This is a genomic window from Bacillus sp. GW823-FHT06A11 (assembly GCF_058795355.1).
The window spans coordinates 1-57,671 of sequence record NZ_JBXAHS010000011.1; the positions used below are offsets into that span (position 1 = coordinate 1).

Below are 57,671 nucleotides of genomic sequence, written 5' to 3' on the forward strand. Positions count from 1 at the left end.
TCTGTTTCATATAAATCCGGATGAATCATGAGCTTGATATCACTATGTTCCACGATATATTTTATTCTTTCCTCAGGATGTTCCGGATTAACAGGAATATAAGCATGGCCGGCTTTTAAAATAGCTACCATATTTACAATGGTCTCAATTCGTCTCTCTGCCCAAACTCCAATATAAGAATTGAGCGCATAGTTTTGTTCTGCTAAATAACGAGCGACCTGATTGGATTTTCTCGCCAACTCGCCATAGGTCAATGTATCCTGTCCTAATTTGACTGCAATAGCATCGGGAGTCTTCTGGCATTGCTGGTCTATTAATCTTTGCAGTAAATCCCCTTCATAATCTCCTTGTGTACGATTGTAATCAAGCAGTAGTTGATACTGTGTTACAGGCAGCGGCATAGATGAAAGTTTATTGTCTATAACTTGCTGCAATCGAAGTTGATACGTTTCAAACATGGCACTGATCATGTCTTCATCAAACAAATCTTTTGCATAATCCCAAGTCATAATTAATTGTCCGTCTCTTTCCGTGACTTGGAAATCTAAAAATACTTGAGGGGTTTGGCTTATTCCGTATTTAATTTCCCCTAATTTCGTCAACGTATCTGCAAATTCCGATTTATCGAATAACATACTAGTAAATACAATTGGCATAATCGCTTTACTAGTCATTTCTCTCTTACTTGCAATATTTCGTATAACATCAACACCACTATAAAAACGATGGTCTACTGCTTCAAATAATATATCTTGAACCATAGATGCTTTCTCCCAAAAGGCACGATGAACAGATAAATCAATATCTAACAATAAAACTGATGTAAAATCTCCAATCAACTTCATTACGTCTGGATGAAAGGACTGTCGATTAAATAATGTTAAATTAAGTGCCATTCTGGATTGATTGCTCCATTTGCACAAAACTTCCGCATAAATTGTACATAAGAATACAGATGGTGTTACACCGTACTGAGTTGCCAGGCCCTTCACAATATTCCATTGATCAGTTGTCAGACTTTTCTCCATTCGCTGAAATATTGGTTTCTCTATGAATTCTGGCTCACAAACTAATGGTAGCTGAGGTGCATAGGGAAAATCCTCTATTTTGGCTTGCCAATAGTCTTGAGCTTTTTGATAGGCGGAAGATTCACGAAAGCTCTCCAATGCCCTTACATAATCTGAGAATTGGAATGTTAAAGGTTTAATCTCCATATTCGGTTTCTCATAATAATCCATTATCTCTTGTATTAAAATTAATAAACTGCCTCCATCAGCAATTAATAAGTCAATATCCAGGAAGAGATAATTTTTCTTCTCACCAAGAATAAATGCAGTCAACTCAAATAATGGCCAATGATCTTGTTGGAAAACAAAATGTGACCTGCTATTTCTTTTTTCCAATATACGTTTTTGTTGATCCTCTAAAGACAAGTCTTGTAAATCTTCAATACAAATCTCATAAGAAGAATTAGAACGCCGAACTTTTTGCATTCCTGTATCATCAAAAATAGTACGCAGCATAAGCTGACGCTCTAAAACATGATTCAATGCATCGTTTAAGCGTTTAATATCTAATTCTGTTTCAAACTCATAATAGGCATGTGTGGAGACATTACCCATTTCCATAATATTTTGTCTTCCAACTAAATAGGCTCCTTGTATTTCTGTTACCTGGAACGGCTCATACCACATGTCTTTATTCCCTGTTAATTCGGATGCATTGACATCCTCTGCCTTTAGTTGTTCCTCAACCATCTTAATTATTTGTTCCAGGGTAGACATTTTGAAAAGGCTTACAATAGGGATTTCGACTTGAAATCGTTGATTTATTTCATCCTGGAAACGAATCAACGTTAACGAACTAACTCCCATCCGAGAAATCGTATCGTCTACTTTCAAAGAAGGGATAGAGAATACTTCTTTTGCAATTTCAACGATTTGATTTTCAATCTCCGTTTTGTTCCATGCTGACTTCTTTGCAGATTCCTTGATACTCTGATAAGAATATGGAGCTATTGCGATAACTTCATCAAACTCATGATTCTCAAATCGCTCTATTAAAATAAAACGTTTCACCTTTCCACTTGTTGTTTTCGGTATCGTTTTTATTGGAATTACATAATCTGCAGCTATTCCAACCCGTTCTAATACCATATCCTGCACTTGATGGGCAAGTGGCAAAAATGCCTTGGCATCTTTTCGATTATGTACAAATACTATAATTTCATCCCTGATCGATGACGGATTGCGAACACCACACACAACGACTTGAGACAACTCTGGGATCGCCAATGTTAACATATTTTCTATATCGCTAGCATAATAATTCTGACCATTTACAAACAGAATATCCTTCTTTCTGCCCATTACAATGAGTTCTCCATTGCGTAAAAGTCCTAAATCTCCTGTACAAAAGAAGCCCTGTTCATTAAAAGGGGAACTATCATGATTCATATATCCCTCAAATACATTTTTCCCCTTGATCACTATATTGCCTATGTAATTTTCCCCTAAGATGTGGTCTTCATCATCTACAATCAATATTTCTAATTCATATAATGGTTCTCCTACTATGGCAAACTCTGCTGCATTTGGCTCCTTCGTTTCTATATACTCCACTTCTTGACCAATACGAGCTTTATGACGGTTAATACATACACTTCTATTATGTCCTTCTTCAGGAATAGTAACAGCCAGACTAGCTTCTGCCATACCATAGACTTGATGGATCGTATTTTCACGCAAGCCAGAAGACGAGAATTTTTCATAAAATCGTCTAATGGTATCCATTGATATCGGTTCTGCACCACACATTATGTTTCGCACACTAGATAAATCAATATTTTCTAAATGTGAATCCTTTACAGTCTTTATCATCCAGTCTAATCCAAAATTCGGACTTACAAGCACCGTTGCTTTTAATTGCGCACATTTTTGAAGATATAGCCAAGATTTCTTTAAAAATGTACCCGAATTTAGAAGGGAATGAGATATACCCGCAAATATCGGAGTTAAATGATAACCGATCAAGCCCATATCATGTGTCAATGGTAACCAACTAGCCATGACATCATTTGTGTCTAGTTTCAAACGATCTACTATCTGTGCCAAATTATAAACTAGATTTTCATGTGTTAATTTTACTCCTTTAGGGTTACCTGTGCTGCCAGACGAATATTGTATATACGCTAAGTCCTGACAATCTACTGTAACGCATTGCCCCTCTTCCATATTACATGCTAAGGTTTCATACTCTAAGTATTTCAAATTATTGGCTTCATAACTTTCTCTAAACGTATTTAAATTTCTTTCATCAGTAATTATCCACGCATTCGGCAACTGCTCACTTACTTTCACTAACTTCTTGAAAGCTTCAGTGTCAGGCGATGCAATTAGCGGTACAGACAGAGGAACGGGGATCATGCCTCCTAAAATACAACCCCAAAACAACCTTATAAAGGATAGATTATTGTTTGTCTGAAAGATAATATAAGAGCCCTTCTGAAATCCCTGCTTTTGTAGTGCCCCTAAGATGGATTTGGCATTAAAATAAAGACTTTCATAAGACTCAAACAATTCAGAGCCATCGGATTGAGTAAAGTAAACTCCCCTTGATTTCTCGTTAGCATAAATTCCAAGTAATTGATCTAGTGTTATATTAACTCCATCCTCTAATACTGATTTTGTATAAGGTTTCATATTGCAACTCCTAAAAAGTTATTGTTTTTATGCTGCGATATTATCTTTGTTACAATTGATGCAACGTCTTGATCTTGCCTCTTTAATATTAAAATTTATGTTGAGAATTATTTATGTATATTGGCTTCTATAATTCTATTATATTCTATTTAAGGATTATATCAACAAAATTTTTAAAATTTTTCCAGTTCAAAGGGCGTGGTTTAAACCCACCGCCCTTAGCCTTCGGGTTGGATAGTAATAATCAGAATCACTTAAAAAAACACTCAATAATGCCCCCGTTGTCAAGACACGATTTTTTGAGGAAAAAGTTATGTCCTTCTTATCATGTCATGTAGCATTTCAGGATGCGATCTGTTCTCAATATATCATTTTTTTACATTTTCCAATTTAATAGCGTGCAGAAAGGCAAACAGCCTCTGCACGCTTGTGTATAAATCTTAAATTTCAACTTATATCTTATATCATACAGCAGTCATTTTCTTGATCATCCAGACGGTGCCACATCAAATGCTCATCGGTTTCCCTTGATAGTCAACGAAAACAAATTCACTATCGATACGAACTTGTCGATTAATGAGATTATAAATATCTTCTGCTGTTTCTGTTGGATGTGTCGGGGCTATCATTCCTCCCATATCCGTCCTTACCCACCCTGGATGGACGGAAAGGACTTGAATGCCTTCATTCTTTAATGCTACATGGAGCTTCTCGGACAACATATTTAAGGCAGCTTTCGACAATCCATAAGGATAATCACCACTATATGCATTTGTTAGACTACCACCTTCTGACAAGATGTTGATAATGGATTGATTCTCACCCTTTTTCAGCAAAGGTAGAAAATGTTTAATCACACGGGCTGGTCCTAACGTGTTGACATCAAATGCTAGTTTGATAGCCTCTATATCAAGATCCTCAATAGACGTACCCCTTCCATTAAGAATGGCAGCATTATTGATAATCACATCAAGACTTTCACCTACATTACGAGCTGCTTCACGAACAGATTCCTCGTCTGTGACATCTAAATGAAGAATTTCTAACTGGTTGCTATTTTTCTCTTTTAATTTGGTTAATTGAGTCCTTTTTTGTTCATTCGCATCTCTGACTTCAGCAAAAACTCGGTACCCTTTTTCTAATCCAACTTCGACAAATAAACCAAATAAATACTATATAATTTTGGTTAATCAACACGTGTGATACATAGTCATACTATCCCCTCCTTATACTTCAATTGTACCAGTTACAAGGAATTAATTTCCATAACGAAGAAAGACCAAAAAGCAACTTACACTTTTTGGCCTCTCTACTATCTTCTCTTCGTAATTTTCCCTGAACCACCAACCCTCGTTTTCGGGGGTGATGTATTCTTTGGCGGAGTTTTAATAGATGATTTCGGCTTCACATCTGATCCACTCGAACCACCTGGTGTTTTTGTAATTGTACCTTTGCTTCCAGTAGAAGGTGGAGGCGTCATATTACTTCCTTTTTCAGTAATACTTCCCTTATCACCTACTGATGATTTCGAATCTACATTATCGCCTCGCTTAATGATAGATCCTTTCCCTTCCTTCGTAATTGGAGGTGGGGTTTTCTTTTCTTCTTTCGTAGGTGGTCTTTCTGGAATAACTGGTTTATGATTTTGTCTGTCATTATATCCTCGATAATCACCGGGCGATGATTTTCTTGAACCGAATATATCGTTTAATATGCTACCCATAATATATCCTTGCAAGAAGGACGGTTGGTAATTTTGACGGACAAATTCTTTATTACTTATTTCAATTAACGTATCAGATGGTTTCTCTTTATCCTTTTGCAGGTTATAAATCTTATCAGAATAAACGAGGAACATTTGATTTTCGTCTTCTTTAGATGCTTGCTTCGGTTCTCTTTCGTTAATGAGTTCCTTCGCTACTTCAGGAACTGACCGATTGGCGGCCCTATACACGTAAGATTCTTGTTTACCTTCCTTGGCAACAGATTCAAGTGGATAACGGTCTTGAATCGACTTTGTCTGCCCGCCTTGACAACCTGATAAGGCATAACCAGCAACAACAAGTAATATAACGATAGCAAGTATAGGGATTACAAACGATTTAATCATGGTAAACAATCGGTTTGACATGATTACGCCCCCTTACGTTGCTCTTATAATTTGTACATCAGCAGGAATGATTGCTTCTCCCTCATACATCATTGTGCGACCATTTTGCCATTCAATACGCAATAATTTTCGATTGTCTGATTGGAATTCCCATACGTACTGTTCTTCTGAAGCTGAGAATGGAGTTTTTCCCATAACAACAACACGTCCGTTATATTGTTCTTCCATATGGTACTCGGTATCATCCATTTCAATTGTCGTCGGAATTTCATCAATTGAATCTAAGCGACCATCAATTGGTGTATATAATTTGTAATACGTATTTTCACGATCTTCAATTTTTAAATAACGAATGTCTTTTCCATCTTGCAATGTCAAAACAATTTCCTTACGCGAATGCATACTCGTTTTCCCAATTAATTCATACATAACTAATGACACTTCAATCATATCGCCAGGAGCTAACGTTAAAAGACTCTTTTCCGGCTTCGGTGGCTCTGGGCTTTTCATTATATTTTTAATTCGTTTAAATAAACTCATGATCTACCCCTCCTTTTCTCTTTATAAACAAGCACCTAAAATTAGTGCACCAACAATATGTAATGATCCGGCTAACATCGCATGTGCAACGCTACCTTCTTTCGTACCTTCTTCTAAATCAAGACCAGACATTTTCTTTAATACAAATTCGATAAGCATTTCTACCACTAATAAAATAACGAAAGAAACTGCTGAAGCAAGAAGTGCCTGCCATAAGTCATTTGCTTTCGTAATTGATTGGGATAAAATGTACCCTTGTGCAAATAATTTCATAATAAAACGAGTTGTTACAGCTGTATTTCCATTTTTAATTTCTTTTAAATCATTGTATTTTGTAAAAATTGAATCAACCCACATAATTGCAAATAAAAGTACTGCACTCGCTCCAGTCCATACAAGCATGGCAACTACATTCATCCATGTCATTGCAAAACCTCCTCTAAATATAATAGAAAACCGACATGAATATATTTAGACATGTCGGTTCATTTGTCTCTATTCTATATTATTTCTCATACTGCTTCATAATACGAGCTAATTCATCGTCAACAGCAGAATTTTTGTTTAAGCTTGCGAATTCATCATCTAATGATTTTTCTTTCTTATAAACTTCACCGCTTGCTTCTGCTTCAGCCTCTAATTGAAGAGCTTTCTCTTCCATACGGCTTAAACCAGCTTTTGCTGAGTTTGAATCAAATCCAGACATCGCCTGATTAATATTCTTTTGTGCTTTCGCCGCATTTACACGTGCTACAAGTGTTTCACGTTTATTTTTCAGCTCATTTAATTGCTTACGCATTTCTTCTAGCTTTAGGCGCAGGTTATCAGCAGCAGCTTTATTTTGCTCATAGCTTGCTTTATACTCATTCATCTTTTGCTCCGCATTTTGTTTTTCTTCTAATGCACGGCGCGCAAGATCTAAGTTATTAGCTTGAACAGCCATATGAGCTTGCTCTTCACGTTTTTTCACAAGTGCTTCTTGCTCTTCAAATAATATTTTGAATTTCTTCTCAAGCGCGATTTGAGCTGCTACACTTTTCTCAGCTTCTTGTACATCCGCTTGCATATCGCGTAAATATTGATCAGTCATCTTAACTGGATCTTCCGCTTTTTCAATTAATGAATATACATTCGACATTGTTAAATCTCTTAATCGTTTAAATACAGACATCTAAATTCCTCCTATGATATACCTCATATTTCAAATTCACTACTTGGAAAACTGAAAAATCTCCCTTTACAGTAAAGAATATTCATTTTTACAGCCTATGTGTTTATTATAACAAAACTAATATGTCCTTACATGTTATTTCCAAAATACATCCATTATAATATGACATTCTATATACAATATTGTATTTCTAATATATTCTCATTATCCCTCTTTGAAATTAACTTACTTTTGTGCAATTTCACTAAATTACATAAGTGTAATGTTACTGTAAGCTAACTCGATAGTTGCATTCTGATATTTCTTATACACTAATACCAGAAGCAACAAACAAGCTTCTTCACTTGTAAGCAATAATACAAAAATTGTATTTAATATAAAACATATAAAAGGAGAAATCATCATGAAAAAATTAGTAGGAATCGGATTAGCAGCAGCAATTTCACTTGGAGCATTATCAGGTTGTTCTTTCTTAGGAGAGAAAGCGAACGGTTTTGTACTGTACGGCTCAGAAGAACAAGTTCAGCAAATTACAGATAAAAACAAAAAAGAAGTGAAAGAAAAAGACTTCTATAAAATGAAAATGACAACATTAGATGGTAAAAAAGTTCTTGTAATGGATAAGAAAACTGGTGATGAACTAGTGAAAAAAGAGTTACTTAGCAAAGTTGATGAAAAAGACAACACGAAACCACTTGATAAATTACCAGCTGTAACAACAGAACAAGGTGTCTTATTTGCAAAAGAAAAAGTAGAAAATGCTACACTTGATGGAGCCAAATTAAAATATGAAGGTAACACAATTATCGGAAGTGGCCGTGCATATACAGATATGTATGCGATTGTCGATGACGCAACTTACAACAATGTAAAAGGTGATGAAAAATCTGTAGGTGTATTAAAATTTGATAAAGACCCAAGTAAAGAATTCCCTGGTTACAACGGCGTCGAAGCTTCTCAACTTGTAAAAATTAAAAAGTAAAACAAAAAAGCTTTGCGAAATTCGCAAAGCTTTTTTCTATTTATTATGAGCAACTTGTTCCATATCTGGACTACAAGTTTTCGACTGACATGACTTATTTAAAGAACATGCTGCGCATTTTCCTTTTTTACTTCTCTTTACAAAATTAACTAACGTGTATGCTGCATAACCAAAAATGATAGCTCCAATTATAATATTGACCATCATTATACATCTCCTTTTAGAATCCTAGTAAAGATCCAACTTGGTATATAATAAGCGTTAATACATAAGCAACAACAAGCGGGTAAACGACTGAGAAAATCGTCCATTTCGCTGATCCTGTTTCACGTTTAATAACAGCCACCGTCGCTAAACATGGAACGTATAATAAAATAAAGAACATAAATGCATAAGCTGATAATGCTGTATAATGTGCTCCCATTACGTTTCCAAGCACATCTTCTTTAACTGCATAAATAATTGCCATTGTTGAAACGACAACTTCCTTCGCTAAAAATCCTGTTAAAAGGGATGCTGCAGCTTGCCACGTTCCGAAGCCGAGCGGTGCAAATAGTGGTGCGATAAATCCACCAATCATCGCTAAGTAACTGTCTCCCATATCAACACCAAATCCTGATGGACCTGCATAGTTTAATAACCAAATGACAACCGAACCACCAAAGATGAATGTACCAGCTTTACGAACAAATCCTTTTCCTTTCTCCCACGTGCTCAGCCATAATGTTTTCGCTTGTGGCACACGGTAAGGCGGTAATTCAATTACGAAAATAGACTTTTCCGCTTTCAAAATCGTAAGAGACATAATTTTTGTAACTAATAACGCAAGAACAATCCCTGCAACATATAAAGAAAATACAACAGTCGCCTGACTATGCGGGAAGAATACGCCCGCAAATAATGCATATACAGGTAATCGTGCTGAACAAGACATAAATGGTGTTACTAAAATGGTAAGTAAACGTTCTTTCTCCTGTTCAATCGTTCTCGCAGCCATAATACCTGGAACGTTACATCCAAAACCGATAATCATCGGAATAAAAGCTTTTCCGTTTAAGCCGAAAAACTCCATAATTCTATCCATAACAACTGCAATTCGCGCCATATACCCTGAGTCTTCTAATAATGAAATGAAAAAGAATAGTGCAAAGATTTGTGGTACGAATACTAATACAGCACCAACACCGGCAATAATACCTTCTGTAACGAGTGCTTGAATAAAATGAGAAGCTCCAATACTTGTAAGTCCAGCCGTCACCCAATCCGTAAGCTGGCCACCAAAAAACTCATCTAACATATCCGATAAAGGTGTACCAATCCACGTAAACGTAACCTGAAAAATAAAAAACATAACTGCTAAAAAGATTGGAAGTCCTAAAATTTTATGTGTAATTAATCTATCAATTTTTTCTGAAAAAGGAATTTTCCCTTCTTTCTCATGCTTCATAACATTTGTTTTTAACTTTTCAATATACGCTTCACGAGTTTTGTAAATGTGCTCTTCTAACGTACAATCAAGTTTTCCTTCTAAGCGAGATCGAATGGCTATGAGTTCCTTATAAATTGGTAATGCTTTCATTTCTTTTTCTACTACTTCGTTATTGCTTAAAAATTGAAGTGCTAACCATCTCGGATGCTCGTAATTCACTGTCTCTAAAAGAGCAATTACTTCTCCAATTCCTTCATCCATTTGTACACCATATGAAATAAGGAATGGCTTTTTCTCTTTTTTGTCATTTTCTTTAAGAGTCGTAAGCAGTTCTTCACAGCCTTTTCCACTCCTTGCAACGACAGGAACGACTGTTACACCTAATAGTTCTGATAATCGTTTTACATCAATGACAATTCCTCTTTGCTTCGCCACATCAACCATATTTAAACCAATTGAGACCGGCTTACCAAATTCAAGTAATTGCAACGTTAAATGCATATTTCTCTCAAACTGCGAAGAATCTACGATATTTAACATATGATTAAATTCTTCTGTTAATAGAAAGTTTGTTACAACACCTTCATCACGTGAAACTGGATTTAAATCATACACACCTGGTAAATCAATTAATGTTCCTTGTCTATCTTTTAATTTACCAACCTTTTTTTCTACTGTTACACCGCTCCAGTTTCCTACGTATTCATAAGAACCAGTAAGTGCATTAAATAATGATGTCTTCCCTGTATTCGGATTCCCTAGCAAAGCTACCTTATTCACGCTAATTCCACCTTTATCATTTTCGCGTCACAATGACGAATACTAATTAACTGTCCACGACACTCCAATGTACAAGGACCTTTGAACATCGCTTTCTGTTTCAAGCGAAGTTCGCTTCCTTCCGCAAGACCGAAAGCAGCTAGTCTACGCTTTAATAGCTGATCTAAAGACTGAATACTTTTTACTAACACTTTCTCTCCAATTTTAATATCTACTAAGCTCATAACCTTCCCCCTCAGAAGAGAATGATAATTATTTTCAAAAAAATTATACCACACCCAATTTCTCTTGTACTATACCCTTTTGCTTCATATTTATTAACATTTCGCTACAATTCTATTTCAATTATTGTCATACAGCATTTGTTTGCCATTCTCATCCATTTCGCTTACAATAAACAATAGCAAATAAAGAATCTCGTTATCACTGGGGGAGCCATGCCGCTGAGAGGGAACACTTCGTTCCGACCCTTCGAACCTGTTAGTTAATGCTAACGCAGGGATTGTGCAAACGTCCGAAATACATACCTCATTTTTATTTACGTATTTCGTATCCTCCTATGATATCTATTCTTTTTTGTACAACTTGGATTTAGGGGGAGACAACATGCGTAACACCAATTTACAAGCGATGATCGAATCTGCTATTCTTGCAGCCTTCGCCTTGGTCATCGACATTTTACCACTTTCAATAAAAATATCAGCAACAGGCGGTTCCATTTCATTTGCTATGATTCCTATTTTTATTATCGCATACCGCTGGGGCTTCAAAATGGCTTTCTTAGGAGGCTTAATTTGGGGATTATTACAAATTGTCGTAGGCGATGCCATTATCGTCACACCAATTCAAGTATTAATTGAATACTTTGTTGCTTTCGCATTCATTGGATTTGCTGGTTTATTCTATCGTCCAATTCAAAAGGCACTTTTAGCGTCAAATGAAAATAGCGAAGAACAATCAAATTTAGGTAGCCGTAAAGACAAACCTTCATCAAAACCAAACCAAGGAAAGAAAGTAATTGGATACATTATCGTCGCTACTTTTATCGGTAGTCTAGCTCGTTACTTCTGTCACTTTATCGCTGGTATCATTTTCTGGGGACAATATGCACCAAAAGGCCAATCGGCTTTCCTATATTCTTTAATATTTAACGGTAGTACAATGATTGGTTCCTATATTCTATGTACCGTTTTACTTATATTTTTATTTATCACTTCACCACGCTTATTCAAAAGCATCAGTGCTTATCAAATGAATACACAAAAAAAGGGCGCTTAATGAGCGCTCTTTTTTCATATCGTAATATTAATTAAAAATACAATAAATGCGCAAAAGAAAATAAATACCATTATACTTAGCCAATTGCTATGCACGGTTCATCGACTCCTTACATAACCTCATATTCTAAACAAATTATACTGATTAAAAATAAAGATTAGGTAAAGATAATATGAAAATAATTTAAAAAAACGTAGATCATATTTTCTACGCTTTTTTCGGCAAATAGAAATAAAATAACACACCATTTTCTGTATTTCCTGCCCCATATTCAGTATCATGTAGTTCTAAAATATTCTTTGAAATGGCAAGCCCAAGCCCCGTCCCACCTTGTGAACGCTGACGAGCTGTATCCACTCGATAAAAACGATCCCAAATTTTATCTAATTGTTCTTCTTCAATGTGAGTACCTTTATTTTCAATGCACACTTTTATACGATCCTTCTCATCTATTGTAGAAATAATAATATCTTCTTTATTTGGTGTATAACGTATGGCATTCGTAATGAAATTCACGATGACTTGTTCAATCCGACCTTGATTTGCAATCACTTCAAATGAACATATATTTTTATGAACACGAAGCTCTTTTTTCTCTATTTCCACAGATAGATGTTCACATATGTCTTCAATTACTGTATCAATATAAAACGAATCCTTTTTCATTTTATACGTACCAGATTCAAATTTAGCTAACTCAAGCATATCCAAAATTAACGTATCCATTTTGTCTACTTCTCTCTCCATCGCCTGAAAATAATAATCCTTTTTATGCTCAGCTACCCCGTCTTTTAAAATAAAAATACAGCTTTTCATAATACTTAGCGGTGTTTTTAATTCATGTGAAACACCAGAAATGAATTCTTTCCGTGTATTTTCTAACTTTCTTTCCTTTTCAATATCGTGTTCAAGCTGTCCGATATGAGAATTTAATTTGTTAGAAAGTATATTAATATTTTTCGATAAATCACCAATTTCATCTTTTGAAGTAATCGGTATTTTTTCTGTAAAATCTAATTGTGCTATTTTCTTCGTCGTATCATTTATTTTTAATAACGGTTTGGCAATTTGTTTTGAATAATAAAACGAAGCTAAAAAAATAAGAACGACTACAAATGCAATGATGTATATGTAATAATCTTGCACCATTTGTACAGCTTCATCTACAGGCTGTAAAGAAGCCATAGCATAAATATATGTTACTGATCCGTCTTTTTCTTTTATTGGTTTAATTAATAATTTATATTTTATATCATTCTTTTCATAATCCATTGTTTGTGTTGTATATCGTATTTTATTGCTTTCTTTTAATAATAAATCGGTTTGAAAACCCTTAATATTATCTAAAAATATGCTATTTTTATAAATTGGATTCACAGGACCGTTTACATCTGGTAACTGTACTTTTGTAACACGTCCTCCTATGTAAACGCCTAATTCCTGAGCAGCTTCTTCCTGAACAGCTGGTTTCTTTTCCTTAGCAAGTTGCTCCCCAGCCGCTCTCTTTTTCTCCTCATCTAATTTTATTTTCTCCTGAAATGCTTTTTCTAACGGTTTATTAGATCCGCTTAAATTCTGCTTAGATAAAGAAAAAGAGAATGGAATAAAACTATCTTCTTTTCTCACTCCAGAAAAATAAATTTCTTGTCCTAAAAACTGCTCTGATAATTTATTATCAATTTCCTCTATATTGACGAGATTACCTAAGGGAATTTTGAATATTTGTTGTCCAAAGCTCTTTTGTTGCCTACGATCTATCGTTACTTCAAAATAAAAATCATCTGCGTGTTTTAAATTCCCGTTCTTATCTAATGTCGTAATCCACGTATTATTTTCTCTTAAAAAGTCTTGCTCAAGTTTCTGAATTCCTTCTACGTTTCCTGTGTAGTTTAAATAATTCTTCTCAAAGGAATTTAAATTTACTTTAATATCTTCCACTTTTCGATTCGCATAATATTGTTTAAAAAATATCGTTTGTCCAATAAATATCGTCGCTAAAATCAACATACATAATGCTGTTGTAAGAGTAAATAATTTTAGTACAATTCCTTTTCTCATATATTCCCCTCAAATTTATAACCAGTTCGTACTACAGTTGTAATGTACTTTGCTTTCTCTCCTAATTTATTTCTTAAATTACGAATATGACTATTAACCGTTCGATCATCGCCAGCAAATTCATATCCCCAAATTCTTGAAATGAGTTGTTCTCGCGTTAAAACGATTCCTTGATTTTTCATGAAATACGCTAATATTTCAAATTCTGTATGTGTTAAATTAATATCAGTTCGATTTACCGTAACAGTGCGCGACGGAAAATGAACGTGAATATCGTGGATTGATAATGTATCATCTTCATTCTCTAAAAGTTGCTTTGTCACTTTTCTGCTTTCTAACAACCTTTTCGCTCTTGCTAATAAAATTGGCGGACTATACGGCTTCGTCACATAATCATTTGCCCCAAGTTCAAAACCAAGTAACGTATCGTCTTCATCTACGCGCGCCGTCAGCATAATAATAGGCACCTCGGACGTCTTTCGAATTCTTCGGCAAACAGACCATCCATCGAGTTCTGGCAACATAATATCTAAAATAACTAAATCAACCTCTTCTTCTTCAAATACAACTAAAGCCTCTTTCCCGTCCCTCGCTTCAAACACTACATATTGCTCACTTAAAAAATAATCTTTTAATATTTCACGTAATATGTCTTCATCTTCAACAATTAAAATGTTTTTTGACATAACTTATATCCCCCTCCCGCTTTCAGAAACTATAATTTCACTTCGAATAACTTCCAGTTAACTTCGCCTCGATAATATATCTATCTGGTGCATCCCCTATATAATTAAATGGGTAACAAGTTGTCAGTGTTAATATCGGTTCTTCTTTTTTTATAATAACAGTACGATCATCCGCATGAGTAATCCATGTCTTTTGAATTTCATATGTGTACGTTTTATTATCATACTCTAAAACAAGGGTATCCTTTTCTTTCAACTCTCCTAAATCTGTAAATACAGTATCTCGATGTCCACTCAGTACAGTATGTCCTCCTCCAGATGGGGTTGTCGTTAAATCACTAACAAACATACCAACTCCTTTTTTCAAAGTCGTATCATCCGCTCCCCAATATATAGAAAACTTCTTCTTTATTTTCGGTATGTTTAACATCGCTACCTTTTCTCCTTCTTTATGTTCTGTTTGAGAAGAAGGCACTTGAGAAGTTACAGGTGTTTCATGAGAAAGTTGAGTATCTTGTATATTTTGAAGGCTCTTTATTTCTTCTGCCGTTAATTGCCCGGCAGAGCTTTTTCCTTTATACCATTCCACAGCGTAATAGGATCCCATGAATAGCCCTATAGCCATCAATATGATACCAATATAATTGAGTAACTTCATTCTTCATTCCTCCATGCCAAAAATGGTAGGAGTAACCTACCATTTTTAATATATGAAATTATCCCATTCTTTATAGGAAAATATTTTATTTACGCTTTAACCTTATTACGACGATTCAAACCAAATAATGTACCTATCGCTACAAGACATGTACTTAATCCCATCATTGCTACATTATTTGATGCTGTATTTGGTAATTTTTCACCTTGTACAACTGGCTTTACTACTTCTTTTTTAGCTACTTCATTCTTTTGTTCGACTTTTATCGCTGCTTCTTTTTTTGCCATATCATTTTTTAACTGTTCTTGCGCTATTCTCTTTTTCTCTTCTTCACTCTTTTTCTCAGCTTTTATTGCTTCCTCTTTTTTAGCCATATCATTTTTTTCTTGTACTTGGGCCGCTTGTTTTTTCTCTACTTCATTTTTTTGCTGTTCCTTAATTGCTTCTTCTTTTTTAGCTTTATCTTGTTGCACTTGCGCTTCTTCTTCCTTTGTTACTGTTCCAGTATCCGCACTCGCTACTGAAGAATATCCTACTGTTAAAAGTGCCATTGCACAAATTGGTAATAGTCTCTTTTTCATTTTCATTCTCTCCTTATATTTTATTCACATCAACTCGCATCGGATGTATTACTAGAATAAGCAAGCGATATAAATATAAGATGCAGATGAAATATATTTCATTTAAAGATTTCATTGTAGAAAAAGAAAAAACATCGCAATATGTACGATGTTTTTTCGGGTGTGTGTCTCAATATTTACATGTTACTTTCGCGTGATTTGGAAGTAGAACGGGCCGGAGCGATAACTAATTGTCTCGGCTCAGTTTTCTTGAAGTGATTTTTGACGTTACACTTACGACGTTGAACAACCCACGCTTTAATAGGGTTTGTTAAAATAATCTTTTGCTCTTCGTTAGGGGCCTCTTCTTCAAACCTACAACTTTCGCTCCATTTATTCCATTTCATTGTAAATTTAGAAGAAGAATGATCATCTTCACGATCAAACAAGTGCAAAAAATCCATTTTTCCATCTAGCATTACGGTGTTACTAGTCGCTAAAAAAGAAAAGGTCGTCCAACGTTTCTCCATGCCCTCCTACTCCTTTTTCACATATAGAGTGCCTAAAACTTAATTTACCTAAAATATGCTTGCCTTTTACCTTACACCCATAGTTTATCCAAAATGCTATTATGCAACTATCGATTTGTCTTACAACTACCTTACATTTTTGTAAGAAACAAAAAAACCTTCACTCTATATAATGAAGGTTTCTTACTTTTTATCTATATGATCTCTCATATCATCAAGTCCAGCTTCTTTTAGCTGCGACATCATACCGTGCGAAATTGCTCCTAACACTAAAGTCATTCCAATTAATGAAATACGAATCGCAGGTACATCAATTACGTAAGCCAACAGGCCAAGAACAATTGTTAAAAGTAATGCTTTTATAAATGTTACACTTGTGTACTGTTTCTTCTTCATCATATTCACCCTTTATGGAAGCGTTTTCTTAATATACTTAGTATATCATATCATCAGATGATTTTGTCGTTATCTTTGTAAAAAATTACTATCTCCTTTGACTTTTTCTATTCTATCCTTTACAGTCGAAATGTTCGCAAGTTTTACACTGTAGGAGGATTACAATGAATATTGAAATAAAAGACACTTTAATTTCTGAAGAACAATTACAAGCAAAAGTTAAAGAATTAGCACTTCAAATCGAACGTGACTTTGAAGGAGAAGAAATCGTAGTTATCGCAGTATTAAAAGGTTCATTCGTATTTGCTGCTGATTTAATTCGTCACATCAAAAATGATGTAACAATTGACTTTATTTCTGCATCTAGCTACGGAAATCAAACAGAAACAACAGGAAAAGTGAAACTACTAAAAGATATCGACGTAAACATTACTGGGAAAAACGTAATTGTTGTAGAAGATATTATCGATTCTGGTTTAACACTTCATTTCCTAAAAGACCACTTCTTTATGCATAAACCAAAGGCACTCAAGTTCTGTACATTACTTGATAAGCCAGAACGCCGTAAAGTAGACTTAACAGCTGAGTATGTTGGCTTCCAAATTCCAGACGAATTCATCGTTGGATACGGTATCGACTGTGCTGAGAAATATCGTAACTTACCATTTATCGCTTCAGTTGTAACGGAATAATCGTATAACTTAAAAAATTGATAGTACATAAAATGTATATCGGCGATTTTTTAAATATATCGACTTACCGACAATAACTGACAATGTTAGCATCCAATTAATAGGGAGAAGCTGTTCTAAAATACATGGGAACAGCTCCTTTCTTGCCATTACAAACTACAGGGAGAGATGAAAAATGACAAAGACAAAATTTGAAAAAGTACTCCTTATCGTAAATCCGAAAGCTGGTCAAGGTGACTTACATACAAATTTAACGAAAATCGTACCACCTCTTGCCGCAGCTTTTCCTGATCTACATATCCTTCATACGAAAAAACAAGGTGATGCAACAAAATATTGCCAAGAGTTTGCTAGTAAAGTAGATTTAATTATCGTCTTTGGTGGTGATGGAACAGTATTTGAATGCACAAATGGCTTAGCACCTCTCGAAAATAGACCTACACTTGCAATCATTCCAGGCGGAACTTGCAACGACTTCTCTCGCACACTTGGTGTTCCGCAAAACATTGCAGAAGCAGCAAAACTTATTACAAAAGAACATATAAAACCAGTTGACGTTGCAAAAGCAAATGGACAACATTTCTTAAACTTCTGGGGCATTGGTCTCGTATCTGAAGTATCAAACAATATCGATGCAGAAGAAAAAGCAAAGCTTGGTAAAATCGGTTACTATTTAAGCACAATTCGAACTGTAAAAAATGCTGAAACATTCCCAGTAAAAATTACTTATGACGGACAAGTATATGAAGACGAAGCTGTCCTTGTCATGGTTGGAAATGGTGAATATCTTGGTGGTATTCCATCCTTTATTCCGAACGTTAAATGTGATGACGGAACACTTGATATTTTCGTAGTCAAATCAACAGGTATTCAAGCATTTAAAGATTACATCGGAAAGAAACTATTCGAGGATTCAAATGAAAATGACATCTTCCACGTAAAAGCGAAATCCATTCATATTGAAACGAAAGAAGAAAAAGAAGTAGATACAGATGGAGAAAGTTCGCTTCATACACCTTGTCACATTGAATTATTAACAGGACACTTTACGATGATTTATAATCCTGCGGTTGTGTAAAGAAAAAAACGAGTGCTAGCACTCGTTTTTTTCTCTTCTAATCTAGCTATGTCGTTGAATCATTTCTTGTATTTCTTTAACTCTCTCTAAAGTAATTCCATTTCTTTGTTCGATTGCTAAAGGATGCTCGGTTGGCTCTAATTCAACATACGGTGCCGTTCCAACTTCTCTTATATGTACATTTGTTTTTAAATTTAATGTTTCTGGATAAAATGGTATTTCTACAGATAACCAACCAAAATAAGGATCACTATTTTCTCGGCCTATCTCATCCCACTTTTCTAATACTTCATCATAACTTTCTTTACTAAGTGATACCCAAACAGTCCATATGAAATTTTCGTGGTAGTCAATGATAGGAATCTCTAAACATCCTCTAATAAAATAATGTTCATCATCCATTACACAAAGATCCGATGTTAAATGGAAGCGTCCCTCTCTTTCATAGGGCGCTACCTCGTAATAATAATATGGCGCTTCACTTCCGTAGCATAGAGGTAGTGCAAAACGATGCATTTGTACTTTTTCTCCGGATTTTCTTCTTCTTTTCATTTGTTATTCTTTCTCCTATCCTTTTCAGTCACAATCAAACTCTACCCAATTTCTCCAATGCGTATTAGCATTTTCATTCACAATAACACTTGGATCTTTCTTCTCTATTGCAGAGGCTACTGATTGGAAGAATTCATTTTCACTTACTTTTTCGTCTTCAACATGTTTCCATTCTTCCGTTTCATACGCTACTTCCCAGTCGCCTTCTAAACCGAACTCTTCTAAAATTTCTCCTTTATCCCACCACAATAATTTTTGAGCTTCCTCATTAGTAGCAAGCATACGCATGAAGTATGTTGGATAATGCTCTGTCGTTTGTACTTCTATTCCATTATTTATATAATCTTCTTCTGTAAATTCATATTCAAAATGATGCTCGCGAATTTTTAAACTGCCGTTATAAATATTCGGTATAAATTCACCTTCATCATCAAACAACTCATAATCGCCATTATTTAATTGTAAAATGCAATCATCACCCATTGAATGAGTAATTCTATCGCCATATACTTGAATATCATTACATACACCTAATGAACCTACACCCACAATTTGAAACACCATTAGCCAATCCTTAGCATCTTTAAAGAAAAGAGAGAATTTCACTTGTGAAATATCCATATATTCATTATCAAAGGCAGGAAATTCATAGTTACTTTGCTTTTTATCTAATAGTTTTAAAATATCTTTTTGCATATGTATCATCTTCACCCCGATATAAACAAAAATATTTTTTTAATTTCACTAGAGTATAACATAACCATACTTACCTGTGACATTCTAATAAAACTACTAAAAAATAGAAGAATGGCTTGTTTGCATACTCTAGTTCTTTTTATGTACAATGAAGGAAAGAAGTACCTTCATATAAGGGAGAGGACAAACTTTGTTCAACCAACAATTAGTTAATTTACGCATTGATTTTGCATTTAAACAATTGTTTGGTACGAATGGTAGCGAAGATATTCTAATTGCATTTTTAAATGCTATGTTACAAGAGTCTTTAGAGTCGCCCATTGCTTCTCTACAACTAGAAGATCCACATTTACACAGGGAATATGAAGAGGATAAGTTATCTATTTTAGACATTTCAGCAACATTAGACACAGGAACAAAAGTCAATGTAGAAATACAACTCAATAATAATCACGATATGGTTAAACGCAGTTTATATTATTGGGGAAGACTATACACATCTCAACTACAAAAAGGGATGCCCTACAGTGCACTTCACAAAACCATCACCATAAACTTACTAAACTTCGTAATGTTTTCGGAACACCCAGCCTTCCATACAACAAGCATATTATGGAATACACAACAACAAAAACTCCTGAGTGACGACATTGAAATCCACATTATAGAAATTCCAAAGTTAACTGAACAATGGCATGAAGAAAAAGTAAATCCGTGGAAAGATCCATTTGTTCGTTGGCTTTTATTGCTTTCGGCAAATGAGGATGAGCACTTAACTAAACTATTGGAGGATATTGCTATGAACGAAGATCCTATTTTACAAAAAGCGATAAATAAATGGGAACGTATGAGTCAAGATTCTTCTTTCCGGCAAGCCTATGACGCAAGGGAGAAAGTTTTAATGGATGAAGCAGCAAAATTCGCCCATGCAGAGACAGAAGGAATAAAAAGAGGAATGGAACAAGGAATTAAAAAAGGGCTTGAAAAAGGGCTTGAAAAAGGCATTGAACAAGGTCGAAAAGAAGGAGTTCAACAGGGGAAAATTCAAATGATTAAAAATATGTATGATCTTGGTATACCACTTGAAACGATTGCTAAGGCAAGTAAATTAAGTTTGCATGAGATTGAGCATATTTTAGGACATAAATAGTCATAAAAAAAGAGCTTGAATAGTTTCAAGCTCTTTTTTTATCAACTCTCCTCAATATCATCCAATTGAGTCTTATAACACTCATCACACTCTGGCCTCGTAGGAAGAATCCCTCTTTCATCAGGTAATAAAACCCTCAAAACTTCTCGATCCATCTCTGCAAAAGACTTCATAATAATGGGATATCTTTCTCTAAAAAGGTTAACATCCATACAGTTTTTCCTTTATCGTTCATCAGCAGCACTTTATGGTTTAACTTCCAAGCCACTTCACTAACATGATCAAACATCTTTATTAATACGCCTTAATCAATTTCAAGCCAACCCATTCCCATAGAAAGAAATAACAACAGTCCGATTACAAAAAAGAGACCCCCAGTTAAAAAATAGAACGGCACTCCATGCAATGGATCACTAAATAACTCTATCAAATTTCCAGCTACTACTTTCCATTTCTCTTTCTTTGAATTTTTTTCTTTTAATTCTTTTATAAATCGATAATTACTTATACTAATCAAAATAATTCCTATTAATAGGCATCCTACTATGATTAAAATCTCCAAATATAACACTCCATGTGTACATTTATATTTATTTTCGTTTACATACTATTGTTATTCATAATCCATTTTAGCTAATAAACAAACGAAAGAGAACTAGGTGGATTAATGTTTACTTAAAAATAAAAAGTCCGAAACTATATAAAGTGATTTCGGACTTTTTATTTTTAAAATATTAAATTACATTTCGAACAAAAAGGAGCTGAATTTCCTCTTCTAATTTTCGTATCACATTTTGGACAATATACATATCGTTCCTCTACCTTTTGTCGTTCTATCATGTGTAAGGATACTATTTTCATACTGCACATAATTCCAATTAAGATAAGGCTAAAAATGAGTAGCACAACGCTCTTCCTTCCTTAACTACTTACCTATATTTTACCATTAAATAAAGATAATTTTATACTTATAATCCTATCTTGTCCTTCATACTGGAAGAAACTTTCTTTACTTCTATTTACTCATCAGTGTGATTCTTTTTTGTCTATATAAATAAAGAATACCTGTAACTATAAAAACAATCACGCCAAAATACACGCCATATTCTATCGCGATCGCTACAATACTTTCAATATGTTGTCCAAATAAAGCACCGAGCACAAAATAAACGAGTGTCCAAACAAATCCTGTCGTATAAGAATACAATGCATACGTCTTAAATGACATGTTATTCATTCCAACTAAATACGGCACGATATGTCTTACAACTGGTATGAAATAGCTTGTAACTAACGCGTACTGTCCGTATTTATCAACCATTTCTTGTGATTTTATTAAATACTTTGCTTTTTTCTTTTTCATCAATTTATGGAGTACCTTCGTGCCAAATACCTTCCCTAATATATATCCTAAAGAAAGCCCTGATACAACACCTAAATATGTTAATACAAATGAAGGAACAACACTTAATATACCTACTGAAGATACGAAACCACCACTCATAACAATCATTTCATCTGGAATTGGCATACCGATAATACCTAACCATAAACAGAAAAATAATGCCCAATAACCGTATTGCTCGATATAGGATAATAATTCATGTAATTCCATTATGCATACGCTCTCCTTAGTTCTTTTTTGCAACTAAAGACGTAGGCTGGCGGGAAATTGAGCCATACTTTTTCTAGTGTAATTTCAGGGAAGAAATGCTGTATAAACCCTTTTTTCACAAGTGAATATTGAAATGTAATGAACTCACCATTCTCATGTATCGCTTCCATCGCATTATTTAAAATGCGCTTTGAAACTTCTTCTGGTAAAGAAGTGAAAGGCAACCCTGATAAAACGTAATCAATGCATTCTATATTGAGCTCCTCCATATACTTCTTTATATTTTCAGCTGAACCGTGTACAACAATGACATTCTGCTCATCTTTAAACTTTTTTTTTAATTCTTTGAAAAATACTTCATTAATTTCAATAAGAAGAAATATTGTTTCCTTCTTTTTTCTCTTCATAATCTCTTTCGTAAAAACCCCTGTGCCAGGCCCTAACTCTACAATACATTTCGCTTTATTAAAATCAATTACATCGACCATTTTCTTCGCTAATATTTTTGAACTTGGCGCAATTGCACCAGTATGTTTTGGATGCTTTATAAATTCATGTAAAAATGTAATGAGCTGCATGTAAATCTCTCCTCATTCGTTCGATAGTTTTTAACTTGTGTCTAAGTATAACTATCGTTTCTTAATAAAAATTGAGGAAGTTTCTTAAGATTTTATGAAGAATAAAAAAACAGCTATCGCGTGTAGCGATAGCTGCCCCTTATTACTTCGCACTCACGATCTTATAATAAGAACGAACCGTTAAGAAGTAATATCCAATATAGATGACACCGTATACTCCAATACTAATGAGAAGTGGAATCATAATTTCAAATGGTAATATATTTGATAAACCTTTTAGTGCAAATAAACTGTGTAAAATACCGATTACTAACGGAATAGCGAAGATAAAGCTTACTTGTTTTGCGATAGCTTTCTTCATTTCTTGCTTCGTTACACCAACTTTATGAAGGACAATGTAACGATCACGGTCAGCACTTGCTTCTGTTAATTGTTTAAAGTAAATGATTGAGCCTGTTGCTAATAGGAATACTAATCCTAAGAATAACCCAATAAACATCATTAAGCCTGTCGTTTCAAGCCCCATTTGGAATCCTGTATAGAAATCGTTAAATGGTTTTAAAACTTCTGATTCTCCAGCTGGCATAATGCTTGCTAATTTTGCTGTTAACTCTTTACTATTTCGCTCACCTTTTACATCAATATTTTTTACAGTACGCGTTTCGTTTACTTGTTTCACTTGCTCATATGTTTTATCAGGAACGATTACAAATAGTTCATTTAAATTTGTAAGGCTTCTATTATTTACACCTTTAATTTTTAATTCTTTTGACTCATTTCCAACAGGGAATACAGCTGTATTTCCTGTATAAAGAGGACCAAAATCAAGTTTCTCAATATATAAGCTATCATATACGAAAGCTTCATTCGCACTTAAATTTACAGGTTCTACATCTAAATGTTTCACATGTTTATTAAAGCTTGATTGAGAAATAAGCTGGTACTGATTCGTAACATTATAGTGTGTGTTCAGAACTTGATCAGCTCTTTCACCTTTAAATGTTCCTTTCACAGGAATCATTTCAACTTCTGATTCATATGTGACTGGGTGATTATTCTTCTCTCTAGCAAGTATTTCATTTACTTTTTTATCTAATGCTGCATCTTTTTTCTCATAGGAATAACTATACGGCGCAGCAACTTTTGATTGCGTAAATGTGTTGTAATACATCGTAACTGACGTACCAACCGCTGTTAATGTAACTGCACTTAAAATAGCGATTGTCGCCAATGATTTCGCATTTCCTTTAATACGATATAGTAACTGCGATGTCGTTACCATATTCATACCATTATAAAATGCTGACTTATTATTTCTTGCACGTTTCAATACAAATACTGTGAAGAACATGAACAGTAAATAAGTCCCTGCTACTGTCGCTAATAAAATATATAATGCAACGACCATAAAGTCTGCATACATAACTGCTTTCATGTACATTAGCGCTAAAAAATAACCTGAACCGATTAAGAAAACTGAAATTAATGCCATGATGACAGATCCTTTTGGCATTGCTTCTCCTTCACGTTCTGCACGGAAAAGTTCAATTAACTTAAAGCGATAAATTAAACGATATCCTTGAAGTGATGTATATAAAATAATCACAAAGAAAATAATTGCTGTATCAATAATGGCAGCCATCGGTACTTCGAAATGAACGTTTAAATTTAATCCCATCATATTTACTAATAACTCAAGGAATAATTTCGAAAGGACACTACCGATCGCAATCCCGATTACTAATGACATTAATCCCATTAACATATTTTCATAAAAGAGCATTTTACCAATTTGTCTTTTACGAATACCTAATAACGAATATAAGCCAACTTCTTTTTTACGTTTACGTGTAAAGAATCCGTTCGAATATATAATGAACACTGCTACGAAAATGATAAGCATCACACTTGAAACTTGGAATGCTCCGCTAATTTTTTTTGAAGCTTCTGCTGCTTTTTCCATTTGTGAATTATATTGCAGTGCTTTAAATGTAAAATAAATAACGATACTAAAAATCATAGATGCGAAATATACAAAGTAGTCTTTAAAGTTCCGCTGTATGTTGCGGAGGGCAATGCTAGATAAGGTCATCAGCCATACCTCCAGAAATAGAAGACATTACGTCAACGACTTTTTGGAAGAACTGTTTACGCGTTGATTCACCACGGTGCAATTCTTTATATAGTTCACCATCTTTAATGAAAATAACTCGTTTACAATAACTTGCTGCAAATGCATCATGCGTTACCATTAAAATTGTTGAGTTATCATATTCATTTAATGACTTCATACTTTCAAGTAAATCTGTTGCAGATTTAGAATCAAGCGCTCCAGTTGGCTCGTCTCCGAAAATCATACTTGGATTCGTAACGATTGCACGTGATGCTGCGCAGCGCTGCTTCTGTCCACCTGACACTTGATATGGGAACTGACTTAAAATATGATCAATACCAAATTTCTTTGAGATTTCAAGAACGCGGCGATCAATCTCACTCGCTTTCACCTTTGATAGCGCAAGTGGTAAAGCAATATTCTCTTTCACTGTTAACGTATCTAATAAGTTATAATCTTGGAAAATGAAACCTAAATGATCGCGGCGGAATAATGCTAACTTATCATCATTCATTTTCACAATATCTTTTCCATCAATTAAAATTTCACCGTTCGTCGCATTATCAATTGTAGAAAGAACATTTAGTAAAGTCGTCTTACCAGAACCAGAAGGTCCCATAATTCCAACGAACTCACCTTCTTTTACTTGTAAGTTAATACCTTTTAACGCTGCAAATTTATTACCACCCGTGTCATATACTTTTTCAATATTTTTTGCTTCTAATACTGTTTTCATCTCGACATCCCTCATTTCTTCTATTCTCTATTTTCAACTATATACACTCTCTACTCTTGCCACTATCGATGTTTCTTACACAAACATGACAGTTATGTAAGGCACATAAGTAAAGAAATCAAAAAGTTAACATAATGAATTAAAGTACTTTGTTACTATAACATTGGGATATCATACCATCCATTCATTCTCCTTACAGGAACATTACAATTTTGTAAGGTGAAAAAGTTACCTACAAAGTTGTGCACGAAATGTCGGATGGGGCCATTTCGTTCCTGCTATTCTATGTACAGAGGAGGTCATAATATGGATTCACTTAAAAATATGAATGCTGCAATGCGCTATATTGAAGATAACCTTACGAATGAAATTGATTTTAAAGAAGTTGCAAAAATAGCTTACTGCTCCGAATATCATTTCAAGAGAATGTTTTCTTTTTTAGCTGGCATATCACTATCAGAATATATTCGCTGTAGACGTCTTACTCTCGCTGCCTTTGAACTAAAAAACAACAATGTAAAAGTCATTGATATCGCTATAAAATATGGATATAACTCACCAGATTCATTCGCTCGTGCATTTCAAAACTTGCACGGTATAACACCTTCAGAGGCCCGAAATAGTAGCCATTCTTTGAAGGCTTATTCACCAATGACCTTCCAATTATCCATTCAAGGAGGAAATGAAATGAACTATCGAATTGAAGAAAAAGAGCCCTTTCGAATTATAGGTATTACAAAACGAGTACCAATCGTTTTTAACGGTGTAAATGAAGAAATTGCTTTTATGTGGAAAAGTTTAAACCCAGAGTCTATTCAAACATTAAAGTCCCTTTCAAACATTGAACCTACTGGAATTATTAGTGCTTCTACTAATTTTTCTGAAGGAAGAATGGAGGAAAAAGGAGAACTCGATCATTATATTGGAGTAGCCACAACAAAGGATTGTCCAGAGCAATTCGCGCAACTCGAAGTCGCAGCTTCAACATGGGCTATATTCGAAGCTGTCGGCCCATTTCCTGATGCACTACAAAATGTATGGGGACGTATTTATTCTGAATGGTTCCCTTCTTCGAACTATGAACTAGCGGAAGGACCGGAAGTATTGTGGAATGAACAGAAAGACATATCTTATCCAAACTTTAAAAGTGAAATTTGGATACCGGTTTTGAAGAAGTGATAAAAAAACAAAGCTGCTCTTCCCTAAAAGGAAAAGCAGCTTTATTTACATTTTCAACTCTTCTTTATAAATACTATATGACTTTATTGTTGATACGATAATACATATTAATATGATTCCAATTCCCATAAAAATATTAAATGGATCTGGAAGCAAAGCCCCGGCATATATACAAAGTGAACCTATTACAAATACTCTCGAAGCAAATCTATGTGTTTTTCTCCAAACTACAGGATTTTCTAATGTCCAGCCCATTCGGATGCCTACTAACCCGTTTGGCTTCGTTTGTTGCATGTAATTACCTAGTACAAGAAACAATGTTCCAAGTCCAAAATTAAATGCAATTGAGCCCGATGCAATATAATTAGACGCTGCTAATAGTGCAAATATGTTACATCCAAATCCGATAAAGAGAATGGCATAATTAATCGCTGAAAGAACTTTGGATTGCTGTGTAGACTTATCTTTTATGAATCCAAAAACTAGCCATATCATATAGAGCACTACCATACTACCTATCGAGAATGAACTTGCTTCTATTTTAGAAAAATATCCATCTACTACTCCCGCTGCATTATAATGACGTGGAATTTGTTCTGGTAAATGTGGCCATACAATATACCATCCAATTGCAATGCCAATAATTAAACTCCATGGTAATACGTGTCTTTTCATCCTCTCTCCCCCATAATTTTTTATTAGGCCCCTATTTCTTTTTTATAAGCAACATAAGAATATACCATCGTACCAACAACCAGTGCGACTACAACACTTAATAAGCAAATCATTTTCCACATTCCCGGAAGAAACGCGGAAAATATGATTACAATACCGCCAATCATCATAATCTTTGCCCCTAACCTATGTGTTTTTCTCCATACTTCTTCACTGCTTAACGTCCACGGTGTTTTTATACCTATAAAGAAATTTGGTTTACATTGCTGCATATAATTGCCGAGTATTACAAAAAGGACACCGACCATTATGTTCACAACAATTCCAATTGGAATGTTATATCCTAAAGCATTTGCTAGTGTCATCATATTAATAGTAAATAAGAAAAATAAAATTGCTCCATTAATCCTTCCAAGTGCTTTAGGAAATTTTTTATAGTTCTCGTACCTTGGATCTATCTTAGGCAATACAGTTATTAATACATATATAAAAACCATAATTGCTACATCAAAAATCAACATTCCCATTTTTGACATATGCCCATTTACTTCACCATCAATGTTCCAATGACTCGGAACCTCTCCCGGTAAATAAGGCCATGCAGCACACCATGCAATAATCGTTAAAGCAATTAATAATAACGGAAATATATGCTTCCTCATTTCTCCTCTTCCCCCTTATTCGTAAATGTAAACACCCAAGTCAATAAATCTTGAAAGACCGTTGTGTTTAAAGAGTACACAACGAATTGCCCTTTCTTTTCATCTTGAATAAGTTCAGCATTTTTAAGTGCGCTTAAGTGGTGTGAAATACTTGGTTTTGTCATATTGAAATGTTCAGCAATCTCACCAGCGGTTAGATCACCTTCTTTTAATAAGTCTAAAATTTTTCGCCTTGTTGGATCTGCTAATGCTTTGAATGCTTGATTCAATGTCTTTCTTCCTTTCGATAATTAGACATTTAGATATTTATCTAAATGTTAAACCGATTACCGTTATTTGTCAATTTCATCCAGCGCCCTTTTTACTTTTCTCACTTTTAACCTATACTGTTTACTAGCTTATCTTTCAACATAATGAAAAGACTTGAAACACATGATACACTATAGCTACAATTGTTTTTTTGAGGAGGAATATACATATGTATAAAATTTTAATCGTTGAAGACGATCCAAATATTTCATCATTACTGCAATCTCACATTCAGAAGTACGGTTATGAGGCTGTGGTAGCGGAGAATTTCGATGATATTATGGAATCGTTTAACGCTGTGAAACCACATCTTGTTTTACTTGATGTAAACTTACCGAAATTCGATGGTTTCTACTGGTGCCGTCAAATTCGTCATGAATCTACTTGTCCAATTATTTTCATTTCAGCTCGTGCTGGTGAGATGGAACAAATTATGGCAATTGAAAGCGGTGCGGATGATTACATTACAAAACCGTTCCACTACGATGTTGTAATGGCGAAAATTAAAGGACAATTACGTCGTATTTACGGTGATTATGCACCAAATATTTCTGAACGTATCGTTGAAGTAGAAGGTTTAAAACTATTCCCAGAACGTCCTGAAATTCACTTCGGATCTGAACAAGTTCTTTTAACGAAGAAAGAAGCTATTTTAGCTGAAATGTTATTATCTAAATTCCCTCGTACAGCGAGCCGTGAAGATTTATTAGCTGCGCTTTGGGATGACGAGAGCTTCGTTGAAGAAAATACATTAAACGTAAACATTACGCGTCTTCGTAAAAAGTTTAATGAGCTTGGCATTGAGAACTCTATTGAAACAGTACGTGGACTTGGATATCGCTTTAACGCAACTTGGAGTGAATAAGCATGAAGCTATTTTTACGTGATCATTTTGCATTTTTCCTACTGTACGTTTTAAACTTCGGTATCATTTTCGTTCTTTATGATGCAGTAGATGGATTTCAAAACAATAAATTTTACTTCGTCGTTTTAAGTTTATATTTATTTATTTGTTTCCTCGCTTACCGTTACGTTCGCAATCGTAGAATGTACCATAGATTAAGTGAGCAACCAGAAAAAATGGAAGATGCGTTTATTGAAAGAGCGACTGCTCCGATGCCTCACGGTGTCAATGAACTCGTGCGTACGCAGTACCGTCTCTTCCAAAAAGAACTACAATCGTATGAAGTAAAACAACAAGAACATCAACTATTCATTAACCATTGGGTACATCAAATGAAGACACCTGTTTCTGTTATGCAGCTTATGGTGCTAGAAATGGAAGACGAGCATTTAATTCCAAAGTTTAAAAAAGAATTAGAGCGTCTAAACCAAGGGCTTGATATGGCTTTATACATGGCTAGGTTAAATAACTTCCATGAAGATTTCCATGTCGAGACGATTTCATTAAAAGATACGGTAACAAAAAATATTAATGGATTAAAAGAACTATTCATTCGTAATGGTGTCTTCCCTGTTTTAGAAGTCCATTCTGATTTAAAAGTTGCTTCTGATGCGAAATGGCTAAAATTTATCATCTATCAATTAATGACAAACGCTGTTCGTTACTCCGGTGAGCGCGGAAAGAAAGTTTTCTTATCTGCTTACCGAAACGGAAAAGATATTATTTTAGAAGTTCGTGATGAAGGTGTTGGTATTCCACAAGAAGATATTCGAAGAGTATTTGAACCGTTTTACACTGGGAAAAACGGTCGCGCCTTCGGAGAATCTACTGGTATGGGACTTTATATTGTAAGTAAAATTTGTGATTATTTAGGTCACTCTGTCAAACTAGATTCTGAAGTTGGTAAAGGAACGACCATTAAAATCATCTTCCACAATGCTGCAAATAATCAAGCAGAACATACGGAGAAGGTGACCGAAGTATGATCGTAACATATGCAAGCAAAATGTATGAGAACTCACTCTCATACATTTTTTGCAATACAACTACTTCTATATCTTCTAGCCGGAGGTATAATCTATGACATTTTGGCAATTTGCATTTAAAAACGTCACGCGCAACTCGAGAGCTTATTTTGCTTACTTTGTAAGTAGTTCCTTTTCCATTGCTGTGTTCTTTTCGTTTGCTGTTTACTTATTCCATCCGAAATTACAAAACTTTGACATGACCTCTGAAATTTCAGCATTAATGATATTTTCAGAAGTAGTAATTGTATTTTTCTCTTTCTTCTTTTTACTATATTCCATTGGTACTTTTTTAAAAGTTAGAAAAAAACAATTTGGTATTTTGACCATTTTAGGAATATCGAGAAAACAATTACATCGTCTTATTTTTATGGAGAATATGTTAATCGGGATTTTATCTATCTTTTTCGGCATGCAGTTTGGAGTTGTTTTTTCTCAATTTTTCTTATTAGTAACAGCCAAACTTACGCATGTTCCAGGAATATATTTATACGGGCCTACTAACGCGTTTATTTTAACAACCATTGTTTTCCTTAGTCTTTTTATCATTGTATCTGCATTCACACCAATGCTTATTCGTACAAAAAAAGCAGTACACCTTTTAAAAACAAATGGTGGAAAACAAAAAGAAAGAAAACCATCCATACTTGTTTCATTATTTGGTGCGATTTGTTTATTTGGTGGTTATGCGTTAGCTGGAAATCCTAAATATTTCGTATCAGTAAGCCCACAAATCGGTGTTATATATATGGTTTCAAGTATTTTCGTTATCCCAACGCTTGTTACAATTGGAACATATTTCTTCTTTTCACAAATTAGTTTCTTACTTATTTATATTTTAAAGAAAAGAAGGAAGTTTTATATGAAACGGATTAATATGCTTTGGATTTCGGATTTAGCGAGCCGTATTCGAACGAATATTAATATGCTGTTTATTGTAGCGATGCTATCTACAATTGCTTTCACAATGATTACGTTCCTATATGGATTTGGGAAATTTATTAAGCTAGAGGTGAATAGAACTTCTCCTTTTCCAATTTCTTATTTTTCTTATGATGCGAACCCTTTTGTTACAGAGCATTTAAATTGGCTTGAGCAACAATTACAAAAAGAGCATTTCCCCTATCAAAAAATAAAAGCTGATATATATGAAACACCACTAAAAGAAGATAAAGATATAGCTATTTATAATGACGTATACGCAATTAAGCAAAGTGACTATAACAAACTTGCAGATTCTTTACGAATGAAACAACTATTTTTGGATGATAACGAAGCATATGTGCTAACAGGGACATCTTATATCACCATATTCAACGAATTTGAGCAAAGCTACAAAAGAGATTACATTACACTCTCTAGTACAAATACGAAATTACGAGTGAAAGGCTATGAGCATGTGAATGCAATTCCATCTGGCTTTTCATATCAAACGATAGTTTTGCCTGATGTTATCGTAAATAACTTACCTAGCACCGTAAAGCATATATCAGCATACAATTACAAAATTCAAAACTGGGAACAGACATATGAAATTGCTGATAATTTTATAGAAAAAGTGCAAAAAGATCGAAATAAATCCCAGTATGAAGGACCTCTTATTCGTTCCTTTGAATCAGCAGGATCGTTATACAAAATAACATCAGGCAGTGCTGCATTTTTCCTAATTGGGACATTTTTAGGAGTTATTTTCTTCATTGGAGCTGGTAGCGTTCTTTACTTTAGAATGTATACGGATTTGACGAACGAACAAGAGAAATATATAACGATTTCTAAAATCGGTGTAACAGATACAGAGATGAAACGATCTGCAACCATTCAACTTAGTATTTTATTTTTCATTCCGTACATTATGGCATCCATTCATACAATGTTCGCAACAAAAATGCTACAAGATGTAATTGGTTTATCTCTGTTCAAAGAGGTTTCAGCCGTTCTTATTATTTTTGGATTCGTTGAAATCGTATTTTTCATATTCATTCGTTCACTTTATATGCAAAAATTATCACAATACACGAGTGGACAAAATATTTAAAACAAACTTGATGAAAAGAGTATTTCTTATGCTCTTCTCATCTTCACCCTATCAGGAGGTTCAGGTGAATGACATTTTGGCAGTTTGCATTTAAAAACGTGACGCGGAACGCCAGAGCTTATTTCGCCTATTTTGTAAGCAGTGCGTTCTCCATCGCAATCTTTTTCTCATTTGCAGTTTATTTATTTCATCCTAAATTGCATATGACAGACGTGAATTATTCTCTGAACATATTAATGACAATTTCAGAAGTTGTCATTGTGTTCTTTTCATTTTTCTTTTTACTGTATTCAATCGGGACCTTTTTAAAAGTACGAAAAAAACAGTTCGGGATTTTAACAGTACTTGGCATATCTCAAAAACAATTAAAGCGACTCATATTTATAGAAAATATGTTAATTGGTGCTCTTTCTATATTTTTTGGCATTCAACTTGGAGTTGTCTTTTCACAGTTCTTTTTATTAGTTACCGCCAAAATTACACACGTACCTGGTTTATATTTATATCCGCCTACAAGTGCTATCGTTTTAACTATCATCATCTTTCTTGGGCTCTTCATTCTCGTATCATCTTTTACACCGATGCTCATTCGTACGAGAAAAGCCGTACGTCTTTTAAAAGAAGGTACACAACAAAAAGAAAGAAAAGCATCCGTGCTCATCTCTCTATTTGGTGCGACGTGTTTAATATGTGGATATGCGTTAGCCGCAAATCCGTTGTATTTTATGTCGCTAGGTGACATCATTGGGCTTTTATATGCCGTCTCTAGTATATTTGTCATCCCATCGCTTATTGCAGCTGGAACATACTTTTTCTTTTCACAAATTAGTTTTTTACTTATTCGTATTTTAAAAACGCGAAGAACGTTTTATATGAAACGAATTAATATGCTTTGGATTTCAGATTTAGCAGCGCGCATTCGGACAAACATTAACATGCTCTTTATTGTAGCGATGCTATCAACACTCGCTTTTACAATGATTACATTCTTATACGGTTTTGGGAAATTTACAAAGTTTGATGCAATTAGACAGAACCCTTTCCCGTTTACGTATTTATCGCATACTGAAAATACATTAGCTGATGAACATTTAAACTGGTTAGAGCAGAAATTTAATGAAGAGCACTTTACTTATACAAAATTTAAAACAGATATATATGAGGTATCTTCAGCTGAAGATAACACGCAGCTCTATTACGCAATTAAACAAAGTGACTATAATGTACTTGCTAAAGCATTAAATTGGGAAAAACTCACGGTAAATAAGAATGAATCTTATATTCTTATGAAAGACTTAGATGATCAAGTTATTGGAACACTTCACAATGAAGAAAAGAAAAATACTCTTACACTTACTCAAAACAATTTACAACTACAAGTGAAAGAATATAAAAGTTATAGCCCATTCCCAAACAGCTTAATATACCAATTACTCATACTATCTGATGAAAATGTAGAATCCTTATCCACAGTTTCCAAACAAATGAGTGTATATAACTTCAAAGTTACAGATTGGGAAAAAGCACATAATATCGGTTCATCGTTTATAACAAAAATTGATAACGATAATGCAGCAATTCAAGCAGAGCATCCACCTTTCCATGCAAGTGAAGCGAGCGATTCCCTATATAAGACAAAACTAAATGTCGCTTCGTTCTTCTTAATTGGTACTTTCTTAGGTGTTATCTTCTTTATCGGTGCTGGTAGTGTTCTTTACTTCCGAATGTATACAGATTTAACAAATGAGCAAGAAAAATATATAACGATTACGAAAATTGGCTTAACTGAAACTGAAATGAAACGTTCAGCGACAATTCAGCTTGCGATTCTTTTCTTCGTGCCTTACATCATGGCGTCAATCCATACGATGTTTGCGACAAAGATGCTACAAGAAGTTTTACATCTCTCGTTCTTCGCTGAGATTACAGTCGTACTGTTGATTTTTGGAACAGTTGAAATTTTATTTTTCCTTTTAATTCGTTCCTTTTATATGCAAAAATTATCACAACATATTAAGTTTTAAAAGTAGAAAGGTGATTACTATGGAAGAAGTATTACACATAAAAAACGTCTCAAAAGTATATGAGGGAAAAGTCCCTCATACTGCTTTAAAAAATATAAATTTACACGTAGATAAAGGGGAATTCGTTGCCATTATGGGTCCATCTGGTAGCGGGAAATCTACATTTTTAAACGTTATTTCTACAATTGATTCTCCTACTTCTGGTGACGTCGTTATTAACGGAAAAAAACCACACACATTTCGTAGAGAGAAGTTAGCTATTTTCCGCCGCCAAGAGTTAGGATTTGTTTTCCAAAACTTTAACCTACTAGATACACTAACAATCGGTGAAAATATCGTACTACCTTTAACATTAGATAATGTTCCATTAAAAGAAATGGATGAAAAGCTTGATAACATTTCAAAAAAGCTTGGAATTGATCATATTTTGGACAAACGTATTTTTGAAGTTTCTGGAGGACAAGCACAGCGTACTGCAGTAGCACGTGCTGTTATTCATCACCCTTCTCTCTTACTAGCCGATGAACCGACAGGGAACCTGGATTCAAAAGCCGCTATTGATGTAATGGAGTTATTTACGAAATTAAACAAAGAAGAAGATGCAACGATTTTAATGGTTACGCACGATCCGTTTGCAGCAAGTTATTGTAACCGTGTTATTTTCATTAAAGATGGAGAGCTTTACAATGAACTGCACCGCGGATTATATCGCGAGAAGTTTTATCAAGAAATATTAGATGTTCTAGCCTTATTAGGAGGAAGACGTGGATGACGTTTTGGCAATTCGCATTTAAAAATGTCTCACGTAATTCAAAAGCATATTTCGCCTACTTTGTAAGTAGTGCGTTTTCTATCATGGTTTTCTTTTCATTTACTGTATACGCGTATCATCCACGCTTACAGAGTGTACAAAGCTTTCAAGAACGTGATCCTCTAATGAATTTAGCTAGTACAGCACAGCTTGTGATTGTTATGTTCTCGTTCTTCTTTCTCTTATATTCAATTGGAACATTTTTAAATGTACGGAAGCAGCAATTCGGGATACTCACTATTCTTGGTATCTCACAGAGACAATTAAAAAGATTGTTATTTACCGAAAACATGATAATTGGGATATTATCCATCTTTATCGGCATTCAAGGTGGACTTGTATTTTCTAACTTTTTCTTATTAGTCACTTCGAAATTAACAAACGCGAAAGGTCTCTATTTATATTGGCCAACAGAAGCGATTATCGTTACAACCGTAACGTTTATCATTTTATTTTTAATCGTTTCTACATTTACACCAATGTTTATTCGTACTCGAAAAACAACGAAGCTTATTAAGGGTGTTAACAAAGAGAAGAGCGAAAAAAAACCATCTATACTCATTTCACTATTTGCTTTAACTTGTTTAGGACTATGTTATTATATTGCCGGTTATCCGCAAGGCTACATAACGGAAAAAAATGCACAAAATGGATCTGTATTCTTAATTATGCTATCTATTTTACCGCTTGTAGTGATTGGGACGTATTTATTTTTTTCACAAACATTTCTTCTCTTTATCTATATTTTAAAGAAACGAAGAAAGTTTTACTTAAAACAAATAAATATGTTATGGATTTCAGATTTAGTTTCTCGTACACGCAGTAATATTAATGTACTCTTTATTGTTTCTATGCTATCTGCACTTGCATTTACAATTATTATCGGGTTATTTGCTGCAAACAATAATACGAAAGCACCCATACTAGAACGATATCCAATACCATTCACCTATACATCAGAAGGTGTTAATGCATTTGAACAAAAGCATATTACTACGATTGAAACTGAACTTACAAATGCTAATTTTCAATATGACAAATATAAGTTTACCGTTTTAAAAGATACAGCTTCAAAAGAGTCAATTGCCATTATGAAAATGAGTGATTATAACGCAATAGCACAGCAATTAAACAGACCAGAAATCACTCTCGATTCTTCACAAGTTTATAATATTTCTCGCTATTCACCAGCGTTATTAAATCTCGTGTCTAACCCATTTGCGAAGCAGAACACAATTACACTTGGCTCTAATAAAAAGGAATTTCAAATTAAAGGTTTTATTAATAGAGGAATTGAGCCTCCCTTTGCATTACCTCACTTAATTGTGATGCAAGATGAAGTAATTGAAAATATGATTCCTCATATTGAAACAATTACAGTCTATAACTACTTCGTGGAAAATTGGGAAAATGCAATTGTCCCAACAAAAAATATATTAAAAAGCTTAGATCATGATGCAGAAATTTTGTATGAAGCACATAAAAATGAAGAAAATTTCATTAAACCATTTTATATTTATACAGCTACGGATGAACTCGTTCATAGTAAAGGAAATGCAGTCGCTCAATTCTTTATTTGGGCATTTCTCGGCTTTATTTTCTTTATCGGAGCAGCTAGTGTTTTATATTTCCGTATGTATAATGACTTAACAACTGAAAGACAAAAGTATATTACGATTACAAAGCTTGGCTTAACTGAATCAGAAATGTTTCGCTCTGCAACGATTCAATTAGGAATTTTATTTTTCGTTCCTTACATCGTTGCTGGTGTTCACACATTATTTGCGGTTAAGTTTTTACAAAGCATGTTTTCTTTCTCCTTACTAAAAGAGACATGTATCGTACTCACCTTTTTCGGGGTTATCGAGATCATTTTCTTCTTCTTAATCCGTTCTCTGTACATTAATAAATTATCACAGCATATAAAAATATGAATAAAATAGCCTTGTGCAATATGCACAAGGCTATTTTCAATAGTTTTTAATAATTAGCAGCAATATCCACCGTAGCCGCCTGCGTAACCGCCGTAACCACCATAGCCACAACCGCCGCCTCCGCCGAAGCAGCTAGCACCGATGATAATTAATAAAATAAACAATACGATTAGAAGCGCAAAACCGCCTCCGCAACCATGTCTGCGGTTACAATCATCATGTCTGTGTTCACACTTTTCGCTCATTACCCTATTCCTCCTTTAGTATCATTCATAACAAGTTCACCTTGCTCTAAATGAGGGGATTCCATTTATATTATGTTTTCAGGGCGAATAGGAAGCTTGGCTTACTTAAAAACGGGCTTGTTTTAGGAATTGGGCTTAATCAAAAAAAAAGATACCTATTCAGGTATCCTTTAAAGAAACATATTCAACAAAAGAGCAAAACCAAATGCAATAAATGATAACAATGTTTCCAGCACCGTCCACGTTTTAAATGTTTCCTTCACCGTCAAACCTAAATACTCTTTTACAAGCCAGAACCCTGCATCATTTACGTGAGAAAACATTAATGAACCTGCACCGGTTGCAATAACGAGAAGCTCTAAATTCACACCAGACATGTGTTGAATAACTGGTGAAACAATCCCTGCTGCTGTCGTTAATGCTACTGTAGCTGAACCTGTTGCAATTCGAATTAAACCAGCTACCATGAAAGCTAATACGATTGGTGATAACGAAATATGTTCTGCCATTTGTGCAATAGCTGTTCCAACGCCGCTTTCAATTAATATTTGTTTAAATCCACCGCCTGCACCAATTATTAAAATAATAGAACCGACAGGCAATAAACTTTCATCTGTTAATTTTTTAATCATCTTTTTATTAATACCTTGTTTGATACCAAGTAAATAAAATGCTGCGAAACATGAAATAAGTAAGGCGATTACTGGACTTCCTATAAATACTAAAAATTCAGTCAATTTTTTCGGTAATGAAATATATGGTGCAACTACTGATAAAATCATCAATACAACTGGTAATAAAATAATAAAGAATGAAACTTTACGACTTGGCAAATCAGTTGATACTGTCGTAACTCGAACAAGCTCCGGTTCATTTTCAGGTATAACCCTCTTATGTACCCACTTTGCAAATATTGGGCCTGCTATAATAGCCGTCGGTAACGCGATAATTAATGAATATAAAAGTACCTTTCCTAAGTTCGCGTTATAAATACCGATTGCAGTCATGGCACCTGGATGCGGAGGTACTAGCCCATGTACGATAGATAATCCCGCAATAACAGGTAAAGCAATTAATAATATGTTTTGCTTCGTTGTTTTTCGAATTGAAATTACAAGTGGTAATAAAATAACAATCCCTACTTCAAAAAAGACGGGAATCCCTATAACAAAACCTGCAAATAACATAGCCCAAGGTAATTTTTTTACGCCGAAAAATCGAATAAAGAAATCTGCAACTTGCATGCCTGCTCCTGAATCAGACATCATTTTCCCGAGTATAGTTCCAAGTGCCAAAATACCAACTAAATGACCTAGTACACTACCAACACCAGTTTCATAGGCAGCCACTATTTTCGTTAAGTTCAGTCCAGACATAATAGCTAAAAACAAACTCGCAACTGTTAAACTAATAAATGCATGCCATTTCCACCATGATACCCCTAAAATAACAATTGTGATCGCAAGTAACGTGACGATTAATAAGTATATATCCATCTCTCATTCTCCTTACTTTTATCCCGATTGGTGTGGGCTAATAATTAGTGGGTGATGCCCTCCTCCACTAATTAAAGTTTTACTTTATAAAAAAAGAGGGAACATCCCCTCTTTTTTATACGTCATAATTCACTACATAATGCTGCATTTCTGTATTGTAGTAGCCTTCGCTATATTCAATTACTTCGCCAACTTCATCATAAGAATAGCGCATACGTTTTAATAACGCTGTTCCCTCTTTTTCACCTAGCGCTTCTGCAACGAAATTAGGTGCAAGCCCAACCGCGAATTCATCTCTGAAGTTTTCTAAATGTATACCTCGGTCCTCAACTAAATCGTAAAGCGATTGTAAATCAAAGTCCGATAAATCTGTACTCGCCATTCGAGCTGAGAAATAGTGCGTATAATGAATATACGGCGTATCATTTAACATATATAGGCGCTCGATACGAAAACTCTCTTTACCGAATAATCGAAACGGCACTGTTCCTTCCTCATTATGAACGATTTCTGCTTTTAATAATTTCTTTTGTACTTTATATCCTTCTTCCACTAACACTTCTGTAAATTTCTTACCCTTTGACAGTTTTGTCGCAGAAGTATTACGAATCACTTTCGTTCCTTTGCCGCTCTTCTTTTCCAAATATCCTTCTTGAGCGAGTTCTTTAATCGCATTACGCACTGTAATCTTACTAACTTTGAACTCTTCTTCTAATTGCGGTTCTGAAGGAATATTCGTATGAATCGCATATACGCCATGCAATATTCGATCACGAATAATATTTTTTATTTGTAAATATAATGGTCCTTTTTTCCTCGTTACGTTCACTGTTACACCCACTACCTTTCTACATCACCTACTGATGCCGTCATCGCCCGAAGTATATCTTTCTCTGATGACATTGGCGTATCACCGACGATTGTATGTGCTAGCATTCCAGCTGCTGACGCAAATGAAACAGCTTTCTCTGGTGCAAACTCTTTTATCTCGCCATGAATAATTCCGCTCGTATAAGCATCTCCAGCACCTATTCTATCATATACAGAAAACGTAAGTGTTTTTGCAAAAGTGAACGAACCATCTTTACATATAAACCCGCGAAGCGAATGTGTATTATCACTGTTAATAGAGCGATGAGTACCAGCGATTGTAGCGATATGATACGTTTCAGCTACCTTTGGAATAAGATCCAGCAGCTGCGCTTCTCGCTCCGTCTCTTCTGTTTTCATTCCAAGAACGAACATCGCATCTTTTTCGTTCATCATAACGATATCAGCAAGCCCCAGCATTTCTTCATAATGCGGTTTTGCCTGTTCATATCCGTCTTCTCCCCAAAGTGAGGGACGATAATTACAATCAAAAACGACGGTTCCTCCGTTTTCTTTAACTGCTCTCGCTAAAGATTTCATATGATGACGCACCGTATCATTCATCGCAAGTGTAATACCGCAAAAATGAACGATATCAATTTCCTTTGCGATTTCTTCAAATTGATACATTTCTTCACATGCCGTATTGAAGCTACTTTCTAATCGATTCGAATATGTAACGCGGCTTGCACGTGCACCGAATCCATTTTCTAAAAAATACATACCTACATATTTACCGCCTCTTGAAACAAGAGAAGTTTGAATCCCTAACTTTTGAATGTAAGATACAGCTGCATCTCCAACCGAATTTTCCGGTAAAGTTGAAATAAGAAGCCCTTCATGCCCTAAGTGAGAAAGTGCCGCTACAACGTTCACACCTGTACCTGAAAATGAGTAATTTAACGTGTTAGCTTGCGACAACAATTCATATCCAGGTACTTGCAGGCGCATCATTACTTCGCCGAACGCTGCAATTTTCTTACGCATATTGATCAACTAGCTTTTTCACGACTGCTAATAATTCACGAACATCTTCTACTTTCGTATTACCAGTTTCTTTATCAATAATAGAAGAGTATACGTGCGGGATAACTTGCTCTACATTTGCCTCAAGCGCAATACGTACAATTGTTTCAAAGTTTTCTTTATCAATTCCACCTGTTGGCTCTAATGCGAATCCTTCTTCTGCACAAGCTTTCGCAACTGCGCGATATTCTTCTTCGTGAGCTAGCCCTTTCATCGGGAAGTATTTCAATGAATTTCCGCCCATATCACGTACAAGTGCGATCGCTGTTTTAATTGGAACGATTGCTTTTTCTTCTCCAGCCGCACTAATTGGGCCAGTAGAAATATTTACGTAACCTACTTTTCCTGTTGGTGATACTAAACTATTAATCCAGCTATCTTTTTCGCCGAGATTTGCACGCGTTGCTCCAACTGAAGGGAACACTTGGTTAATATGGCTACCAGGATAATGCTTCGCAATTTCAGCTACAACTGCTGCTTGGCGATTATCTCCTGCGCCTAGTCCGATTGATACAGCGTCATCAATTTCTTTTCCGTATGCTTTCATAGCTGTAACAGCTTCTTCTACTGTTGGATAGTCTTTTGATAACACTCCCACTACTACATAACCTTCTGCTGCTTCAAAAATATCTTTTGCATTTTCTATATTGTTTGCTAATACATTTAATGCTACGCGGCCTTTATAAAAACGTTTTTGAATGTTTGTCATTTTAGTTTCCCCCTACGATTTCTCTCAATTTTTCTTCAATCACATGTATGTCATCACCTTGAAGTGGACGTGGATCAATATCAAAGAATCCTTGTCTTACTCCGTAATCACGTGTATAAATGGCGATTTCCCCTTCGCGTAATGCAGTCACAACATCTCTTGCTGATTTGTTTAACTCTTTCTCGTTAATATGAATACGAGCTCTAAAGATTGCTCTTCCAGCTTCATCTTGAACGATCGTTACATTTACACCATTTAATTCTTTTAGCGGCATAAGTACTTGTAGCAATTCTTTTTCTTGCTCGCTCTTATCTTCTTTTACTCCGTACTCATCAAGCGCTTGAAGTAAGCCAAAAGTTGTCTCTTTCCCGACTTTCATACTTCTTCCGATGCAATGTAATTGCACTTTCAGCCATTCGATATATTTTCGTTTACCGCCAACAATACCAGAAGTAGGTCCTTCAATTGCCTTTGAACCACTATAAATGGCAAGGTCTGAATACTTCACATATTTTTGAATGTCTTCTTCAGCTGCCGCATCAACGATAAGTGGTACGTTATTTCGCTGCGCTACTTCCCATGCTTCTTCAACAGAAATCATATTTTTTTGCACTGCATGATGTGATTTCACATAAAGAATTGCTGCTGTATTTTCGCCAATCGCATCTTCAATATGTTCTGCTTTCCCTTCATTTGCGTAGCCAACTTCAACGAGTTTTCCTCCACCTAAGTAAATCATCGTTTCAACAGGAGCACCGTATTGAACGTTATGACCTTTTAACATAATCACTTCGTTTTTCGCGATTACTTCTTGATGAAGTCTTTCACTTTTACGGCGATTTCCTTCTGTAACGATACCAGCGATAGAAAGCGCAATTCCGCTCGATGCTGAATTCACAACGACCGCTGCCTCTGAATCTAGAATTCTCGCAATATGGTCTCCTGCTTTATCTACTAAATCAGCAATTTCCACATAATTTTGTCCACCATGTTTCATCGCATCCATTACTGTATCTGTAGGAGCAGATACACCTAAAATACTCATTCTACCGCTCGCATTAATCACTCTTTTTAATCCGTACTTAGCATTCAATGAATGACCCATTAATTACAACCCCTTTCGTATCAATTCTTTTTTCAGCAATGCGCTGATCCCCTTCTGAATCAATTAACGTAACCTTCTCATCTTTAACCGTAAATAAAGTTAAGTTTGCAATATCCCCTTCTTGAATACGGCCAAGCTCTGGTTTCTTAAGCCACTCTGCCGCATTTTTCGTAACCGCATCAATCACTTCTTCTAGTGGATAACCTAAGTAAAGGAATTTCGAAAGAACGTGAGCCATACTATACACTGGACCATGTATACGATTCCTCCGGTAAATATCCGTACTAATTGTATTAAAGGCAATATCGTGACGCTTCGCCGCTTCTGCTACTTTAAAAGAAAAGCTAGCATTACCGTGACCAACATCTAAATGCACGCCGCGATTCACCGCATCTAACAACACAGGTAGCGGTTTCCCTTCTTCATCAAATAAATTATTTTCTTTCCCGTTTAAATAATGTGTAATCACATCATCTTTTTCTAAAAGAGGTACAACTTCCTCTATACGGGGAGGCGCTGAACCGATATGTACCATAATCGGTAATAATGTTTCTTGAGATAAAGCGCGCGCTACATGCAGCGGTTCAATTCCACTATCACAAACGACACTTTTACTCATTCTCGCCTTTAACCCAACGATTACATCTTTATACTTTTCTACTGCTTCTATCGCTTTCTCTTTATCTATCCATTCCATATTGGATAATTCATCAATTCGTTTCAAACCGATGCGAGAAATATTTAAAAAGGCAAATAAATTTGTCTTTGCCTGCTCTCTACTTTTTACTAAATCTGCAATGCGATCAGCACCGCAACTACCCGCATCAACAATTGTCGTTACCCCTTGCTTAACGCCAATTTCATCTACCTCATCGCCATACGGATCAAACTCTGGAAAAGCGTGAACGTGCAAATCAATCCAGCCACTCGATACGTAAGTACCAGAGTAATCAAGAACCTTTCCACCCTCGCCAGCACCAGCTTTCGTCACCTGTGCGATTTTGTTATTTTCAATTACAATGTCAATCTCTTCCCCGTTCACACGTTTCACATTACGTAGTACGAATCGTTCTGTCATTGTATTTCCACCCTTTTCTATAAGAAGCCATAAGAATACGCTTACATTAAAGTTTCATTTTATATCTCTTTCACACGTTTAGCGTAACACAAAAAAAGGGAGAAGTAAATATAACGTTATAATGTTTAAAAATACATAAAAAGATGCTCCTCCAAAATGCTAATAGTATAGGAAATTATATCAACGATTTTTTGAATATATCTATCATAACTTACAATATATCAACGATTTTTCAATTATATCTATCATAACTTATAATATATTAACGATTCGACAAAGAATATCGATTTACCGACAAAAAACGTCACTTCCTTTCTTATATAAGAAAAGGCTGTCCCAAATGGCACAGCCTTTTTCTCTATTCCTGAACCGTCACAATAACCCCATCCATATTGTTCCCGGAAATTTCATACTGCTTGTTTGCTGGAACGTTCACTTTCGTATTCTCAGAAACTTTATAATAAGAAACAGTATATTTCTTACCTTCTACTTCAGTTGAAACCTCTTTTTCCTCTTTTAAAAACTCTAAATATTCCTCTAGTGTAAAATTCTTTTTTTGCATAATTGCGCTATGAGGTAGGCCGACATAACGGATATGCCATGGCTCATATTGAATTCCAGTAATGTTACTTTTATTTTTCGGATAACGTAATACAAAGCCATGCTTCCATACGTTCTCTTCAATCCATTTTCCTTCAGGCGCTTTCTCCATTTTCTTTTGAGTAGACCCAATGTCCAGTGATAATCCTAAATTATGTTCACTGTATCCTGCTGGAAGTGCATAATCAGATCCCATTTTTTCATATAGCTGTTTTTGCTCTTGGAAATCTCTATAACCACTACTAATCAAAAAATGGTTAACACTTTCTTTTCCAGCCGCATCGACAACGTTCAAAAACTTTTTCACAACATCCTTTGATAAACGAAGATTTCTATCAAATATTACATAACCTCTTACTAATTCACTATTATGATTTACATTTATAATATCAGACCTAATACTATCTTTTTTTACTGGATAATCCCTGTTAACTAATAATAAATCGCCCTTATAAATTTGTTCCTTCGTAATCTCTTTCCCCTCGGTGTTTGCCGCCTTTACTAGCTCATCTTTCCCGACAATTTTAACATCGATTTCCTTTTGAAATAACGGTGATATATAAACGCCTACACATACTGTGAATGCTATAAAAAAAGAAATAAATACCCACTTTTTCATTTCTAGTTCCTCCTTAACGTAACTTACGTATAGAATAGAAAAAACTATTAAAATAAAAAGTGGGGTAAAGTTTAAATTTTTATTAAATTGTTACATTCTCGTCTTTTGGCAATCGTACTTCAAATAGCGTTCTAACTACATTGCTCTCAGCAGAAATCGTACCATTATGCTGCTCGACAATATTTTTCGCAATGAATAGTCCTAGGCCAGTCCCGCCACGGTTCTCAGTTCTCGCTTTATCACCTGTATAAAACATATCAAAAAGATACGGTAAATCTTCTTCTGGAATGCTATCTCCATAATTCATAATTTGTACGACAACTTCTCCATTATCAACATATCCATTCATATCAACAAATTGCCCATCATACCCGTAACGAACGGCATTTGTTAACAAGTTTTCAAATACTCTAGCTAACAATTTTCCATCACCGTGCATCGGTAAATGAGGAGCCACGTTCAATCTAGCTTCTAAATGATGTTTTTCTAATAACGGATACAATTCCTCCTCTAACTGTATAAGTAACTCACTTATATCGATCGGCTTTTTATCCAGCTTTAGCATGCCATAATTCATACGTGTAATTTCAAATAGCTCATCAATTAAACTTTCCAGTCTTTGCGATTTTGTATATGCAATTGTGGAGAAATGTTTAATTTGTTCTTTTGTTAAATTTTCATCTTTAAGAATTAAATCTAAATATCCTAACACGGATGTTAACGGTGTTCTTAAATCATGAGCTAAATTCACAACGAGCTGATCTTTACTACTTTCAGCAAAATCTCCTCTTTCAACAGCTTCTTTTAACTTTTCACTTGCAACATTTATTTCACGCGCGATATTTCCAAACTCATCATTTGATGAAACTTGAACTTTATTCGTAAAGTTACCGTTCGCAAGATGATGAATCCCATTAGAAATTTCATCAAAGTATTTTAAATACGGTTTTGTCAAAAAGAAGAAAAAGATAATAGATAACGGAATAAAGAAAATTAAAAAGAAGTTAATGTCTCCAAATTCCCTTACCATTGACCTAAATTGTGCTAAAGGCTCTTCGTAGCGAACCATCGTTTTATAATACAACTGCAATCCTTTATAAATTATATAAGTTACAGTTGCTGCAAGCACCATACTTAACGCAAATAAGGCAATCATTTTAAATCGAAAGCTTTTCATCATATTAGCCATTGAAAGTATAACCTACTCCCCACACTGTTTTTATTAATTTATCCTTTCTTTTATCTTCTCCAAGTTTCTTCCGCAAAGTACGAATATGTACCATTACTGTATTTCCACCTTCATAATAATCATCTGCCCATACGTGCTGAAAAATATTTTCCACATTGTATACTTTCTTCGGATGACTCGCTAATAAATATAAAATATCGAACTCTTTCGGCGTTAATTCAATTTGTTCACCATACACATCAACCGTCCTGCGCTCAGGATTAATTACGACTCCGCCTATTTCTAAAGCAGATTTACTCTCCACTACTTTCGGGTGATTTAACGTAAAAAACCTACGCAGTTGTGCATTTACACGTGCAACTAATTCTATTGGTGTGAAAGGCTTCGTCATATAATCATCCGCACCTAGTACAAGACCTGTCACCTTATCAAAGTCCGAAGTTTTCGCGCTTAAAAAAATAATCGGCATATGATGTTTCGCGCGAATTTGACGCGTCACCTCATAACCATCCATTTTCGGCATCATAATATCTAAAACTACCAAGTCGATTGGCTTCGTTTCAATAATATGAACTGCCTCTTCCCCATCCGCTGCTTTCACAACATGGTACCCTTCTTTTTCTAAATGTATCTCAATTAAATCAGCAATTTCCGCCTCATCATCAGCGATTAAAATTGAAATGCGTTTCATTTTACTCCCCCTTTTTCATTCCATTTTTATACGCTCGATTGTAAACTAGTCTATCCAATTTGTACAATACGAAAAGGCTACTCGTTAAAGTAACCTTGGTAAATAAAATTATATCAGCGATTTTCCAATTATATTGACTTACCGACAATGAACGACAAAATCCTCTCGCTATTTGCGGGCATCCTAATGAAACTTCCATTTACCGCTCAAAAAAAATCCGCTGCTTCGTAAGTTCTTCCAATCTTTCGCGGTCAACTTTATACTCAGCTTCAACACTTTGCGGTACAATCACTTTCCCGCCCTCAAGCGTCACTTCCGGTGAAATAATATCCCTCTGCCAATGTCTACTAGAAGCGGATATATCACCAGGAATCGTAAAGTTCGGCAATGAGGCAAGAGCAACATTTTGCGCTCGTGAAATCCCCATTTCTACCATACCACCGCACCAAACGGGTATGTTATGCTCCATGCAATAATTATGAATTTGAACCGACTCTGTTAATCCGCCTACTCGCCCTGGCTTAATGTTAACGATGCGGCAACTACCAAGCGTAATCGCAACGCGCGCATCTTCTAAACTATGGATACTTTCATCTAAACAAATCGGCGTTTCAATTTTCTTTTGCAACTCCGCGTGATCAAGAAAATCGTAATCCGCTAACGGTTGTTCAATCATCATTAATTGGAATTCATCTAGTTGTTTCAGCCTCTCCGTATCCGCTAATGTATACGCTGAATTCGCATCTGCCATTAGCGGGATATGCGGAAACTCTTTTCGAATTTCTTTTAATAACTCATAATCATGCTCTGGCTTTATTTTCACTTTAAAACGCTCGTATCCTTCTTCGGCGTACTTCTCGATTTGTTTTAACATAACCGGAATTGTATTGATCCCAATTACAACGCCGACTTCAATTTCATGACTAGTTCCGCCAAGTACTGTCGCTAGCGATTTCTTTTGACGCTTCGCATATAAATCCCAAACAGCCCCCTCTATTCCGGCTTTTGCCATTCGGTTTCTTTTTATATGTTGAAATAGACCCGGTACCTCATTCGGATGAGAAATTTCAGCCTTTAATAAATCAGGTATTAAAAAGTCTTGCAGTACATGCAGCGCTGTCTTCACCGTTTCTTCCGTATACCACGGTTCAGAGAATGCAACGACTTCCCCAAATCCGATGTACCCGTCCGTATCCTCTAATTCAATAACGATACTCTCACGCTTTTCGTAAGTCCCGTAGCTTGCAGCAAACGGGATTACGAGTGGCATTTCCGTTATATACAGTGTCGCTTTTTTTATTTCCACCTACATCTCCTCCACTAATTGTCTTAACTCTCGTCTTAACAATTTTTTCGAAGCGTTACGTGGTAATTCCTCTAAGAAACATGCTTTCTTCGGCACTTTATATTTCGCTAACTTCTCCTCGCAAAAATGAAGAATTTCTTCTTCTGTTACCGCCCCGCTTTTCACAACAAAAGCAGCTGGTACTTGTCCCCATTTATCGTCAGCCATGCCGACAACACCAGCTTCCGCTACTGCCGGATGAGAAAGCAACACTTCTTCAATTTGAGCTGGATATATATTCTCTCCGCCAGAAATAATTAAATCACTGCGACGATCTAATACGTATAAAAACCCTTCTTCGTCTAAATAACCGAGGTCGCCAGTATGAAGCCACCCGTTTTGAATAGTCTCTCGCGTCGCATCTTCACGGTTAAAGTAACCGCCTGTTACGTTCGGTCCTTTTACTACAATCTCACCTTCCGCAAATGGTGGCACTACTACGCCATCTTTTTCAATACGAAGTTGGCACTGAAATAGTGGTTTTCCAGCTGATCCTACTTTCGTTAACATGTAATCTGCGGATAACGTACAAATTTGCGAAGATGTTTCTGTCATACCGTACGTTTGATATACAGGAATTCCTTTTTCTACACATGCTTCTAATAGTGATTTTGGCGCTGGTCCTCCGCCAAGTAACATGCATCGCAAAGAAGATGGATATGTCTCTGCCCCAAGTCGCTCTAATAAATCAGTTAACATTTTAGAAACGACAGAAATAATTGTTACTCCTCTTTTTTGAAGTGCTTTATGAATAAAATCAGCATCATATTTCGGAACAAGTAAAATACGCATGCCGTACATAATGTTTTTCATTAAAAGAGATAGCCCGCCAACATGGAACATCGGCATGCAGGCTAACCAACAATCATCATCACGAAGTCCTAAATTAAGCGACGAACCGACTGCGCTTGCCCAATGATTGCCGTACGTTAAAATAACGCCTTTCGGTTTGCCTGTCGTCCCAGACGTATAAATAATTGTCATCGCTTCTTCTAAAGAAAACTCTTCTTGTATAGAGGCTTCCTCTTTTGGTCCATTCATCACTTCGGCGAATGAATAAACAGGAACATCTTTAGCATCAAAATCTTGATCCGTTACTAAACAAACAACTTCAGCATCATCCATTTGCCAAAGTAGCTCTTCTCTTGAAAGACGCGTATTTAAAAGCACAGCTACTGCACCTACATAAGATAGGGCGTGAATAACTGTAATCATCTCCATACCATTTTTCATCAGAACAGCCACCTTTTGCCCTCGCCCCACTCCAACATACGTGAGGTGTTCACAAACAGATACTACTTTTTCATGTAGCTCCATAAAAGTAACTTTCTCTTCCTCTATTTCAATTGCAGTGCGATCTGGTGTTAAAAATGCACGTTGCATTAACCAATTTGGCATCGTCTCCATCATTCATTCTCCTTTCATGAAAGAAAGAGACTTGATATGATATCAAGTCTCTTAGTTGTTTTGTTTCCGGTTTGACCTTTTGGTCTTATCCAGCTGCGCCTCCTAGCCCCTTCCGTCTAAGAACCTTCCGCACGAGAAAGTAAAAAACACTTTCTGTGCGAAAGAACCTTAGCCAACGGGGCTAAACAGTCGGCTCCGCTTTTAAAACATCCAGCTACAGCAGCTAGAATGTTCGGTGGCTTCCGCTTTTGATCACGGGAAACGAGGGAATTGACCGAAGTCCGGACTGCGTTTTTCTTTGAATGCGTCGCGACCTTCTTTTGCTTCGTCAGTTGTGTAGTACAATAACGTTGCATCTCCAGCTAGTTGTTGAATACCAGCTAGACCGTCTGTGTCTGCGTTGAATGCAGCTTTTAGGAAACGAAGTGCCATTGGGCTGTTTGCTAAAATTTCTTGTGCCCATTGTACTGTTTCTGCTTCAAGCTCTTCTAATGGTACTACAGTGTTTACTAAGCCCATATCAAGTGCTTCCCCAGCACTATATTGACGGCATAGGTACCAAATTTCGCGAGCTTTCTTGTGGCCTACCATACGAGCTAAGTAACCAGCTCCGTATCCACCGTCAAAGCTTCCTACTTTAGGACCTGTTTGTCCGAATACAGCGTTGTCTGCAGCGATTGTTAAGTCACATACGATATGAAGTACGTGTCCACCGCCGATTGCATAACCTGCTACCATTGCGATAACTGGTTTAGGAATTGCGCGAATTAGACGTTGTAAGTCTAATACGTTTAAACGAGGGATTTGGTCGTCACCTACATATCCACCATGACCGCGAACTTTTTGGTCGCCGCCAGAACAGAATGCACGTCCACCTTCACCTGTTAAAATGATAACGCCAACATTTGCATCATCACGAGCTTGTGCAAAAGCATCGATTAACTCCATTACCGTTTTTGGACGGAATGCGTTATGTACTTCAGGACGGTTAATCGAAATCTTTGCGATACCATTGTATGTTGAATAAATAATATCTTCGTAATTGCCTTCTTTTACCCATTCAATAGCCATTACAACTACCTCCTTGTATATTTCTGATTTCACCTATAAGTGTGGCTTCCTTCTTGCTGAAAAAAGTATCACTGCATAGTTTTTAGAAATCCCTTTACTATTGTATCAAACTTTTCCGGTTGTTCCACATGAATTGCATGGCCAGCACCATGAATTTTGACAAATTTCGCATCAGACACGCATTTTTCGATGTTTTTTAATATGCGGAAGAACTTTTCATCATATTCTCCGTTCATTAAAAGAACAGGTATTTTTAAGTTTTTCAGCTCATCCCACCATGAAGGCTGAGCCCCAGTTCCCATGCCGCGCAAGCTATTTGCGAGCCCTTTTGGGTTGTTAGCAAGCCTCTCTTTTTGTACCGCTTCTTGTACGTTTTTTGCTAAACGTTTTTGCGTTTCAAACAGTGGAATATCTTCCCATATAGATACAAAACTTTCTATGCCTTCTCGCTCAATTTTATCGGCAAGTCGATCATCTTTTTCACGACGTTCTTTTCTATCTGCTTCGTTTTCGAGCCCAGCTGTACAGTTTTCTAATAAAAGAGAGTGTACATAATCTGGATATAGACATGCCATCGTAATCGCCAATCTACCGCCCATTGAATAGCCAAGTATATGTACTTTTTCAATATGAAGGTAATCTAATAGTTCTTTCATTTGCAATGCCACATTTCGGATGTCATAATGCGTCACATCTTCAGGGCTTTCCGTTTTTCCGTGCCCAACAATATCTACTAAAATGACTTGAAACTGCTCGCTCCAAGAAGGAACGAAGGAACGCCACGTTTCCATGCTTCCCGTAAAACCATGAAGAAGTAGAAGTGGTTCCCCGCTTCCAACTACTTCATATTCATACGATACACCTTGCAGTGTTACGTTCATTTTGATTCACCTTGCAACGATGTAGTAATTACGTCCTGTGTTTTTGCCCATAACGTACGGTGCAATGTTAAGTTTTCATCACGGTTCGTACAAATTTCCACAACGTGTAAACCTTTTGTCGTTGCTCCCTTTTGTACTTCTTCACGGAATTGCTCCCAACCATTTACACGGCTAAATGAACCACCGTACATTTTGACAACGTGCTCATAATCAAGTCCAATTGGTGTTCCAAATAATGATTCAAAATGTTCCTTTTTCTCATATTGTGGTAAGAATGAGAAAATACCCCCGCCATCATTATTTACAACGACAATTGTTATGTTTAATTCATGTAATTTCGCTGCTAATAGCCCATTTAAATCGTGATAAAATGATAAATCACCAATCACTAATACAAGTGGATCGCAAATAATGCTCGCTCCTAAAGCTGTCGAAATGATTCCATCAATACCATTTACGCCACGGTTTGCCATCACATGGATGTTTTTATCCGATGTGAAGAAGAATGAGTCTGTATCACGAATTGGCATACTATTGCTCGCAAATAACGTTGCGTCTTCTGGTAATACGCGCACAATATCTGTAATAACCTTTCCTTCAAATGCAGTTTCATATGTTTCCATTTCACGAAGCGTTTCCTTCGTTTTTTCGTTTATATGTTGCCACATTACGAACCAATCATTCTTCTTCATAACTGGCATTTTTTCTATTACTGCCTTGCAGAATTCAATGTCACTTGCTTGCACAACTTCTGTCGCAACAAGAGCTGGATCTCTCCATTGTCCTGATTCATCGACAACGATATGAACTGCTTTCATTTGTTTTTTTATGAACTGCGTTAATGATTTAGAAATAGGCATACCACCAAAGCGAATTAACACGTCCGGTTTCCATTTTTCTTTTAACTGCTCATTTCGTAAAAATGTATCATAACAGTCAATTACCATCGTTTTATCGTGGTGTCCGCTACGAATATTAGAAAGTGGGTCTGCTAATATAGGATAGCCAGTTTTTTCAGCTAGTTGCGTTGCAAACATTGCAATTTCTGAATGACTATCATCTCCACAAATAATAAGCCCCTTTTCCATATGTGAAAGGCGCCCTACAAGAGAATCTACATATTCACTCGGCATCGTCACGTTTCCTTGCTGAACTACTCCTGTATATTCACTACGTCCTTTATCCCATAAGCTTTCTAGTGAGAAATCAGGGATAAGTGGCTCGCGAACTGGAAAATTAAGATGAACAGGACCCTGCGGCGCTAAACAAGCATTTGCTACTATGCGCTGCGTCGTCATACGAGCGTAATGATACATCGCTTCACTCGCTTCTGGCAGTGCCATCTCTGTAAATTGTTTCACAAAAGTACCGTATAAATTAAATTGATTCATTGCTTGTGGTGCACCCACATCTCTTAATTCATGCGGTCTATCCGCTGTTAAGACGATAAGCGGGACCCTTGAATGAAAAGCTTCACATACAGCTGGATAGTAATTAGCTGCTGCTGTTCCTGACGTACATAATAATGCTACTGGGCGTTTTTTCGCTTTCGCAATACCGAGCGCGAAAAATCCAGCTGATCTTTCATCTACATGTAAATATGTGTTCATTCCTTCGTGTTGTTCCATTAGTAAAGCAATCGGCGTTGACCGTGAGCCTGGACTAATGACAACATCACATACATCTAGACGCGTCAGTTCATCCACGAACGCGCCTAAATAATATGATAATGCTTCTATATGATTGTTCATTTCATTAATTCCTCCAAAGCACCAAGCATCGGTCTAAACTTCAAACTTGTTTCTTCATATTCAAGCTGCGGGATTGAATCAATTACAATACCACAACCGGCAAATAAGGATGCTTTCTCGCCGTTTAATAATCCGCAGCGCAGCGCAACCGCAAATTCACCATTTCCTTCATCATCTATCCAGCCAATCGGTGCACCATACAACCCTCTGTCTAACAATTCAACATCACGGATCAGTTTCATCGCTTCCAAACGAGGTGTCCCGCCAAGAGCTGGTGTTGGATGTAATTCTTCTACCATTGTTAAAAGACTCGCATCGCCTTTTGCTTCTACAGGCGTATATAAGTGAATTAAGTTTTTCGTTGTTAATAAACCTGGACTTTCCGGAATATTAACGTATTCGCAATGTTCATTTAGTACCGAGCGGATCATGTTAACAACATAACCATGTTCAGCTAAATTCTTTTCATCATGAAGAAGCGCATTACTATTTCGTTCACTTTCTTCTATAGAATGACCATGACCGATTGAACCAGCAAGACACATCGATGTAAATTTCTCATCTTCTTTGCGAATTAATCTCTCAGGAGTCGCTCCTAAGAAGCATGCTCCTTTATAATCAAAAGAAAATACGTAACAATCTGGTTGACCAATGCGAAGTGCTTCTAAAACAAGAGCAGAATCAATCGAATGGTTCATCTCTACTTTTAGTTCCCTCGCCAATACAACCTTCTGCACGTTACCCTGCTTCATCTCATCTTGTACTTTTTCAATTGCTTTCATCCAGCCTTTCGGATCCACTTCTACTTTAGAAATAACAGTTAATTTCGATCCGTTTAGCGCACATTTACTCTCCTCAAAAATTTTCTCTTCTAAAGAAATCATTTCATTATAAAGAGTTTCTGCACAATCTGTTGCTGCAACAAATGTATTCATCGTTAACCATGCTTTTTCATTTTTTACAGTTAATAAAAATGCTGGTAGTGAAAATGTCGTATCTTTAAATTCTTTCCATAGGTCCGTTTTCTCTTTTTCTGGATCAAATGAAAAACCACCAAATAAAAGCGGACCCGTTCCAAATTCATATTCATCTCTTTGGACAAATGCATTCTCTTTTACTTTCTCCCACTCGTCACGAGCGGTTTGAAAGCGCTTATGAGAAGAATTTGCTATAGTGAAAACAGAGCCAATTCCTGCAAATATTACATGCTGAGCCGGGTCTGCAAAATAACATCTATTTTCAAATGAAATCCTTTTTCCTGCTGCATAGAACAGAAGCGGATCCACCCAGTCTATTTGTTTTACAAAACTAACCAATGTTTTTTCGTTAGTTGCACGCTTGATAGCTGCAATAAGAACTTCTTGCAAGCCTTTTTGTTTCGTTTGAATCACAATTGTCTCCCCCCTATGGGCGAAAAATAGTCATAATTACGCTTGATTTTAAGATACACCTCAAACGAAAGGCCTGTCAACGTTTAGCATTTCTGAGAAATTCACCTTCTCTTCCTAGAAAATAAACGTTGACACTAAATGATGCTTTTTCTACACTTAGTTGTGTACAATATGTGACCAAAGGAGGATTCAACATGGAAATGAACGTCAAAACGAATTCCTCTCCTACGGCGCCAAAGCCAAGTAAGCAAACTGGCTGGCGCATCTGGTGGAGTTTACTACGTCCCCATACATTAACAGCAGCTTTCGTACCTGTTTTCATCGGAACAGCATATTCGATGCAGGTCGGAGGTATAAATCAAATACATCTTCCTCTTTTCCTTATGATGCTTCTTGCTTGTCTTCTCATTCAAGCAGCAACAAACATGTTTAATGAATACTTTGATTATAAAAGAGGACTCGATCACGAAGATTCAGTTGGTATCGGCGGCGCTATCGTTCGCGATGGCATTCAGCCAAAAACAGTGCTTAACTTAGCATTTGGATTTTTCGGCATCGCAATACTATTAGGTGTTTATATTTGTATGAATTCTAGCTGGTGGCTTGCTGCAATCGGTCTTGTTTGTATGGCCGTTGCTTACCTTTATACAGGTGGCCCACTTCCAATTGCATATACACCATTTGGAGAGTTGACAGCCGGATTATTTATGGGTGTCATTATTATTGGGATTTCATTCTTTATTCAAACTGGAACTGTAACATCAGAAGTCATTTTACTATCTATTCCAAGCTCCATTTTAATTGGCGCCATTTTACTAGCTAATAATATTCGCGACTTGGATGGCGATAAAGAAAACGGTCGTAAAACGTTAGCAATTCTCGTTGGACGTGAAAGAGCTGTTGGTGTACTTGCTTCGATGTTCATCGTTTCCTACATTTGGACAATTGCTTTAATTATCGTGGGCATCGTATCACCATGGATGCTTATCGTATTTTTAAGTGCACCGAAAGCATTTAAAGCGACGAAAGGCTTTATCGGCAAAAGCATTCCAATGGAAATGGTACCTGCGATGATTGCAACAGCAAAAACAAATACAATCTTCGGTTTCCTAATGGGAATCGGATTATTACTTGGATACTTTCTATAAAAGGAGCTGCTTATGCGGCTCCTTTTTCATATCTGAAATTCATCTCATAATTCCTACTCTCAACGCTCATACTATGTAAAGAAACTGAATTGTAGGAAGGTGGACGACTATGTTAACTCCACAACAAGTAGGTCAATTTAAATCCATTTTAGAAAAACAAAAACAAGAACTGGAACAAACGATACAAACTCATGAAAATACAGATCGTGCTTCTGAACGCGATTCAGTAGGAGAACTGTCTAGCTATGACAACCATCCAGGTGATATGGCTACAGAGCTATATGAACGTGAAAAAGACTTCGGGCTTATTGAACTTTGGCATAAACAGCTTGAGGAGACGAAACATGCCCTACAAAAAATAGAAGCGGGTACGTACGGCATTTGTGAAGTGTCTGGCGAAGAAATTCCATTTGAAAGATTGGAAGCAATGCCGACTGCTACAACATGCATACAGCACGCGACAAATAAGTTAAATATGAATACACGGCCAGTTGAAGAAGAAGTGTTGTCTCCTTCTTTCCACAAGCATGATGAGGACCATTCTGTTGAGTACGATGCGGAAGATGCGTGGCAAGATGTCGCAAATTACGGAACATCTGAAACGCCGTCTGATTTAGAAAGACAAGATTCAAAAAACTATAATGGCATGTATGTAAATAGTGAAGAAAACGTAGGCTACGTGGAGGATTTTGAAAACTTTATCGGTACGGATATGTACGGGAAAAACCCACAAGTTTTCGCTACAGAAGAGCATGAAGAATATGAACAAATGCTTGATGATTTTGAAGAACGTACCTTCAAAGGTGAATTATCTTCAAATGAATCTAGTTCCAAAGAATAAAAAAAAGCATTCCGAAAATCGGAATGCTTTTTATCGCTAGCTAATTAGTTTTTTGTAACGTTAGCTGCTTGTGGTCCGCGGTTTCCTTCAACGATTTCGAAAGAAACTTCTTGACCTTCTTCTAAAGTTTTGAAGCCGTCGCCTTGGATAGCTGAGAAATGTACGAATACGTCTTCTCCGCCTTCAACTTCGATGAAGCCAAAACCTTTTTCGCCGTTAAACCATTTAACTTTACCTGTTTGCATGTCATGTACCTCCTAAATAAAAATGAAACTATGAATCCACATGAAAAGGTGGATATAAAGGACATGAATGTATAACAAGCTTACAGCCTTTAATACAACGTGCTTTATTTCCGTACCACATTATGTAGCTCAATAGTGCTTTCACTATATCATGCTATATCGAAAACGTCAAATGAGAACACTTTCATTCCATCATTTTTTATAATCTTAGTATAACCTTAAATTTTCATTCTATTTTTATTCAAAAATTAACAAAAATACAGTACTCTAATTCTTTTAACTTCTGTACAATATAATTACTACATATTTATGAGGT

At 35.8% G+C, this 57,671-nt stretch carries 56 protein-coding genes, 1 pseudogene and 1 riboswitch; of the genes and pseudogenes, 14 read left to right on the top strand and 43 right to left on the bottom strand.

The genetic code is table 11. The annotated features are described in order from the left end of the window. The 6 genes and pseudogenes from AC1Q8L_RS28205 to AC1Q8L_RS28230 all read right to left on the bottom strand — a co-directional run. Nucleotides 1-3,701, bottom strand: a 3,701-nt coding sequence (locus tag AC1Q8L_RS28205; RefSeq protein WP_492339544.1) for an AMP-binding protein, incomplete at its 3' end; no start/stop codon positions are given. Nucleotides 3,702-4,207: 506 nt separating this feature from the next. Further along, nucleotides 4,208-4,831: pseudogene (locus tag AC1Q8L_RS28210) on the bottom strand (SDR family oxidoreductase); the annotation flags it as partial. 182 nt (nucleotides 4,832-5,013) lie between these two features. Beyond that, on the bottom strand, nucleotides 5,014-5,832 hold the full coding sequence (locus AC1Q8L_RS28215; protein WP_000071187.1) for a DUF4247 domain-containing protein: 819 nt from the start codon (nucleotides 5,830-5,832) through the stop codon (nucleotides 5,014-5,016). Nucleotides 5,833-5,844: 12 nt separating this feature from the next. Continuing rightward, nucleotides 5,845-6,351 carry a DUF4178 domain-containing protein gene (locus tag AC1Q8L_RS28220; RefSeq protein WP_000051746.1) on the bottom strand — a complete coding sequence of 169 codons (507 nt, stop codon included), beginning with the start codon at nucleotides 6,349-6,351 and terminating at the stop codon, nucleotides 5,845-5,847. 21 nt (nucleotides 6,352-6,372) lie between these two features. Then, on the bottom strand, nucleotides 6,373-6,777 hold the full coding sequence (locus tag AC1Q8L_RS28225) for a DUF350 domain-containing protein (RefSeq protein WP_000220088.1): 405 nt from the start codon (nucleotides 6,775-6,777) through the stop codon (nucleotides 6,373-6,375). Between the two features lie 79 nt (nucleotides 6,778-6,856). After that, a complete protein-coding gene (locus AC1Q8L_RS28230; protein WP_000110280.1) occupies nucleotides 6,857-7,522 on the bottom strand; it encodes a PspA/IM30 family protein in 666 nt (221 codons plus the stop codon). A gap of 403 nt (nucleotides 7,523-7,925) precedes the next feature. On the opposite strand from AC1Q8L_RS28230, the gene AC1Q8L_RS28235 reads away from it, so the two are divergent. Then, the gene (locus AC1Q8L_RS28235) at nucleotides 7,926-8,504 is read left to right on the top strand and encodes a lipoprotein BA_5634 family protein (protein WP_000737495.1); all 579 of its coding nucleotides are present in this window, start codon (nucleotides 7,926-7,928) and stop codon (nucleotides 8,502-8,504) included. A 36-nt stretch (nucleotides 8,505-8,540) separates the two neighbouring features. Here AC1Q8L_RS28235 and AC1Q8L_RS28240 read toward each other — a convergent pair whose 3' ends face one another. Genes AC1Q8L_RS28240 through AC1Q8L_RS28250 form a run of 3 tightly spaced genes read right to left on the bottom strand, consistent with a single transcriptional unit; the run spans nucleotide 8,541 to nucleotide 10,937 of the window. Further along, nucleotides 8,541-8,711 carry a FeoB-associated Cys-rich membrane protein gene (locus tag AC1Q8L_RS28240; protein ID WP_000989593.1) on the bottom strand — a complete coding sequence of 57 codons (171 nt, stop codon included), beginning with the start codon at nucleotides 8,709-8,711 and terminating at the stop codon, nucleotides 8,541-8,543. A gap of 13 nt (nucleotides 8,712-8,724) precedes the next feature. Next, nucleotides 8,725-10,713 (bottom strand): ferrous iron transport protein B, encoded by a 1,989-nt coding sequence (feoB, locus tag AC1Q8L_RS28245; RefSeq protein WP_001044842.1) that lies wholly within the window; start codon nucleotides 10,711-10,713, stop codon nucleotides 8,725-8,727. Further along, the gene (locus AC1Q8L_RS28250) at nucleotides 10,710-10,937 is read right to left on the bottom strand and encodes a FeoA family protein (protein WP_000060512.1); all 228 of its coding nucleotides are present in this window, start codon (nucleotides 10,935-10,937) and stop codon (nucleotides 10,710-10,712) included. Before AC1Q8L_RS28250 ends, feoB begins: the two co-directional genes overlap by 4 nt. A 194-nt stretch (nucleotides 10,938-11,131) precedes the next feature. Next, a riboswitch (TPP riboswitch) is annotated at nucleotides 11,132-11,233 on the top strand. A gap of 86 nt (nucleotides 11,234-11,319) precedes the next feature. On the opposite strand from AC1Q8L_RS28250, the gene AC1Q8L_RS28255 reads away from it, so the two are divergent. Further along, on the top strand, nucleotides 11,320-11,991 hold the full coding sequence (locus tag AC1Q8L_RS28255) for an energy-coupled thiamine transporter ThiT (protein WP_001246567.1): 672 nt from the start codon (nucleotides 11,320-11,322) through the stop codon (nucleotides 11,989-11,991). Nucleotides 11,992-12,198: 207 nt separating this feature from the next. Here the strand turns inward: AC1Q8L_RS28255 and AC1Q8L_RS28260 are convergent, their stop codons facing one another. The 6 genes from AC1Q8L_RS28260 to AC1Q8L_RS28285 all read right to left on the bottom strand — a co-directional run bounded on the left by AC1Q8L_RS28260 (nucleotide 12,199) and on the right by AC1Q8L_RS28285 (nucleotide 16,882). Further along, entirely contained in the window at nucleotides 12,199-14,049 is a 1,851-nt protein-coding gene (locus tag AC1Q8L_RS28260) for a sensor histidine kinase (protein ID WP_001225359.1), read from the bottom strand. After that, nucleotides 14,046-14,735 carry a response regulator transcription factor gene (locus tag AC1Q8L_RS28265; RefSeq protein WP_000041862.1) on the bottom strand — a complete coding sequence of 230 codons (690 nt, stop codon included), beginning with the start codon at nucleotides 14,733-14,735 and terminating at the stop codon, nucleotides 14,046-14,048. Before AC1Q8L_RS28265 ends, AC1Q8L_RS28260 begins: the two co-directional genes overlap by 4 nt. Before the next feature lie 37 nt (nucleotides 14,736-14,772). Continuing rightward, entirely contained in the window at nucleotides 14,773-15,393 is a 621-nt protein-coding gene (srtD, locus tag AC1Q8L_RS28270) for a class D sortase, LPxTATN-specific (RefSeq protein ID WP_000771575.1), read from the bottom strand. 89 nt (nucleotides 15,394-15,482) lie between these two features. Next, nucleotides 15,483-15,974, bottom strand: coding sequence for an LPXTG cell wall anchor domain-containing protein (locus AC1Q8L_RS28275; RefSeq protein ID WP_000746711.1), 492 nt, complete (start codon nucleotides 15,972-15,974; stop codon nucleotides 15,483-15,485). Between the two features lie 176 nt (nucleotides 15,975-16,150). Next, entirely contained in the window at nucleotides 16,151-16,483 is a 333-nt protein-coding gene (locus tag AC1Q8L_RS28280) for a hypothetical protein (RefSeq protein WP_000415613.1), read from the bottom strand. 183 nt (nucleotides 16,484-16,666) lie between these two features. Further along, complete coding sequence (locus AC1Q8L_RS28285) at nucleotides 16,667-16,882, bottom strand: hypothetical protein (RefSeq protein WP_002001286.1); 216 nt, start codon at nucleotides 16,880-16,882, stop codon at nucleotides 16,667-16,669. A 161-nt stretch (nucleotides 16,883-17,043) separates the two neighbouring features. On the opposite strand from AC1Q8L_RS28285, the gene hpt reads away from it, so the two are divergent. Both hpt and AC1Q8L_RS28295 read left to right on the top strand, forming a co-directional pair. Beyond that, on the top strand, nucleotides 17,044-17,571 hold the full coding sequence (gene hpt, locus AC1Q8L_RS28290) for a hypoxanthine phosphoribosyltransferase (RefSeq protein WP_001019295.1): 528 nt from the start codon (nucleotides 17,044-17,046) through the stop codon (nucleotides 17,569-17,571). A 175-nt stretch (nucleotides 17,572-17,746) separates the two neighbouring features. Then, nucleotides 17,747-18,649 carry a diacylglycerol/lipid kinase family protein gene (locus AC1Q8L_RS28295; RefSeq protein ID WP_000167892.1) on the top strand — a complete coding sequence of 301 codons (903 nt, stop codon included), beginning with the start codon at nucleotides 17,747-17,749 and terminating at the stop codon, nucleotides 18,647-18,649. Between the two features lie 42 nt (nucleotides 18,650-18,691). Here AC1Q8L_RS28295 and AC1Q8L_RS28300 read toward each other — a convergent pair whose 3' ends face one another. Further along, entirely contained in the window at nucleotides 18,692-19,201 is a 510-nt protein-coding gene (locus AC1Q8L_RS28300; RefSeq protein ID WP_000830217.1) for a DUF2199 domain-containing protein, read from the bottom strand. Between the two features lie 24 nt (nucleotides 19,202-19,225). After that, nucleotides 19,226-19,897 (bottom strand): DUF7003 family protein, encoded by a 672-nt coding sequence (locus AC1Q8L_RS28305; protein WP_001168096.1) that lies wholly within the window; start codon nucleotides 19,895-19,897, stop codon nucleotides 19,226-19,228. 190 nt (nucleotides 19,898-20,087) lie between these two features. Between AC1Q8L_RS28305 and AC1Q8L_RS28310 the strand changes: the two genes are divergently transcribed. Next, nucleotides 20,088-21,047, top strand: coding sequence for an Rpn family recombination-promoting nuclease/putative transposase (locus AC1Q8L_RS28310; RefSeq protein ID WP_098312156.1), 960 nt, complete (start codon nucleotides 20,088-20,090; stop codon nucleotides 21,045-21,047). 304 nt (nucleotides 21,048-21,351) lie between these two features. Here AC1Q8L_RS28310 and AC1Q8L_RS28315 read toward each other — a convergent pair whose 3' ends face one another. From AC1Q8L_RS28315 to AC1Q8L_RS28340, 6 genes are all read right to left on the bottom strand, one after another. Continuing rightward, nucleotides 21,352-21,609 (bottom strand): hypothetical protein, encoded by a 258-nt coding sequence (locus tag AC1Q8L_RS28315; RefSeq protein ID WP_000404320.1) that lies wholly within the window; start codon nucleotides 21,607-21,609, stop codon nucleotides 21,352-21,354. A gap of 164 nt (nucleotides 21,610-21,773) precedes the next feature. Continuing rightward, nucleotides 21,774-21,953: a hypothetical protein gene (locus AC1Q8L_RS28320; RefSeq protein ID WP_001986677.1), complete on the bottom strand. Its 180-nt coding sequence runs from the start codon at nucleotides 21,951-21,953 to the stop codon at nucleotides 21,774-21,776. A gap of 109 nt (nucleotides 21,954-22,062) precedes the next feature. Next, on the bottom strand, nucleotides 22,063-22,662 hold the full coding sequence (locus AC1Q8L_RS28325; protein ID WP_000418941.1) for a DedA family protein: 600 nt from the start codon (nucleotides 22,660-22,662) through the stop codon (nucleotides 22,063-22,065). Beyond that, nucleotides 22,662-23,240, bottom strand: coding sequence for a class I SAM-dependent methyltransferase (locus AC1Q8L_RS28330; RefSeq protein ID WP_001176062.1), 579 nt, complete (start codon nucleotides 23,238-23,240; stop codon nucleotides 22,662-22,664). Before AC1Q8L_RS28330 ends, AC1Q8L_RS28325 begins: the two co-directional genes overlap by 1 nt. A gap of 142 nt (nucleotides 23,241-23,382) precedes the next feature. After that, on the bottom strand, nucleotides 23,383-25,332 hold the full coding sequence (locus AC1Q8L_RS28335; protein ID WP_000176156.1) for an ABC transporter permease: 1,950 nt from the start codon (nucleotides 25,330-25,332) through the stop codon (nucleotides 23,383-23,385). Continuing rightward, nucleotides 25,319-26,089 (bottom strand): ABC transporter ATP-binding protein, encoded by a 771-nt coding sequence (locus AC1Q8L_RS28340; RefSeq protein WP_000859656.1) that lies wholly within the window; start codon nucleotides 26,087-26,089, stop codon nucleotides 25,319-25,321. Before AC1Q8L_RS28340 ends, AC1Q8L_RS28335 begins: the two co-directional genes overlap by 14 nt. Nucleotides 26,090-26,395: 306 nt before the next feature. Here AC1Q8L_RS28340 and AC1Q8L_RS28345 point away from each other — a divergent pair, with 306 nt between their 5' ends. After that, entirely contained in the window at nucleotides 26,396-27,268 is an 873-nt protein-coding gene (locus AC1Q8L_RS28345; protein ID WP_000377712.1) for an AraC family transcriptional regulator, read from the top strand. Nucleotides 27,269-27,313: 45 nt separating this feature from the next. Here the strand turns inward: AC1Q8L_RS28345 and AC1Q8L_RS28350 are convergent, their stop codons facing one another. From AC1Q8L_RS28350 to AC1Q8L_RS28360, 3 genes are read right to left on the bottom strand one after another with little or no spacing between them, the layout of a single operon-like run. Beyond that, nucleotides 27,314-27,943: an SdpI family protein gene (locus AC1Q8L_RS28350; RefSeq protein ID WP_000820669.1), complete on the bottom strand. Its 630-nt coding sequence runs from the start codon at nucleotides 27,941-27,943 to the stop codon at nucleotides 27,314-27,316. A 23-nt stretch (nucleotides 27,944-27,966) separates the two neighbouring features. Next, on the bottom strand, nucleotides 27,967-28,605 hold the full coding sequence (locus AC1Q8L_RS28355) for an SdpI family protein (protein WP_001225506.1): 639 nt from the start codon (nucleotides 28,603-28,605) through the stop codon (nucleotides 27,967-27,969). Next, nucleotides 28,602-28,874 carry an autorepressor SdpR family transcription factor gene (locus AC1Q8L_RS28360; RefSeq protein WP_001070530.1) on the bottom strand — a complete coding sequence of 91 codons (273 nt, stop codon included), beginning with the start codon at nucleotides 28,872-28,874 and terminating at the stop codon, nucleotides 28,602-28,604. Before AC1Q8L_RS28360 ends, AC1Q8L_RS28355 begins: the two co-directional genes overlap by 4 nt. A gap of 209 nt (nucleotides 28,875-29,083) precedes the next feature. Between AC1Q8L_RS28360 and AC1Q8L_RS28365 the strand changes: the two genes are divergently transcribed. The 6 genes from AC1Q8L_RS28365 to AC1Q8L_RS28390 all read left to right on the top strand — a co-directional run bounded on the left by AC1Q8L_RS28365 (nucleotide 29,084) and on the right by AC1Q8L_RS28390 (nucleotide 37,647). Further along, nucleotides 29,084-29,779, top strand: coding sequence for a response regulator transcription factor (locus tag AC1Q8L_RS28365; RefSeq protein WP_000276738.1), 696 nt, complete (start codon nucleotides 29,084-29,086; stop codon nucleotides 29,777-29,779). Between the two features lie 2 nt (nucleotides 29,780-29,781). After that, nucleotides 29,782-30,804 (top strand): sensor histidine kinase, encoded by a 1,023-nt coding sequence (locus tag AC1Q8L_RS28370; protein ID WP_000765342.1) that lies wholly within the window; start codon nucleotides 29,782-29,784, stop codon nucleotides 30,802-30,804. 94 nt (nucleotides 30,805-30,898) lie between these two features. Beyond that, nucleotides 30,899-32,878, top strand: a complete 1,980-nt coding sequence (locus AC1Q8L_RS28375) for an FtsX-like permease family protein (RefSeq protein ID WP_000145045.1) — start codon at nucleotides 30,899-30,901, stop codon at nucleotides 32,876-32,878. 68 nt (nucleotides 32,879-32,946) lie between these two features. Beyond that, nucleotides 32,947-34,902, top strand: coding sequence for an ABC transporter permease (locus AC1Q8L_RS28380; RefSeq protein ID WP_000145007.1), 1,956 nt, complete (start codon nucleotides 32,947-32,949; stop codon nucleotides 34,900-34,902). 19 nt (nucleotides 34,903-34,921) lie between these two features. Further along, nucleotides 34,922-35,674 (top strand): ABC transporter ATP-binding protein, encoded by a 753-nt coding sequence (locus AC1Q8L_RS28385; protein ID WP_000393250.1) that lies wholly within the window; start codon nucleotides 34,922-34,924, stop codon nucleotides 35,672-35,674. Then, complete coding sequence (locus tag AC1Q8L_RS28390) at nucleotides 35,671-37,647, top strand: FtsX-like permease family protein (protein ID WP_000144949.1); 1,977 nt, start codon at nucleotides 35,671-35,673, stop codon at nucleotides 37,645-37,647. The genes AC1Q8L_RS28385 and AC1Q8L_RS28390 overlap by 4 nt, the downstream gene beginning before the upstream one ends. Before the next feature lie 53 nt (nucleotides 37,648-37,700). On the opposite strand, the gene AC1Q8L_RS28395 is transcribed toward AC1Q8L_RS28390, so the two are convergent. From AC1Q8L_RS28395 to AC1Q8L_RS28470, 16 genes are all read right to left on the bottom strand, one after another. Continuing rightward, complete coding sequence (locus AC1Q8L_RS28395; protein ID WP_001290392.1) at nucleotides 37,701-37,892, bottom strand: YjcZ family sporulation protein; 192 nt, start codon at nucleotides 37,890-37,892, stop codon at nucleotides 37,701-37,703. Between the two features lie 170 nt (nucleotides 37,893-38,062). Continuing rightward, the gene (gene gntP / locus AC1Q8L_RS28400) at nucleotides 38,063-39,388 is read right to left on the bottom strand and encodes a gluconate permease GntP (RefSeq protein ID WP_071713480.1); all 1,326 of its coding nucleotides are present in this window, start codon (nucleotides 39,386-39,388) and stop codon (nucleotides 38,063-38,065) included. Nucleotides 39,389-39,503: 115 nt separating this feature from the next. Further along, entirely contained in the window at nucleotides 39,504-40,229 is a 726-nt protein-coding gene (locus AC1Q8L_RS28405) for a GntR family transcriptional regulator (protein WP_000539259.1), read from the bottom strand. Continuing rightward, a complete protein-coding gene (locus AC1Q8L_RS28410; protein ID WP_025118274.1) occupies nucleotides 40,229-41,245 on the bottom strand; it encodes a sugar kinase in 1,017 nt (338 codons plus the stop codon). The genes AC1Q8L_RS28405 and AC1Q8L_RS28410 overlap by 1 nt, the downstream gene beginning before the upstream one ends. After that, nucleotides 41,238-41,993 (bottom strand): 2-dehydro-3-deoxy-phosphogluconate aldolase, encoded by a 756-nt coding sequence (dagF, locus tag AC1Q8L_RS28415; protein WP_000181907.1) that lies wholly within the window; start codon nucleotides 41,991-41,993, stop codon nucleotides 41,238-41,240. The genes AC1Q8L_RS28410 and dagF overlap by 8 nt, the downstream gene beginning before the upstream one ends. A 1-nt stretch (nucleotide 41,994) precedes the next feature. Beyond that, nucleotides 41,995-43,098: a DgaE family pyridoxal phosphate-dependent ammonia lyase gene (locus AC1Q8L_RS28420; RefSeq protein WP_000510109.1), complete on the bottom strand. Its 1,104-nt coding sequence runs from the start codon at nucleotides 43,096-43,098 to the stop codon at nucleotides 41,995-41,997. Continuing rightward, the gene (locus AC1Q8L_RS28425; protein WP_000139934.1) at nucleotides 43,076-44,176 is read right to left on the bottom strand and encodes an amidohydrolase/deacetylase family metallohydrolase; all 1,101 of its coding nucleotides are present in this window, start codon (nucleotides 44,174-44,176) and stop codon (nucleotides 43,076-43,078) included. The genes AC1Q8L_RS28420 and AC1Q8L_RS28425 overlap by 23 nt, the downstream gene beginning before the upstream one ends. A gap of 358 nt (nucleotides 44,177-44,534) precedes the next feature. Next, the gene (locus AC1Q8L_RS28430) at nucleotides 44,535-45,395 is read right to left on the bottom strand and encodes a D-Ala-D-Ala carboxypeptidase VanY (protein ID WP_000759402.1); all 861 of its coding nucleotides are present in this window, start codon (nucleotides 45,393-45,395) and stop codon (nucleotides 44,535-44,537) included. An 82-nt stretch (nucleotides 45,396-45,477) separates the two neighbouring features. Continuing rightward, nucleotides 45,478-46,584: a sensor histidine kinase gene (locus AC1Q8L_RS28435; protein WP_000002599.1), complete on the bottom strand. Its 1,107-nt coding sequence runs from the start codon at nucleotides 46,582-46,584 to the stop codon at nucleotides 45,478-45,480. After that, complete coding sequence (locus AC1Q8L_RS28440; RefSeq protein ID WP_000822508.1) at nucleotides 46,577-47,275, bottom strand: response regulator transcription factor; 699 nt, start codon at nucleotides 47,273-47,275, stop codon at nucleotides 46,577-46,579. Before AC1Q8L_RS28440 ends, AC1Q8L_RS28435 begins: the two co-directional genes overlap by 8 nt. A gap of 199 nt (nucleotides 47,276-47,474) precedes the next feature. Then, entirely contained in the window at nucleotides 47,475-48,581 is a 1,107-nt protein-coding gene (gene menC, locus AC1Q8L_RS28445) for an o-succinylbenzoate synthase (RefSeq protein WP_025118272.1), read from the bottom strand. Further along, a complete protein-coding gene (locus AC1Q8L_RS28450; RefSeq protein WP_142318004.1) occupies nucleotides 48,582-50,027 on the bottom strand; it encodes an o-succinylbenzoate--CoA ligase in 1,446 nt (481 codons plus the stop codon). 252 nt (nucleotides 50,028-50,279) lie between these two features. After that, complete coding sequence (menB, locus tag AC1Q8L_RS28455; protein ID WP_000963882.1) at nucleotides 50,280-51,098, bottom strand: 1,4-dihydroxy-2-naphthoyl-CoA synthase; 819 nt, start codon at nucleotides 51,096-51,098, stop codon at nucleotides 50,280-50,282. Nucleotides 51,099-51,166: 68 nt separating this feature from the next. After that, nucleotides 51,167-51,979 (bottom strand): 2-succinyl-6-hydroxy-2,4-cyclohexadiene-1-carboxylate synthase, encoded by an 813-nt coding sequence (gene menH, locus AC1Q8L_RS28460; protein WP_001103378.1) that lies wholly within the window; start codon nucleotides 51,977-51,979, stop codon nucleotides 51,167-51,169. Continuing rightward, entirely contained in the window at nucleotides 51,976-53,730 is a 1,755-nt protein-coding gene (gene menD / locus AC1Q8L_RS28465) for a 2-succinyl-5-enolpyruvyl-6-hydroxy-3-cyclohexene-1-carboxylic-acid synthase (protein ID WP_001059198.1), read from the bottom strand. The genes menH and menD overlap by 4 nt, the downstream gene beginning before the upstream one ends. Continuing rightward, nucleotides 53,727-55,121 carry an isochorismate synthase gene (locus AC1Q8L_RS28470; protein WP_000616737.1) on the bottom strand — a complete coding sequence of 465 codons (1,395 nt, stop codon included), beginning with the start codon at nucleotides 55,119-55,121 and terminating at the stop codon, nucleotides 53,727-53,729. The genes menD and AC1Q8L_RS28470 overlap by 4 nt, the downstream gene beginning before the upstream one ends. A 194-nt stretch (nucleotides 55,122-55,315) precedes the next feature. Between AC1Q8L_RS28470 and AC1Q8L_RS28475 the strand changes: the two genes are divergently transcribed. Together AC1Q8L_RS28475 and AC1Q8L_RS28480 are read left to right on the top strand one after the other, a co-directional pair. Then, a complete protein-coding gene (locus tag AC1Q8L_RS28475; protein WP_000425765.1) occupies nucleotides 55,316-56,269 on the top strand; it encodes a 1,4-dihydroxy-2-naphthoate polyprenyltransferase in 954 nt (317 codons plus the stop codon). Nucleotides 56,270-56,378: 109 nt separating this feature from the next. Then, nucleotides 56,379-57,110, top strand: coding sequence for a yteA family sporulation protein (locus tag AC1Q8L_RS28480; protein WP_000957398.1), 732 nt, complete (start codon nucleotides 56,379-56,381; stop codon nucleotides 57,108-57,110). Nucleotides 57,111-57,154: 44 nt separating this feature from the next. Here AC1Q8L_RS28480 and cspD read toward each other — a convergent pair whose 3' ends face one another. After that, nucleotides 57,155-57,355 carry a cold-shock protein CspD gene (cspD, locus tag AC1Q8L_RS28485; protein WP_001193052.1) on the bottom strand — a complete coding sequence of 67 codons (201 nt, stop codon included), beginning with the start codon at nucleotides 57,353-57,355 and terminating at the stop codon, nucleotides 57,155-57,157. Between the last annotated feature and the right edge of the window lie 316 nt (nucleotides 57,356-57,671).

Coding starts and splice junctions, on each gene's coding strand:
- dagF (WP_000181907.1), bottom strand. CDS start 41,993: ATGACAAACATTCAAAAACGTTTTTATAAAGGCCGCGTAGCATTAAAT.
- AC1Q8L_RS28295 (WP_000167892.1), top strand. CDS start 17,747: ATGACAAAGACAAAATTTGAAAAAGTACTCCTTATCGTAAATCCGAAA.
- AC1Q8L_RS28265 (WP_000041862.1), bottom strand. CDS start 14,735: ATGTCAAAAAACATTTTAATTGTTGAAGATGAAGACATATTACGTGAA.
- AC1Q8L_RS28440 (WP_000822508.1), bottom strand. CDS start 47,275: ATGAAACGCATTTCAATTTTAATCGCTGATGATGAGGCGGAAATTGCT.
- AC1Q8L_RS28220 (WP_000051746.1), bottom strand. CDS start 6,351: ATGAGTTTATTTAAACGAATTAAAAATATAATGAAAAGCCCAGAGCCA.
- AC1Q8L_RS28260 (WP_001225359.1), bottom strand. CDS start 14,049: ATGAGAAAAGGAATTGTACTAAAATTATTTACTCTTACAACAGCATTA.
- AC1Q8L_RS28325 (WP_000418941.1), bottom strand. CDS start 22,662: ATGGAATTACATGAATTATTATCCTATATCGAGCAATACGGTTATTGG.
- AC1Q8L_RS28255 (WP_001246567.1), top strand. CDS start 11,320: ATGCGTAACACCAATTTACAAGCGATGATCGAATCTGCTATTCTTGCA.
- AC1Q8L_RS28430 (WP_000759402.1), bottom strand. CDS start 45,395: ATGAAAAAGTGGGTATTTATTTCTTTTTTTATAGCATTCACAGTATGT.
- AC1Q8L_RS28335 (WP_000176156.1), bottom strand. CDS start 25,332: ATGACCTTATCTAGCATTGCCCTCCGCAACATACAGCGGAACTTTAAA.
- AC1Q8L_RS28350 (WP_000820669.1), bottom strand. CDS start 27,943: ATGAAAAGACACGTATTACCATGGAGTTTAATTATTGGCATTGCAATT.
- AC1Q8L_RS28230 (WP_000110280.1), bottom strand. CDS start 7,522: ATGTCTGTATTTAAACGATTAAGAGATTTAACAATGTCGAATGTATAT.
- AC1Q8L_RS28225 (WP_000220088.1), bottom strand. CDS start 6,777: ATGACATGGATGAATGTAGTTGCCATGCTTGTATGGACTGGAGCGAGT.
- AC1Q8L_RS28250 (WP_000060512.1), bottom strand. CDS start 10,937: ATGAGCTTAGTAGATATTAAAATTGGAGAGAAAGTGTTAGTAAAAAGT.
- menD (WP_001059198.1), bottom strand. CDS start 53,730: ATGAACAATCATATAGAAGCATTATCATATTATTTAGGCGCGTTCGTG.
- AC1Q8L_RS28285 (WP_002001286.1), bottom strand. CDS start 16,882: ATGATGAAGAAGAAACAGTACACAAGTGTAACATTTATAAAAGCATTA.
- AC1Q8L_RS28345 (WP_000377712.1), top strand. CDS start 26,396: ATGGATTCACTTAAAAATATGAATGCTGCAATGCGCTATATTGAAGAT.
- AC1Q8L_RS28380 (WP_000145007.1), top strand. CDS start 32,947: ATGACATTTTGGCAGTTTGCATTTAAAAACGTGACGCGGAACGCCAGA.
- AC1Q8L_RS28275 (WP_000746711.1), bottom strand. CDS start 15,974: ATGAAAAAGAGACTATTACCAATTTGTGCAATGGCACTTTTAACAGTA.
- AC1Q8L_RS28300 (WP_000830217.1), bottom strand. CDS start 19,201: ATGAAAAGAAGAAGAAAATCCGGAGAAAAAGTACAAATGCATCGTTTT.
- AC1Q8L_RS28390 (WP_000144949.1), top strand. CDS start 35,671: ATGACGTTTTGGCAATTCGCATTTAAAAATGTCTCACGTAATTCAAAA.
- AC1Q8L_RS28480 (WP_000957398.1), top strand. CDS start 56,379: ATGTTAACTCCACAACAAGTAGGTCAATTTAAATCCATTTTAGAAAAA.
- menB (WP_000963882.1), bottom strand. CDS start 51,098: ATGGCTATTGAATGGGTAAAAGAAGGCAATTACGAAGATATTATTTAT.
- srtD (WP_000771575.1), bottom strand. CDS start 15,393: ATGAAGTTACTCAATTATATTGGTATCATATTGATGGCTATAGGGCTA.
- AC1Q8L_RS28355 (WP_001225506.1), bottom strand. CDS start 28,605: ATGAGGAAGCATATATTTCCGTTATTATTAATTGCTTTAACGATTATT.
- AC1Q8L_RS28240 (WP_000989593.1), bottom strand. CDS start 8,711: ATGATGGTCAATATTATAATTGGAGCTATCATTTTTGGTTATGCAGCA.
- AC1Q8L_RS28215 (WP_000071187.1), bottom strand. CDS start 5,832: ATGTCAAACCGATTGTTTACCATGATTAAATCGTTTGTAATCCCTATA.
- AC1Q8L_RS28305 (WP_001168096.1), bottom strand. CDS start 19,897: ATGCAAAAAGATATTTTAAAACTATTAGATAAAAAGCAAAGTAACTAT.
- AC1Q8L_RS28420 (WP_000510109.1), bottom strand. CDS start 43,098: ATGGGTCATTCATTGAATGCTAAGTACGGATTAAAAAGAGTGATTAAT.
- hpt (WP_001019295.1), top strand. CDS start 17,044: ATGAATATTGAAATAAAAGACACTTTAATTTCTGAAGAACAATTACAA.
- cspD (WP_001193052.1), bottom strand. CDS start 57,355: ATGCAAACAGGTAAAGTTAAATGGTTTAACGGCGAAAAAGGTTTTGGC.
- gntP (WP_071713480.1), bottom strand. CDS start 39,388: ATGGATATATACTTATTAATCGTCACGTTACTTGCGATCACAATTGTT.
- AC1Q8L_RS28340 (WP_000859656.1), bottom strand. CDS start 26,089: ATGAAAACAGTATTAGAAGCAAAAAATATTGAAAAAGTATATGACACG.
- AC1Q8L_RS28410 (WP_025118274.1), bottom strand. CDS start 41,245: ATGCGTAAGAAAATTGCAGCGTTCGGCGAAGTAATGATGCGCCTGCAA.
- AC1Q8L_RS28425 (WP_000139934.1), bottom strand. CDS start 44,176: ATGACAGAACGATTCGTACTACGTAATGTGAAACGTGTGAACGGGGAA.
- AC1Q8L_RS28375 (WP_000145045.1), top strand. CDS start 30,899: ATGACATTTTGGCAATTTGCATTTAAAAACGTCACGCGCAACTCGAGA.
- AC1Q8L_RS28280 (WP_000415613.1), bottom strand. CDS start 16,483: ATGGAGAAACGTTGGACGACCTTTTCTTTTTTAGCGACTAGTAACACC.
- AC1Q8L_RS28330 (WP_001176062.1), bottom strand. CDS start 23,240: ATGCAGCTCATTACATTTTTACATGAATTTATAAAGCATCCAAAACAT.
- AC1Q8L_RS28365 (WP_000276738.1), top strand. CDS start 29,084: ATGTATAAAATTTTAATCGTTGAAGACGATCCAAATATTTCATCATTA.
- AC1Q8L_RS28450 (WP_142318004.1), bottom strand. CDS start 50,027: ATGGAGACGATGCCAAATTGGTTAATGCAACGTGCATTTTTAACACCA.
- AC1Q8L_RS28475 (WP_000425765.1), top strand. CDS start 55,316: ATGGAAATGAACGTCAAAACGAATTCCTCTCCTACGGCGCCAAAGCCA.
- AC1Q8L_RS28235 (WP_000737495.1), top strand. CDS start 7,926: ATGAAAAAATTAGTAGGAATCGGATTAGCAGCAGCAATTTCACTTGGA.
- AC1Q8L_RS28435 (WP_000002599.1), bottom strand. CDS start 46,584: ATGGCTAATATGATGAAAAGCTTTCGATTTAAAATGATTGCCTTATTT.
- AC1Q8L_RS28370 (WP_000765342.1), top strand. CDS start 29,782: ATGAAGCTATTTTTACGTGATCATTTTGCATTTTTCCTACTGTACGTT.
- AC1Q8L_RS28385 (WP_000393250.1), top strand. CDS start 34,922: ATGGAAGAAGTATTACACATAAAAAACGTCTCAAAAGTATATGAGGGA.
- AC1Q8L_RS28395 (WP_001290392.1), bottom strand. CDS start 37,892: ATGAGCGAAAAGTGTGAACACAGACATGATGATTGTAACCGCAGACAT.
- menH (WP_001103378.1), bottom strand. CDS start 51,979: ATGAACGTAACACTGCAAGGTGTATCGTATGAATATGAAGTAGTTGGA.